The organism is Kitasatospora sp. NPDC043949 (assembly GCF_056435365.1).
On sequence record NZ_JBWKEQ010000016.1, the window covers coordinates 1 to 55,829 of the forward strand.

Here is a 55,829-nt window from a genome sequence, read left to right on the forward strand (position 1 = left end):
CTGTCCTGCCTGTGTTTTCCTCTCGCTCTCCCTCGGCCGGCCCAGCGCACGGGGGGGGGGGGGGCCCCCCCCCCCCCCCCGGACCGGGAACCATCCCGGGATCTGTCGAGTCTTGGTAAATGCTTTACCATTTCATTGCCAAGACTCGACCCCCAGGAGTGTCCGCCCGTGACCAGCCTCGCCCTCGGCCCGTCCTGGCTCGATCCGACCAACCTGATCTCCGCCTTCGGTCTGATCGGCATCCTGGCCATCGTCTTCGCCGAGTCCGGCCTGCTGATCGGCTTCTTCCTGCCGGGGGACTCGCTGCTGTTCACCACCGGCCTGCTGGTGGCCGGCGGCACCTACCTGCACCAGCCGCTCTGGCTGGTCTGCGCGCTGATCGTGGCCGCCGCGGTGGCGGGGGACCAGGTCGGCTACCTGTTCGGCCGCAAGGTCGGGCCGAGCCTGTTCCGCCGCGCCGACTCCCGGCTCTTCAAGCAGGAGAACGTGGAGAAGGCCGCCGCCTTCTTCGACCGGCACGGTCCCAAGGCGATCGTGCTGGCCCGCTTCGTGCCGATCGTGCGCACCTTCACCCCGATCGTCGCCGGGGTGAGCAGGATGAACTACCGCACCTTCGTGGTCTTCAACCTCGTCGGCGGCGTGCTGTGGGGCGCCGGTGTCACCGTGCTCGGCTACTTCCTGGGCCAGATCCCGTTCGTCCGGGAGAACATCGAGGCGATCCTGGTCGGCATCGTGCTGGTCTCGGTGGTCCCGGTGGCGGTCGAACTGCTGCGGGCCCGCCGTTCCGGCGCGGCGTCCGCCGACCGCCACCGCGCCGGGTAGGCGTCCGCGGCCCCCGCCGGGGTACGCCACGTACATGTGCGTCCGGCAGTTCGATCAGGCAAGGTGTAACCCGAGATCGAACGGTGGCCGACGGCCACCAGGGGCGGCAAGGAGCGGAAGTGCCTAAGCGGGGCCGACCGGGCGCAGGCAAGCGGGCGAGGGGAGGCCGGGCGGTCCGTCAGACCCGGCGGACGCCGCCGGTACGGCCGGTGAACCCCGCCGAGGCGCCGCCCACCGAGGGCCTGCTGGGCCATCCGGCCCCGACCGTCGAGCCCGCCACCGTCGTCCCCTTCGTCCCGCCGATCACGGAGACCAGGGGCCTGCTGTCCCCGGAGCCGGAGCCGGAGCCGGCCCCCGAGTCCGGGGCGCCCGCCGGGTCCGGGCCGCACCCCGCGCTCGGGCCGCACCCCGTGCCCGGGCAGGCGCCCGGCCCGGAGGACGCGCGCCCGGCCCGCCGCCGATCGGTCGCCGAGGACACCCTCACCCCCGAGGAGTGGCGGGCCGCCGGCTACACCCCGCCGATGGGCATCCCGGTCCCGGAGCTGACCGCCGGTGCCCCCGGCGAGGCGCCCTGGCCGGACCGGATGCGCACCCTGCTGCGCATGCCGATGTCCGAGCGCCCCGCCTTCGAACGGACCGCCCGCGAGCTGCACCCCTCCGCGGGTGCGACCCGCAACGTCCCCCGCATCCTCGACCTGACGCTGCGCATCGGCGAGCTGCTGCTCGCCAGCGGCGAGGCCGCCGAGGACGTCGAGGCGGCGATGCTCGGCATCGCGCACGCCTACCGGCTGGACCGCTGCGAGCCGCAGGTGACCTTCACCCTGATCGGCATCTCGCACCAGCCCTCGCTGGTCGAGCCGCCGATCACCGCCGACCGGGTGGTGCGCCGCCGCACCTCCGACTACACCCGGCTGAACGCGGTCTACGAGCTGGTCGCGGACATCACCGCGGAGAAGGTCACGGTCAACGACGCCTACCGCCGGCTCGCCCTGATCCGCCGCAACCGGCACCCGTACCCGGGCTGGATGCTCGCGCTGACCACGGGTCTGCTGGCCGGCGCGGCCACCTTCCTGGTCGGCGGGCGGATCGACGACAAGGCCTGGCTGGTGTTCGCCAGCGCCTTCGTCGCGGCCGTCCTCGGCGACCGGCTGGCCTCCACGCTGGCCCGGCGCCGGCTGCCGGAGTTCTACCAGTTCGTGGCAGCCGCGATGCCGGCCGCCGCCTCCGGGATCATCCTGTCCTTCAACGACTGGGGCCTGCGCGGCTCGGTGGTGATCACCGGTGGCCTGTTCGCGCTGCTGCCCGGCCGGGCGCTGGTCGCCGCCGTCCAGGACGGCCTGACCGGCTTCTACATCACCGCCGCGGCCCGCCTGCTGGAGGTGATCTACCTGGTCGCGGGCATCGTGATCGGCGTGATGCTGATCCTCTACCTGGGGGTCGGCTTCGAGGCGAAGCTGCGGCCGGACGAGAGCCTGGCGGGCGTCACCTACCCGCCGGTCCAGATGATCGCCGCGATGCTGCTGACCCTGGCCTTCGCCACGCTGCTGCAGACCGACCGCCGCTCGCTCGCGCTGGTCACCCTGAACAGCGGCATCGGCTGGGCCAGCTACGGCGTGCTGGCGTACAACGCGGGCATCTCCCCGATCGTGGCGACGGGGGTGGCGGCCGGCCTGGTCGGCCTGTTCGGCCAGCTGATGGCGCGCTACCGCAACGGCTCCGCGCTGCCGTACGTGACCGCCGCGATCGGCCCGCTGATGCCCGGTTCGGCGCTCTACCTGGGGATGCTGTCCTTCGCCCAGGGCCACGCCAGCGCGGGCCTGGTGTCCGTCTCCCGGGCGGCGGCGATCGCGATGGCGCTGGCGATCGGGGTGAACCTCGGCGGTGAGATCGCCCGGATGTTCATGAAGCTGCCGGTCGGCGGCGAGCGCCCGTCGCTGTACCCGGTCGTGCCGCGCCGGGCGGCCAAACGCACTCGCGGGTTCTGACCGCGCGTTGGACCGGTGTTGGGCTCCGGGCCATGTCACGGCAGGCCGCACGCAGGACCAGGAACGAAGGTAAGACGCATGACCACACTGCTGGACGGCTACCGCGAGCACATCGTCGCCGCGCACAAACAGCCGTTGTTCCTGCTGCTGGTCGGCTTCATCACCTCCTTCGTGTGCATCCGGTTCAGCGTCCGGATGATCCGCGCCGAGGTGCGGTGGTGGTTCGGCAACGTCACCCCCGGCGGCCTGCACATCCATCACATGGTGTTCGGCCTGGGATTCCTGCTGGTCGGCGGCGTCGGGGTGTTCGCCACGTACGGCGGGCACCCGTGGATCGACTGGTTCGGGCTGGTCTTCGGCATCGGCTGCGGTCTGGTGCTGGACGAGTTCGCGCTGATCCTGCACCTGGACGACGTGTACTGGAGCGAGCAGGGCCGCAAGTCGGTGGACGCGGTGATCTTCGGGATCCTGTTCACCGCCCTCCTGCTGGTCGGGTACGTGCCGCTCGGCGTGGTGCCCAGCCAGGAGACCAGGTGGGGCCTGATCACGGTGATCTCGGTGAACGCCCTGGCCTCGGTGATCACCCTGATCAAGGGCAAGATGTGGACCGGCCTGCTCGGCATCATGGTCCCCGGCCTGTCCTGGATCGGGGCGATCCGGCTGGCCCGCCCGAGCAGCCCGTGGGCCCGCTGGCGGTATGCCACGCGCCCGCGCCGCCGGGCGCGTGCGCTCCGGCGCGAGCGCCTGCTGCACCGGCGTGCGGACCGGGCCCGTACCTGGCTTTTCGACCTGATCGCCGGCGCTCCCGACAAGGTGCCCGCGAACCACCCCGCCGCCCACCGGGTGGCCGAGCGGATGTCCGCCCGGGCCACCGCCCACCTCGACGCGCACGCCGCCCGGGCGCTGGCCCGGCGTCAGGCGCGGCTGGCGGACCGCCGCTCGGCGGCCGCCGCCGGGGCCGGGGCGGCGAACTCCCCGGCGGCGGGTGGGCCGTACGGCGGGGGCGGCCCCGGCGCGGGCCCGTCCCTCGGGGCGCAGCAGCGCCGTCGTGCGATCCGGGCGGGGCGCAATCGGACGTACGCGGTTCGTCCGACCGGGGTGGAGCACCGGTCCGGGCGACACCCCCACCTGCGGCCGCACACCCGCCGGATCCACCGGTAGTTCGCATACCCTGTGCGCCCGGCTGAAGGTGACTTGTGGTCAGATCATCTGATGGTCACCCGCCCGGCGGAGTGCGTCCGAGGTGTGAAAAGCGCCGGAGTTGAGAACATGATCGGCGAGTGACCGTTCTGTCATGTGATGGGATGATTCGTCGGACCTGCTCCGCCCGGCCGCCCCGCCCGAGCGCCGCGGACCGTCCGCCGCCGTCCCCTCCGGACCCGTGAGAAGGGGATGTCTCGTGGCGCGCAGGCTCCTGCCGACCCTCCTGTTGTCCCTCACCGCCCTGCTCGGGCTGCTCCCCGCAGCCCAGGCCGCCCCGGCGGACCCCGAACCGGCCGCCGGCCCCGCCCGGACGGAGGACCCGTACCCGACCACCGGGGAGATCGACCGGGCCCGCGCCGAGGCCGACCGCACCGCCGCCTCCGTCACCGCCATCGAAGCCGGCCTCGCCGCCGCCCGGACCGAACTCGACCAGGCCGGCCGCAGCGCCGAACAGGCCGTCGAGGCCTACAACGGCGCCCAGCTCGCCCTCGTCCGGGCCCGCGCCGACGAGACCGCTGCCGCCCGGAGCGCCACCGCCGCCGAGGCCGACCGCACCGCGGCCGCCGAGGACGCCGCCCAGCTCGCCGCCGAAACGTACCGCCAGGGCGCGGGCGCCGCACTCTCCGCCCTCAACGCCCTGCTCGGCGCCCACGGCCCGCGCGAAGCCGGCGACCGCGCCGCCGTGATCGGCGTCGCCAGCGAGCGCACCCGGCAGATCCTCGACGCCGCCACCTCCACCGCCGCCGCCGCGACCCGAGCCTCCGCCGCCGCCCGCGCCGCCACCGAGAACGCCGAGAAGGCCGCCGCCGAGGTCGGCGCCGCCAGGGCCAGGGCCGAGGCCCGGCTCGCGGCCCAGCAGGAGGCGGTCACCGCCGCCGACCGCCGCCGCGAACAACTGCTCACCGACCTGGCCGCCGCCCGGCACACCACCGTCGACCTGGAGCGCCGGCGCAGCGAGGCCCTGGAGGCGATCGCCGCCCGCGAGGCCGAGGCCGCCGCCCGCGCCGCCGCCGAGAAGGCCGCCGCCGAAGCGGCCGCCGCGGCCGAGGCCGCCGCCAAGGCCACCCCGGCCGCACCTCCCGCCGCCGGCGGCGCGTGGTCCGCCGAGGGCGCCGCCGCCGCCATCGCCTTCGCCCGCTCCAAGATCGGCCTGCCCTACATCTGGGGCGGCGAGGGCCCGGCCGGCTACGACTGCTCCGGGCTCACCATGATGGCCTGGCGCGAGGGCGGCAAACAGCTCAACCACTTCGCCGCCGACCAGTACGCCCAGAGCACCCCGGTCAGCTACCGCCAGCTGCGCCCCGGCGACCTCGTGTTCTGGACGGACACCGGCCGCGCCGTCGACATCCACCACGTCGGCCTCTACATCGGCGACGACCAGATGATCGAGGCCCCCCGCGTCGGCAGGCCGGTCAAACAGGCCAGCCTCTGGATCATGGGCACCCCCGACTTCTACGCCCGCCCGTAGCGCCCGGCCCGCTTCCGCGCCCGCCCGCAGGGCCCGATGTGCGCGTCCGGCTCGCGTCGGGGCTGTCGGCGGCGGGCGCTAGCGTGGCCGCGTCGATCACTCGGGAGGAGACGCGATGAGGCTGCGGGACGTCGAGGCGGGGGACGTCGGGGCGTACGTCCGGATGCGGTGCGACGCGGTGATGATGGCCCAGCTGGGCGGGCCGCTGCCGGAGGAGCGGGTGCGGGAGCGGCTGCGCAAGGACGTCGTGGAGGTCGCCGAGGACCGTTCGTGGATCAAGGTGATCGTCCCGGACGGCGCCGGGCCGGAGGTGGTGGCCGGCTCCGTCACGCTCTGGTCGCACGAGGAGGACGGCGCCGCCGTGGCCGAGATCGGCTGGATGGTGCTGCCCGAGTTCCAGGGGCGCGGCCTCGCCAAGGCGGCCGTCCGGGAACTGCTGGACGCGGCCGCCCGGGACGGCCGGTGGGGCCCGGTGCACGCCTTCCCGGCGACGGCCAACGGCCCGTCCAACGGGATCTGCCGGGCGCTCGGCTTCCGGCTGCTCGGCGAGCTGGACGTCGACTTCGCCGACCGAGTCCTGCACTGCAACCACTGGGTGGTGGTGCCGGGGGAGCACCACGCATCGGGCACGGAATAAATGGGATGCCGCCCGAAAGCGGCGCCCGTACGGTGGCCCGATGGGCAACACAACCGATGACGGGGCCGTCGACATCGTGAACGGCCTCCAGATCCGCGCGATCGCCGAGAGCGAGGTGGCCGCGTGGGACCGGGCGCTCGCTCTGGGCTTCCTGCGTTCGCACGCGGAGAGCACGGCCGACTTCCGCCGCCTGCAGTGGGAGCCGGGCCGGATGCTGGCCGGCTTCGACGGCGACCGCTGCATCGCCACCTTCCGCAGCTTCGACGTCGAGCTGACCGTCCCGGGCGGGGCCACCGTCCGGGCCGACGCCGTCACCGCCGTGACGGTCAGCACCACCCACCGCCGCCGCGGCCTGCTCGGCACGTTGATGCGCCGCGACCTCGCGGCCGCCGCCGAGCGGGGTTCGGCGGTCGCCATCCTGATCGCCGCCGAGTACAACATCTACGGCCGCTACGGCTTCGGCCCGGCCACCCGCGGCCACGGCTGGAACATCGACCTGCACCGCACCCGCGGTCTGCGCGACGGCCTGCCCACCGTGCCCGGCGGGCGGATCGACTTCGTGACCATGGCGCAGGCCCGCGAGCTGGGCCCCGACCTGCACGAGCGCTGGCGGCGCACCCAGCCGGGCGCGATCGCCCGCGACGAGCTGTGGTGGAAGCGGAACACCGGCGAACTCAAGGTGCCGGGGAACGAGTTCAAGGAGCCGTTCGCGGCCGTCCACCGGGACGCCGACGGTACGGTCACCGGCCTGGTGGCCTACCGGGTCGACGACACCTGGGACGGCAGCTACCCGAACTGCACCCTGACCGTGGCCGACTTCCTCGCCCTCGACCGGGCGACCGCCGCCGAACTGTGGCGCTTCGTCCTCTCCGTCGACTGGGTGCACAAGGTCGTCGCGGAGAACATCGGCCCGGACGACCCGCTGCCGCTGCTGCTCCAGGACCCGCGCGCCGCCACCCCGTACGTGGACAACGCCGACTTCACCTGGCTGCGGGTGCTGGACGTGGCGGCCGCGTTCGACGCCCGGACGTACGGCGCGCCCGGCCGGGTGGTTCTGGAGGTCGAGGACCGGCTCGGCTACGCCTCCGGCCGCTGGGCGATCGAGGTCGCCGCGGACGGCACCGGCCGCTGCACCCGGACCACGGACGACGCCGACCTCGCCCTGGACGCCTCCGAGCTGGCGTCGCTCTACCTGGGCGGCGAGACGGCGCCCCGGCTGCTCGCGGCCGGCCTGCTCACCGAACTGCGCCCCGGCGCGGCGGCCGCCGCCGACCTGCTGCTGCGCACGCCGCTGCAGCCCTGGAACCCGGACGGCTTCTGAGTGACCGCCACGCCGAGGGCCGGATCGCACCGCTGCGGTCCGGCCCTCGACGCGTCCGAGCTGCCCTCGGGCGGGTTACTTGACGGCGGTTTTCCCGATGGTGGGCAGGATGAAGTCCTGAATGAGGCCCTTGGCATCGCGGACGATCGGGCGGAACACCCGATAACGCGAGAGGTTGATCACCCGGGCCGCCATGGGAGTGGACCGGCGGACGAATTCCCGCGTCCGCTCGGTGTCCTCGGTCCGGTCGAAGACCCAGTAGAGCACCACGACCATCAGGTGCAGCCAGAGCACGTCGGGCAGCAGCTCGCCCAGCTCGGCGTCCAGCTTGGGGGCCAGCTCCGATCCCTGCAACACGTCGCGGAACAGTTCCACGGCGGTCGCTCGCGCCGGGTGGGACTCGTTGGAGAACGGGCTCAGCGAGCTGGTGGGGTCGGCGGCCGTGCGGAAGAACTGCGCGGCGAACTCATGGTACGGCGCGGCCGTGTCGAGCCAGGAGGTCAGCGCGATTTCCAGGCGCTCGGCAAAGTTCCGCGTATGGGCCATGCGGTTCCTGGCATCCGCCGCATGGTCGTACGTCATTCGGTCATAGAACCCTTGAATCAGGAATTCCTTCGCCGAGAAATAGTAGTAAGCATTGCCGACCGAGACGCCCGCCTCGGTGGCGATCGCGCGCATGGTGGTCTTCTCGTAGCCGCGCTCCTGGAAGAGCCGCATCGCGGTCTCCAGGATCAGTGCCCGGGTCTGCTCGCTCTTGTCGGTCTTCGGCTGCGCCCGGCCGCCGGGCATGGGCCCGCTGTCGGCCGCACCGCTCGTGCCGTCCGTTCGGTTCGTCGCTGCCAGGTCGTCCACGGGCACGAGCCTAACCGGAGACGAAGCTCCGACCCGTGTCGGTGGACGCGGCACCGGGCGTCCCCTCCGTGCTCGGTGCCACATCCACCACCCCCGCCATTTCGAACGCGTTCAAAATGATGTGAGCACTGTAGAGGTTTCGCTTGAACATGTTCAACTCCAATCTGTGGGAGGCTCGTCACATGATCAGTCCCGTGCAGACCACCATCCGGCGCGGCGGAGCGCAGGACGCCGCGGCCGTCGCCGACCTGCACGCCCACAGCTGGAGCACCGCCTACCGCGGGATCGTCCCCGCGGACGTACTCGGCGACGGGCTGCCCGTCCAGCGGCGCGAGCTGTGGGAGCTGCGGCTGACCGTCGACTACGGCGATCCGGCCGCTGAGCCCGAACTGCTGATCGCCGAACAGGCCGGGGAGGCGGTCGGGTTCATCTACCTCGTCCCGCAGCCGGACGGCCGGGTACTGGTCGACAACCTGCACGTCCGTCCCGGGCGGACCGGCGGCGGCGTCGGCCGCGCGCTGTTCGCCGCGGCCCGCGCCCACGTCGCCGAACGGCACCCCGGGGCCGGGCTGTACCTGGAGGTGCTGCGCGACAACGTCCGCGCGATCGCCTTCTACGAGCGCGAGGGCGGCGTGCGGACGCGGGTGCAGGAGGGTGTGTTCCCGGGCGGGTACGTGCTGCCCGAGTGCGTGTACAGCTGGTCCGCCGAGAGCCTCGCGGCGCAGGCGATGTCAGCGCAGGCGGCGCCGGCTCAGCCGACGTCGTAGACCGTCACCGGCACCCCTCGCTCCACCAGCCGCGCGGACACCAGCGGTTCGACCCGCTCCCAGCGCCCGCCGGCCAGCCCGCAGCCGATCCGCGGCATGTGGACGGAGGCGCCGAGTTCCCGCGCGTGGTCGCCCAGCGCGGCCAGCGCGGTGTCGATCGCCTCGTACCGGACCGGCACCCCGGTGGAGCGCCCCGTCCGGATGCCGCGCTGGCCGACCAGGTTGGCCACCCAGACGTACGGCTCGACCCGCACCAGTTGCAGGGCGCCGAGCCCGAAGTCGTTCCCCGCCCGCTCCCGGTGCCAGCGCCGGAACGCGGCCTCGGGCTCGGGCCAGCGTCCGGACAGCGCGAGCACGAAGCCCTTGCCCCAGCCGCCGAGGTCGTTGCAGACGTGCGCGATCACCTTCACGCCCTTGCCTTGCGGCGCGGTGGCATTGCCCCGGACATAGGTGATTTCCGCCATGCCTCGAACGCTAGACCGAGGCTCTGACAGTCCGCTCGGCATTTTCCGCAGGGGCCCCGGCGGCGGGTGCCGCCCCGACCCCGCCGGCGCGCAGGTGCCGCCGCCCGGCCAGGGCGATCAGCAGGGCGAGCGCGGCGGCGCAGGCCGGCAGCGCGTAGCCGGTGCCGGGGGCGGCGTGCTCGGCGACCGCGCCGGCGAGCGCCGCGCCGCCCGAGATGCCGACCACGATGCCGGACACCGCGACCGCCATCCCCTCGTTGAACTGCCGCCCCGGCAGCAGCTCCTGGACCAGCGTCATGCCGGTCACCATGGTCGGCGCGGTGGCCGTGCCGGCCGCGAACAGCGCGACCCCGAGCAGGCCGGGCCCGGACCCGCCCAGCCCGGCGGCGAGCGGCAGCAGCAGCACCCCGGCCATCGCCGCGGCCCCGGACAGGAAGCGCACCCCGGTCGCCCGACGCGGCGTCAGCAGTCCGAACAGCAGCCCGGCCAGGCAGGATCCGCCCGCGACCAGGGCCAGCAGCGCGCCCGCCGCCGCCTTGTGCCCGAGCGCGTCGGCGTACGCGACGGTGGTGATCTCGGTCGAGCCGAAGACGACGCCGGTGGCGAGGAAGGCGAGCAGCAGCACCCGCAGCCCGGGCACCCGCAGCGGCGAGCCGTGGCGGTCGCCCTCCGAGCGGGCGGGCAACGGTGGTTCGGTGCGCCGCTGGGCCGCGAACAGGAGGGCGCCGGTGGTGCCGAGCGCCCCGGCGGCGAGCAGTCCGGCCTCCGGGGCGACCGCCGTGCAGAGCGTCATGGCGAGGACGGGCCCGGCCGTGAAGCAGAGTTCGTCCAGGGCCTGTTCGAGGGAGTTGGCCAGGTGCCGGGCGGCCGGGTCGGCCCGGTACAGGTGTGCCCAGCGGGCCCGGGCCATGCCGCCGAGGTTGGGCGCGGCCGCGCCGGCCGCCCAGCAGGCGTAGAGCGTCCAGTCGGGTGCGCCGAGCCGGAGGCAGAGCAACAGGGCGGCGAGCGGGGCGGCGTTGTAGAGCGCGGCCGGTACGGTCACCCGCGCCTGCCCGTACCGGTCCACCAGCCGACCGAGCAGCGGCATCCCGATCGCGCCGGTGATCAGCCCGGCCGCCGAGACGGTGCCGGCCAGCGCGTAGGAGCCGCGCCGTTCGGCGAGCAGCACGACCAGCGAGACGCCGTTCATCGACAACGCGAGCCGACCGAGCAGTCCGGCGAGGGTGAAGGCGGCCGCGCCGGGGGCCGCGAACAGCCGCCGGTAGGAGGTGAGGAGGGCGCGCGAGGGCATCGGGCTCCTGGGGAGGGTGAGGGGGGCGCCCATCAGCCTCCCGCCGGTGCCCGGCGGCGGTCCAACACCTGTTCCGTCGCATTCACAGCAGGTTGTTGTTAATCTGCCGCCCATGCCCCGTGACCTGCACCCCCGACTGCTCCGCGGCTTCGTCGCGACCGCCGAGAGCCTGCACTTCGGCCGGGCCGCCGGGCGGCTGCACGTCGCCCAGCAGGCGCTCAGCCGGGACGTCCGGACCTTGGAAGGGCTGCTCGGCGACGCGCTGTTCACCCGTACCACCCGCAGCGTCGAACTCACCCCGGCCGGGCAGCGGTTGCTGCCCCGGGCGCGCCGGCTCCTCGCCCTGCACGACGAGATCCTGGCGGGCGCCGCGGCCCGGCCGCTGCTGCTGGACCTCAACAGCGACGTCACCGGCCCGGACCTCACCGCCGACCGGGTGCTCGAACGCGCCCGCGCCGCCTGGCCGGAGGGCGAACTGCTGGCCCGCTTCCACGGCGGCCTCGCCGCGGCCGCCGCCGAACTGCTGGCCCACCGGCTGGACGTGTCCTTCGGCCGGTTCGCCGGACTGCCCGCCCCGCTGCGCGACCAACTCGCCCAGCGGCCGGTCCGGTTGGAGCGGATCTCGGTGATGATGGCGGACACCCACCCGCTGGCCGGCCGTCCGGTGCTGCGGGTCGCCGAGCTGACCGGGCATCCCGTCGACGTCTGCGCCGGCAACCCGGCCACCACCGAGTGGGCCGATCTCGGCGTCCGCCTGCTGCGCGAGCACGGCCTGACGCCGGCCGCGCCGTACGTGCCGCCGGTGGGCGTGGATGAGACGGCCCGCTACCTGGCCCGGCACGGCGATCCGATGCTGACCACCGTCGGCGGGCCGAGGATTCCGGGGGTGGTGAACGTGCCGCTGGTGGAGCCGGTGCCGCTGAGCCTGGTCAGCCTGGTGCACCGGCCCGGCGAGCGCCACCCGGGGCTGGCCGCACTGGGCGCCGCAGCTGCCGGGCTCGGTGCGGCCGAGGGCTGGCTGCGGCGGCCGGCGGGAAGCTGGCTGCCGGCGGCGGACGCGGCGCTGCTCGGGTGAGACCGGGCCGTCGGGACGGGCCGCCGGAAACCCTGGGACGCGACACCGCCCCTGCCGTCGGGGGTCGGCAGGGGCGGCGGGTGGGCGGACCGGGCCGCGCGGCGGGTCCGGTGGCCCGGGTGGCGGTCGTGGACGGCCGGGTCAGGCCGCCTTGACGGCGGAGATGTCGAAGCTGAGCTTGACCTTCTCGCTGATCAGCACGCCGCCGGTCTCCAGGGCCGCGTTGTAGGTCAGGCCGAACTCGGTGCGGTCGAGGACGGCGCTGCCCTCGAAGCCGACCCGCTCGGCGCCGTAGGCGTCGGTGGCGCTGCCGGTGTACTCCAGGTCCAGGACCACCGGACGGGTGGTGTCCTTGATGGTCAGCTCGCCGCTCATCCGGTACGTGTCGCCGCGCAGCCGCTCGGCCGAGGTGCTGCGGAAGCGGATCTCCGGGTAGGTGTCGGCGGCGAAGAAGTCGCCGGTGCGCAGGTGCTCGTCGCGCTGGGCCTGGTTGGTGTCGATGCTGGCGACCTTGATCACCAGGTCGGCGGAGGAGTTGCCCGGGGTGCTGCCGTCCAGGTGCAGCTTGCCGTCGTACTCGGTGAAGCGGCCCTTGACGTTCGTCACCATGGCGTGGCGCACCGAGAAGGCGACCTCGCTGTGCGTGGTGTCGATGGTCCAGTCGCCGGTCAGGTGGGCGAGGTCCGGGCCGGTCGGGGTCTCGGCGACGGCGGTGGGGGTGGCGGTCTTGGTGCGGTTGAACAGGCCCATGGCTCCTCCTCGGGTCCGAAGCCATTTGTTTAGGCTTCAACTTGTTGGGTTCAGCGTAGGCCGATTTCGTTCAAATTTCAACCACAGCCCTCGGCGTTTCGCGAAAGACTTGGCGGAGCGGCGCTGTCGGACCGCCCGGTTAGGCTGCGAAGGACGGTTCCGCCGACCGGAAGGCCTCCCGCATGTTCGTCCTGCACGCGCTCTGGCGGGCGGGCGGACGGCTGGCCCTGTGGGCCGAGGACGCCCGCGCCCATCCGGGCGCCGCCGAGCCCCGCCCCGGCCGGGCGGCCCCGCGCGCCCACCCCTACGCCTGCCCGGCCGGCGAACTCGCCGCCGTCCTCGGCGGCATCGGGCCCGGCCTCGACTGGCTCGCCGGCCAGGCCCCCGAGCGCTGGGCCACCCTGCTGCTGCCCACCACCGGCGCCCTGCCCGCGCCCTCGCCGGACCTGCCGGTCACCCCGGTCCGGGGCGCGGCGGTCCTGGCGCCCTGGCGCGTCCCCGCGCTGCTCTTCGACACCGGCGCGGCCGCCCAACTGCTCGGCGAGGTCTTCGACCCGCACTGGGCCGTCACCAGCACCGATCTGCCCGGCACCGGGCGCGTCGAGGTCGTCCAGGGTCCCTCGCTGCGCTGGCTGACCGGCGTGCACGACCTCGCCTGGCGAACGGTCGGCCGGGGCCGGGTGCTGCCGCTGCCCGTCCTGGCGGACGGCCGCCCGCAGGCCCGTTGGCGGCCCGACCCCACCCCGGCGGGCCGCCGGGAGGCCGCCGCACTGGCGGACGGCTGCCCGCCCGTCCTGCTGGGGGAGTGGCCGGCCGGCGGCGCCGGCACCGGCGAGGCCCTGCTGGACGCCGCGCTGGGCGCGCTGGTGGACGCCGAGGCCCGGGCCGCCCTGGCCGGCACGCCCCCGTTGGGCCCGGGCTGTGCCCGGACCGGCGACGCCCGAACCGGTGGCGCTCCGGCGCCCGCCCCGACGGCCGCCGCGCTGGGAGCCGACGCCCCGACGGCCGCTGCGATGGGGACCGCCGCGGTGGGGGCCGCCGCCGAACGCTGGCTGCACGCCCTGACCACCCCGGACGGCGGCCTCGCGAACGTCCAGTCCGAGGGCTTCGCCGAACTGCGCCGCCGGCTCGCCGCCTGGTACGCCGCCGCCGAGCCCACCGCGCCCGCGCTCCGGCTCTGCTTCCGCCTGCTGGAGCCGCTCGGTCCCGACCCGGACGACCCCGAGGGCCGGCCCTCCGACGACGCCTGGCAACTGGAGTTCCTGCTCCAGGCCGTCGACGAGCCCTCCCTGCTGGTCCGTGCCGCCGACCTGCACGAAGGCGGCGCCGCCCACGCCGCGCTGGCCCGCAAGGCGCCGGACCCGGCCGACGTCCTGGTCACCGAGCTCGCCCGCGCCGCCCACCGCTGGCCGGCCCTGGACGGCCTGCGGCACCGCTCCCGCCCGGCCGCCCTGCCGCTCGACCGGGCCGGCGCGCTGGACTTCCTGCGCACCGCCGCGCCCGCCCTCGCCGAGGGCGGCTTCGGCGTGCTGCTGCCCGCCTGGTGGCGCCGCCGGCCCAGGCTCGGGCTCGCCCTGCGGGCCACCACCCCGCCCGCGCCGGGCTCGCTCGCCGTCGCCTCCCAGGTGGACCGGGACGCCGTGGTCGCCTTCCGCTGGCAGGCCGCGCTCGGCCCGGAGGGGGCGCCGCTGACCGAGCAGGAACTGGCCGAACTCGCTGCCGCCAAGCAGGGGTTGGTCCGGGTCCGCGGCACCTGGCTGGAGGCCGACCCGGAGCAGATCGCCGCCGCGCTCGCCTTCCTCGCCGACCGGCGCGACGGCGTGCTGGCCACCGCCGACCTGCTGCGGCTGGCCCTCGATCCGGAGGCGACCGTCGCCGGGCTGTCCGTCACCGCCGTCCGCGCGGACGGCCCGCTCGGCGACCTGCTGGCCGGGCGCGCCGCCCCGGCCCCCGCCCCCGTGCTGCCGCCCGACTTCCGGGCCACCCTGCGCCCCTACCAGGAGCGCGGCCTGGCCTGGCTGCGGGCGATGGCCGGGCTCGGCCTCGGGGCCGTGCTGGCCGACGACATGGGCCTCGGCAAGACCGTCCAGACCCTCGCCCTGCTGGCCACCGAGCAGGCCGAGGGGGCGGTCGGCCCCACCCTGCTGGTCTGCCCGATGTCCCTGGTCGGCAACTGGCAGCGCGAGGCCGAGCGCTTCGCCCCCGCGCTGCGGCGCCACGTCCACCACGGCTCCGGCCGCCTCGGCGCCGACCGACTCGCCGAAGCCGTACGGGGTGCGGACCTCGTCATCACCACCTACGGGCTGGTCCAGCGCGACCTCGCCGCGCTGCGGGCGATCCGCTGGCGCCGGGTGGTCGCCGACGAGGCGCAGTACGTCAAGAACGCCGGCACCGCACAGTCCCGGGCCGTCCGCGCGCTGCCCGTCACCCGCCACCGGATCGCCCTGACCGGCACCCCGGTGGAGAACCGGCTCGCCGAACTGCACGCCGTCCTGGACTTCGCCAATCCCGGGCTGCTCGGCCCGGCCGAGCGCTTCAAGGAGCGCTACGCGATCCCGGTCGAACTGCACCGCAGCCCCGAGCGCACCGCCGAACTCCAGCGCCGTACCGCCCCGTTCGTGCTGCGCCGGCTCAAGTCCGACCCGGCGGTGGCCGCCGAGCTGCCGGCCAAGCAGGAGATGACCGTCTGGTGCAGCCTCACCGCCGAGCAGGCGGGCCTCTACCAGGCCGTGGTGGCCGACCTGCTGCAGCGGGTCGAGGGGATCCGGGGCGTGGAGCGGCGCGGCACCGTGCTGGCCGCGATCGGCAAGCTCAAGCAGGTGTGCAACCACCCGGCCCAACTGCTGCACGACGGCTCGGCGTTGGGCGATCGCTCGGGCAAGGTGGCCCGGCTGGCGGAACTGCTGGAGGAGGCGCTGGCCGAGGGCGACCGGACGCTGGTCTTCACCCAGTACGCCGAGTTCGGCACGATGCTCCGCCCGTACCTGGCCCGCCGGCTCGGGGAGGAAGTGCTCTACCTGCACGGCGGCGTCCCCCGGGCCCGCCGCGAGGAGATGGTCGAGCGCTTCCAGTCCCCGGACGGGCCAAGGGTGTTCCTGCTCTCGCTGCGGGCCGGAGGCACCGGCCTCAACCTGACCGCCGCCAACCAGGTGATCCACCTGGACCGCTGGTGGAACCCGGCGGTCGAGGAGCAGGCCACGGACCGCGCGTTCCGGATCGGCCAGCGCCGGGACGTCCAGGTCCGCCGACTGGTCTGCGTCGGCACCGTCGAGGAGCGGATCGACGAACTCCTCGCCGCCAAGCGCTCGTTGGCCGCAGCGGTGGTGGGGGAGGGGGAGCGCTGGCTCACCGACCTGCCGGTCGAGGCGCTGCGTGAACTGGTCGCGCTCACCCGTGAGGACGCCGTCGCCGAGGAGGACGCATGACACCCGACCGCCCCGCCCCCGTCCCGCCGGGTAACGCCCCCGCCGGTAACGCCCAACCCGGGGACGCCCAACCCGGGAACACCCCCGCCGTGAACGCCCCCGCCGTGAACGTCGCCGCCTACTGGGGCGGCGGCTTCACCCTGCGCCCGGCCCCGCCCGGGCCCGAGGAGGAGCCCGACGAGCCCTCGCTGCGCCGTCTCGGCCGCTCCGGCGTCACCGTGCGCGGCCGCGACCTCGCCACCCTGCTCGCCCCCGCGTACGAGGCGTTCCGCGGCTGACGAGGCCTCGGCTCGCCACGGCCCGTGCGGTAGCGTCGGAGCGGTGACCGACACTCTCACCGACCCCGCCCTCGACGACTTCGAGCGGCACCGCCGGATGATCTTCGGTATCGCCTACCGGATGCTCGGCAGCGTCGCCGACGCCGAGGACCTGGTCCAGGACACCTGGCTGCGCTGGAGCGGGGTCAGCGGCCCGGTCGCCAACCCGGGCGGCTACCTGGCCCGGACGGTCACCAACCTCGCGCTCAACCGGCTCGACTCGGCCGCCGTCCGCCGCGAGGCCTACGTCGGCCCCTGGCTGCCCGAGCCGCTGGTCGCCGAACCGGATGCGACCGCCGACGTCGAGCGCGTCGAGATGGTCTCGTTCGCCCTGCTGGTGGTGCTGGAGAGCCTGTCCCCGCTGGAGCGGGCCGTCTTCGTCCTCAACGAGGCCTTCGGCTTCTCCTACCGGGAGATCGCCGAGGCGCTGGAGCGCACCGAGGCCGCCTGCCGGCAGGTCGGCAGCCGGGCCAAGGCGCACGTCCGGGCCCGTCGGCCGCGCTACGACGCCCCGCCGGAGCTGCGCCGCCGCGCCACCGACGAGTTCCTCGCGGCCTGCGTCGGCGGCGACCTCAACCGGATGCTGGACCTGCTCGCCCCCGACGTCACCTCCTGGACCGACGGCGGCGGCGTGGTCCGCGCCGCGCTGCGCCCGGTCACCGGCGCCGGCAACGTCGCCCGCTTCCTGCTCGGGGTGCTCGGCCAGCTGGGCGAGGGCGTCGAGCTCCGGCCGGTCCTGGTCAACGGCCAGCCCGGGCTGCTGGTCACCCAGGACGGCGCGATCGACGCCGTCTCGGTGTTCGACTTCGTCGAGGGGCCCGACGGTCGGCCCCGGATCGCCGAGCTGCGCATCGTCCGCAACCCGTCGAAGCTCGCCCACCTCGCCGGCCGGGCTTGACCCTCGACCTGGTCGAGCCCGCAGAGTCACCGGCATGGAGAGCGAGCTGCACAGCATCGGCGAGCTGGCCCGCGCCAGCGGCCTGGGCGTCGGCACCCTGCGCTACTACGACGGCGCCGAGGTGCTCACCCCCGCCTGGGTCGACCCGCAGACGGGCTACCGCTGGTACCGGCCCGGGCAACTCGCCGACGCCCGCCTGCTGGCCCGGCTGCGCCGGGTCGGCCTGCCGCTGGCCGGCATCCGCGCCGTGCTCGGCGCGGCGCCCGGCTCAGGCGCGGCCGCGCGGGTGCTCGACGCGCACCTGCGCCGGCTGGAGGACGGCCTCGCCGACGCCCGCCGCGAGCTCTCCCTGATCCGCGTGATGATCGACCAGAGGGAGCAACCGATGAGCACCACCCCCGCCGAAGCCCACTTCACCGTCCCCGCCGAGGAACTGGCCGCCGCACTGGACGCGGTCCGCTTCGCCGTCGGCGGCGACCCCGGAACCCCGGCGCTCGCCGGGGTGCTGTTCGAACCGGACGGCCCGGTGCTGCGCCTGGTCGCCACCGACCGCTACCGGATGGCGCTCGCCGAGGTGCCCGCCACCACGGCGCCCGCCCGGCCGGACGGCGGCACGATCGTCCCCACCGCCCTGGTCGACGCCCTGCGCGCGCTGCTCGGCGCGGGCGCGGGCGCGGCCGAGGTCGCGGTGACCCTCGGCGGCGGCCTGGTCCGGGCCGAGACCGGCGGCCACCGGATCGAGGGCGCCGCCCTGGACTTCGACTACCCCGACCACCGGGTGCTGACCCGGCTCGAACCGGAGCACCGGATCGACCTGTCCGCCGCCGAACTGCGCGGCGCCGTCGAGACCGGCGCCACCCGCACCCTGCCCTCCGGCCCGAACGGCGCGGACTGCGCGGTCACCGTCCTCACCCTCACGGCGGACGGCCGCCTGGCGGTGGCCGGTGCCGAGCCCGGCCCCGAATCCGCGTCCGGAGACCTGAGGGTGGCGGTCAACCGCGACTTGCTGCTGGACGCCCTGCGGGTCGGCCGGCCCGAGCAACTGGTGCTCGAACTCGGCGGCCCGATCGCCCCCTTGGCGATCCGCACGCCGGGCCGGGAGGGCACCTTCTCGCTCCTGATGCCGGTCCGCGTCCCCGACCTCGGCTGAGCCCGCCCGCCGTTTGCTGTTGTTAACATCCTGCTTGCATCTGCAAGCAGGATGTTGCAGTCTGCTGGCATGGCCTCACTGAACGTCGGCTCGCTGGGCGAGTACATCCGCGAGCAGCGCCGGAACGCGCAGTACTCACTGCGCCAGCTGGCGGAGGCCGCAGGCGTGTCGAACCCGTACCTCAGCCAGATCGAGCGCGGGTTGCGCAAGCCGAGCGCGGAGATCCTGCAGCAGATCGCGAAGGCGCTGCGGATCTCGGCGGAGACGCTGTACGTCCAGGCCGGGATCCTGGAGGAGCGGCGTGGTGAGGGCCTGGAGCTGCGGGCCTCGATCCTGGCCGATCCGCTGGTCAACGAGCAGCAGAAGCAGGCGTTGCTCGCGGTCTACGACGCCTTCCTGAAGGAGAACGCCGTCCAGCGGGGCGCGGTGGCCGAGCGGTCGCCCGCGGCCGGCACCGGCACCGGCACCGGCGTTCCACCAGCCTCCGGCCCGACGACCGACGGCTCAGCCACCCAGAACATCCACCGGGAGGACCGGTAAGCATGCCGATCACCGACGAGATCAAGAAGACCCTGAGCGACCCGACCCCGCTGTACGCCATCGCCGGCGCCGGGGATCTCGCGTACGAGAAGCTGCGCGAGGTGCCGGGCCGGGTGGAGGCGCTCACCGCGGACCGCAAGGGCGCGCAGGAGAAGGCCACCGCCCGGTTCCAGGAGGCGCAGACGAAGCTGGCCGAGGCGCAGGCCAAGGTCACCGAGACCGTCACGACGCTCCCCGTCGACCTGCGGACCCTCCAGGAGCGGGCGCAGGGCTTCGCCCTCCAGCAGGTCGGCCGCGCGGTCGAGCTGGCGGTGAAAGCCAAGGAGACGTACGACGAGCTGGCCGAGCGCGGCAAGGTCGTGGTGGATCGGGCCCGCCCGGGCGCGCCCGCCGAGCCGGGGCAGCCGGCCGGGGAATCGGAGCTCGCCCGGGCGTCCGAGCCGGTCGAGGCCGAGCTGGTCGAGGACGACACCGACACTGACACCCCGGCCGCCGACGCCCGGCCCGCCCCGAAGAAGGCCGCCCGCGCCCGGAAGGCCACCGACCGCGCGGAGTGAGGGTAGGGCCGCCGGACGGGCACATCCGGTGACCGCAGGACGTTGACAGGAGAGCGGACGGTCGACCGTGCCAGGATGGGCGGTGGCCGGAGCGCCGGAGGCGAGAGACAGAGGAGAGCGTGATGGGCGGAGTGGCCCAGATTCTGGACTTGGCCTATCTGAACCCGATCTGGTGGCTGTCCGTCGCCATCCTGGGCTTCAAGCTGTTCGCCCTGGGCGACGCGGTCACCCGCCGTGAGGACGCCTACCGGGCGGCGGACAAGAAGACCAAGCCGTTCTGGCTGGCGATCCTGGCGATCGCCTTCGGCTGGGACCTGCTGTTCGGGGTGAACTTCTTCACCGGCATCGGGACGCTCGCCGGGCTGGTCGCGTCGATCGTCTACATGGTGGACGTGCGTCCGGCGATCCGGGAGCTGACCGGTGGTGGCGGCCGTGGCGGCCGCAGCAACACCGGTCCGTACGGCCCCTGGTAGGCCGCGCGATCGGGCGACGACCAGGCAACGGCGAGGCCCGGGCGGGGAGTTCACCCGCCCGGGCCTCGCCGTATCCAGCCGGCTCAGCCGAGGATCAGCTGCACCGGGTTGCGTTCCAGCAGCAGCACCGCGACGTCGTCCGTCAGCGCGCCGCCGTTCAACTCCTCGACCTCGGCGATGGCGCTGTCGACGAGCCGGCCCCGGGTGAGCCCGGCGGACTGGTGGTCGCCGATGAGGTCGGCCAGGCCGTCCTGGCCGAGGCGGCGGGAGCCGGCCCCGACCCGGCCCTCGATCAGCCCGTCGGTGTAGAGCAACAACCGCCAGCCGGGCTGGAGTTCGAGCTGGTGGGCGGGCCACGCGGCCTGCCCGTCGTGGCACGGCAGCAGGCCGAGCGCCGGACCGGCGAGGTCGGCGGGCAGGGTGACCGGCTGGTGGTCGCGGCCGAGCAGCAGCGGCGCCGGGTGCCCGGCGAGGTAGAGCCGGGCAGGCTCGCCGGCGCCGAGCGAGTCGAGGCCGCCGCTGGCGCCGCCCGGCTCGATGACGAGCATGCAGAGCGTCGCGAAGATCTCGTCGCTGCGCCGCTCGTGTTCCAGCACGTGCTGGAGGGTGGTCAGCAGGGCCTCGCCGGTGAGGCCCGCGAAGACGAGGGTGCGCCACGCTATCCGGAGGGCGACGCCGAGCGCGGCCTCGTCCGGGCCGTGGCCGCAGACGTCGCCGATCACGACGTGGACGGTGCCGTCGTCGGTGCGGACGGCGTCGTAGAAGTCGCCGCCGAGCAGGGCGCGGCGGCGGCCCGGGCGGTAGCGCCGGGTGAAGGAGAGGCCCGCGCCGTCGAGCAGCGGGGTGGGCAGCAGGTGGCGTTGGAGCCGGGCGTTCTCCTGGCCGCGCAGTTCGGCCTCGACGAGGCGGCGCTGCGACTCGTCGGCGCGCTTGCGCTCGACGGCGTAGCGCAGGGCGCGGCCCAGCAGCGGGCCGTCCGTCGCGTGCTTGATCAGGAAGTCCTGGGCGCCCGCGGCGACGGCGGCCGCGCCCAGTTCGGCGCCGGCCGCGTCGGTGAGCACCACGACCGCGGTGTGCGGGGCGCGGCGGAGCAGTTCGTGCAGGCCTTCGAGGCCGTCGGAGTCGTCGGACGGGTGCGGCAGGTCGGCGGGGGCGGCGAGGTCGAGCAGCACGCAGCTGAACTCGCTGCCGCGGGAGCGCCCGCGCCGGGTGCCGGACGGGGACACGGCGAGCAGTTCGGTGGCCTGTTCCAGCCCGCGGGCCCAGTGGATCTCGATCGAGGTGCCGCTGTCGGCGACCGCCGCCTTGATCAGCTGGGCGTCGGAGGCGTCGTCCTCGATCACCAGCAGTTTGAGCGGAGCGGTGCTGCTGGCGGCCACCGCGGCGGGGGCGTCGGCGGGGGCCGAGGTGTGTCCGGTCTGGTGCCGGGGGTGCGGTATCGGGGGAGCGGCCGTCACCGGGCCGGCCGGCGTCGGGCCGGTCAGGGCCGGGCGGTTGCGGGCATGGTCAACGGGGGCGCCGGCCTGGGCGCCCGACAGGCTCGTGGCACCAGGTGCCCGCCCGTCTCCCGTTGCGGGCATCGGTGGTTCCTCCCTTTCCCCGAGTGCGTAACGGTCAGCGCCCGTCCGCAGTGCCCGCCTGGCACCGTGCGCCGGGGAACTTCTCGCGACCATAACGTGATCTCCGGGGATTTCTCTGGCCGACCGGCGCCGTTGTGGTTTTTGCCACGCCGGTGGCGGTGCGGTGATCTGACTCGGACGACGGCTGGGATCCCCGCGTCGGCGGGGAAGGAAGGGGGACGGGCGAGGGTGACGCGGATCACCCTGGTCGAGGGTGACGTCGGGGGCCGCAGGTGGACGCCGTGGCACCGGGCGGCGACGGCGCACGGGCGGGTCGTCCGGCGGCGTCCATCGTGACGTGATGGGGCGTCAACACGCCAGTGGTATTCGATAACTCGTTCGAGTGAATGCGGCGAGTCGCTCACCCGCACCGGCCCCGGTCCGTGCCTGGCCGGCGGCTCCGGCCGCGCGACCCGCTACGGTGCGAGCGCGCTCCAGGGCACCGTGACCTCGCCCTGCCGCCACCGCCCGCGCGCGTCCACCAGCGGCCAGTCGCCCGCCAGTGCCGTGCAGGCCGCCACCCAGCGCTGCCGCGCCCCGAACGCCCCGTACGGCGCGGCCGCCGCCCAGGCCCGGTCGAAGTCGGCCAGGAAGGCGTGCACCGGTCGGCCCGGCACGTTGTGGTGGATCAGCGCCTTCGGCAGCCGTTCGGCCAGGTCGGAGGGCTGGCCGAGGCCGCTCAGCCGGGCCGCGAAGGTCACCGTCCGGGGCCCCTCCGGGCCGAGCGCGACCCAGACGTGCCGCCGTCCGATCTCGTCGCAGGTGCCCTCCACCAGCAGCCCGTCCGGGGCCAGCCGGGCGCAGAGCCGCTCCCAGACCCCGGCCACCGCCGACTCGTCGTACTGCCGCAGCACGTTGGCGGCCCGGATCAGCTGGGCCGGCGCGCCGCCGTCCAGCGGAACCTCGAAGCCGCCGCGCCGGAAGGTGAGCAGTGGCGGTTCGGCGTACGGCAGCGCGGCCGTGACCCGCTCCGGCTCGATCTCGATCCCGACCACCCGGACGTCCGGGCGCACCGTGCGCAGCCGCCCGGCCAGTTCGACGGCCGTCCACGGCGCGGCGCCGTAGCCGAGGTCGACCGCCACCGGCGGGCGGCCACCGGCGCGCAGCGTGCGGCCGAGGGTGTGGGCGATCCAGCGGTCCATCCGCCGCAGCCGATTGGTGTTGGTGGTGCCCCGGGTGACCGTCCCCACCGGCCGTCCGGTCCGCCCACGGGTGGGTGCGGTCGCGGAGTCGAAGGAGGCAGCCATGCCTGGAAGGGTAGTCGGGTCCGCGTCGGCACCGCTGTGACCTGGGACGTCACCCCGTCCGACATCTCGTCCGGCATCTCGTCCGCCGGACCGGGAATGCCGGACGCGGGCCGGGTGGTTGGCTGTCTGGTGGTGATGTGTGCCCGGGACGGGGCAGCGCACACCGGACAGCGGGCGGCCCGTGCGCGGGCCGCCGAGACGGGCCGCACAGAGGAGGCTTCAGCCAGGTGATCCAGCACCCCGTCCGTTCGGTACGCCGTGCCCAGCCCGCCGCGCCCGCGCGGGGCCGGCTCCAGTCGCTCGTCCCGGGCCGCCGCCGCCCGCGCCGGATAGCGATGCTGAGTGTCCACACCTCGCCGCTGCACCAGCCCGGCACGGGGGACGCCGGCGGGATGAACGTCTACATCGTCGAGCTGGCCAAGCGCCTGGCCGCGCTCAACATCGAGGTCGAGGTGTTCACCCGGGCGATCTGCTCGGACGACGCCCCCACCGTCGAGCTGGCCCCCGGCGTGCTGGTCCGGCACGTCACCGCCGGCCCGTACGAGGGCCTGCTGAAGGAGGACCTGCCCGCCCAGCTGTGCGCCTTCACCCACGGGGTGCTGCGGACGGAGGCGGGCCACCGCCCCGGCCACTACGACCTGGTGCACTCGCACTACTGGCTCTCCGGGCAGGTCGGCTGGCTGGCCGCGCAGCGCTGGGGGGTGCCGCTGGTGCACACCATGCACACCATGGCGAAGGTGAAGAACGCCGCGCTGGCCGAGGGTGACACGCCCGAGCCCGCGGCCCGGGTGATCGGCGAGACCCAGGTGGTCGAGGCGGCCGACCGGCTGATCGCCAACACCACCGAGGAGGCCGCCGAGCTGGCGCTGCACTACGCTGCCCGGCCGGACCAGCTGGCCGTCGTCCACCCCGGCGTCAACCTGGACGTCTTCCGCCCCGGCGGGGCGTCGGCGCGGGCCGCCGCCCGGGCCCGGCTGGGCCTGCCGCAGGACGCCGCGGTGCTGCTCTTCGCGGGCCGGATCCAGCCGCTGAAGGCCCCGGACGTGCTGCTGCGGGCGGTCGCCGAGCTGCTGGCGCGCCGCCCGGGGCTGCGCGAGCACCTGCTGGTGCCGGTGGTCGGCGGTCCGTCCGGCACCGGACTGGCCCGGCCGGAGAGCCTGCACAAGCTCGCCGCCCAGCTGGGCATCGGCGACGTGGTGCGGTTCCATCCGCCGGTCGGCCAGGCCGAGCTCGCGCAGTGGTACCACGCGGCGACGGCGCTGGTGATGCCCTCGTACAGCGAGTCCTTCGGGCTGGTCGCTCTGGAGGCGCAGGCCTGCGGCACCCCGGTGGTGGCGGCCTCGGTCGGCGGCCTGCCGGTCGCGGTGCGGGACGGCGAGACGGGCACGCTGGTGCACGGCCACGACCCGGCGGCCTGGGCGCACGCGCTGGAGCCGTACGTCACCGACCGGGGCCTGGTCGCCCGGCGCGGCGCGGCGGCGGCCCGGCACGCGGCCGGCTTCGGCTGGGACACCGCCGCGGCCGGCACCGCCGAGGTGTACGCCGGAAGCCTGGCCCGCCCGGCCGGCCGCTTGGCCGCCGCCCGGCGGCGGCTGGCCTGACCGCGGCCTGACCGCGGCCGGACCACGAGCCGACTGCGGCCCGACTGCGGCGGCCGGGGGTACGCACCGCTGGTGCGCGCCCCCGGTACCGCCGAGTAACGTCACCCCCATGGCAATCCGCACCAAGGACGAGGCCCTGACCCTCCTGCGCACCGCCCTGGACGACGCCGGAGCGGCCTGGGAGCCCGCCGCCACCGACCCGTACACGCTGGTGGTGACGCTCCCGGGCACCCGCAAGCTGAGCACCGCCTGCGCGCTGCGGGTCGGCGACCACACCCTGTCGGTGAACGCCTTCGTGATCCGCCGACCGGACGAGAACCACGAGGCCGTCTACCGCTGGCTGCTGGAGCGCAACACCCGGCTGTACGGCGTCGCGTACGCGATCGACCCGCTCGGCGACGTCTACCTGGCCGGCCGCCTGCCCCTGGAGGCGCTCACCCCGGACGCCGTGGACCGGCTGCTCGGGACGGTGCTGGAGAACGCCGACGAGCCGTTCAACACCCTGCTGGAGCTGGGCTTCGCCTCGGCGATCCGGCGCGAGTGGGAGTGGCGGACCAAGCGCGGGGAGTCCACCCGCAACCTGGCCGCCTTCGCCCACCTGGCCGCCCCGGCGGCCGACTGACCCGGCAGCGGGGCCGACGCCCTCAGATGCCCGCCGGAGCCTTCTTCTCCGCGGCGGGCTCCGTCACCTCGGTCACCGGCACCTCCGTCACCTCGGTCACCTCGGTCACCGCGACCTCGGTCACCGCGACCTCCGGCACCGCCCCGGCGCGGCCCGCCGTCGCGTCCGTGCGCCGCCCGAGCACCACGTGCCCGGCCGCCGCGACCGTGCCGCAGACCCCGCACACGATCCAGAGCACTGCGGAGCCGGCGTGCTGCAGCAGCAGACCGCCGATCGCCGGGCCGAGGAACGAGGCGAGCGACCAGGAGAGCGAGTAGACGCCCTGGTAGCGGCCGCGCGCGTGGGTCGGCGCCAGTTCGGCGACCAGTCCCATGATGGTCGGCGCGTTCAGGACCTCGCCGACCGTCCAGACCGCCACCGAGAGGGCGAACAGCCACGCGGACGACCCGGCCAGCGCCGCCAGCCCGAAGCCCCAGCCCGTGATCAGGCAGCTGGCTATCAGCATGGCGGTCCGGGAGCGGGCCTCCATCCACCGGGTGAGCGGGATCTGGAGCACCACGATCAGCAGTCCGTTCAGGCCGATGACCAGCCCGTACTCGGTGGAGCTGATGCCCGCGGCACCCATGTCGACGGCCAGGGTGGTGCTGCCCTGCTGGAGGATCAGGGCGAGCAGCAGGTTGAGCCCGACGACGGCCATGAACCGCCCGTCCCGGAACACCGCGCCGAGGCCGACCGTCGGCTCGTCCGTCCCCTTCCCGTGCTGCGGCGAGTCCTGCGGCTTGGTCTCGGGGATCCGGATGAAGATCACCACCGCGCACACCAGCGTGGAGAGCGCGTCGAGCAGGAAGAGCGTGAGGTAGCCGTGGGTGGCGATCAGGCCGGCCACGGCGGCGGAGAGGCCGAAGCCGATGTTGATCGCCCAGTAGTTCAGCGAGTACGCGCGGACCCGGTCCTCGGCCGGGACGAGGTCGGCGATGATCGCCGAGGTCGCGGGCCGGGTGGCGTTGTTGCAGAGGCCGACCAGGAAGGCCACCGTGGCGATCGCCACCTGGCCGTCCGTGAAGCCGAGTACGGCGGTGAACAGTGCGGTGCCGAGCTGGGCGGCGACCAGGGTCGGGCGCCGGCCGATCCGGTCGGTCAGCACGCCGGCGCCGATCGCGGCGACCGCCGAGCCGAGGCCGTAGAGGGAGGCCACCAGGCCCGCGTAGGAGGCCGAGTACCCCCGGTTGGTGGTCAGGTAGAGCGCGAGGAAGGTGAGCACGAAAGCGCCCAGCTTGTTCACCAGCGTGCTCACCCAGAGCCACCAGAACTCCCGTGGCAGCCCGCCCACCGTCTCCTGTATCAGCTTTCGGATCCGGGGGTTGGTGAACAGGGCGACGGGCATGTGGGGGGCTCCCGGGGCAGGCGTCCGCCGAGCGGCACGGGCAGGTCCGGTCAGCCGACGTATGTAAGTGTCAGATAGGCGGTGCACACATTACACATCTGCCGTAGGTCCGGACCAGCGCTTTTCCTGCCTCCATTAAGCTGGGGGCCATGGCTGACACGACGTACCGACTCATCCTGCTCCGCCACGGCGAGAGCCAGTGGAACCAGAAGAACCTGTTCACCGGTTGGGTCGACGTCGACCTCAACGAGAAGGGCGAGAAGGAGGCCGCGCGCGGTGGCGAGCTCCTGGCCGCCGAGGGCCTGTTCCCGGACGTGCTGCACACCTCGCTGCTCCGCCGTGCGATCCGCACCTCGCAGATCGCCCTGGACAGGGCCGACCGCCACTGGATCCCGGTCAGCCGCAGCTGGCGCCTGAACGAGCGACACTACGGTGCGCTCCAGGGCAAGGACAAGGCCCAGACCCTGGCCGAGTTCGGCGAGGAGCAGTTCCAGCTGTGGCGCCGCTCGTACGACACCCCGCCGCCGGTGCTGGCCGATGACGCCGAGTACTCGCAGGCCGGTGACGCCCGCTACGCGGACATCCCGAGCGAGCTGCGTCCGCGCACCGAGTGCCTGAAGGACGTCGTCGACCGGATGCTCCCGTACTGGTACGACGCCATCGTCCCGGACCTCGCCGCCGGCAAGACCGTCCTGGTCACCGCCCACGGCAACAGCCTGCGCGCGCTGGTCAAGCACCTCGACGGCATCTCCGACGAGGCCATCGCGGGCCTGAACATCCCGACCGGCATCCCGCTCGTGTACGAGCTCGACGCCGACTTCAAGCCCGTCACCAAGGGCGGCCGCTACCTCGACGCCGACGCCGCCGCCGCGGCCATCGAGGCGGTCAAGAACCAGGGCAAGAAGTAACCCGCCTGGCGAAACGGCCCCGCCTCCCGGTTCGCCGGGGGCGGGGCCTTCGTCGTTCAACCGGCCTGTGCGGAAGTCGAGTTGAGTCCGGATTCGGCGGCCGGATCCGGACTCGTCCCAATAGTGGTTCAGACCATTGACGGGTGGCGGAGTCCGCTCCTACGGTGAGGGCGCCGGACTGCCGCAGGCATGCCAAGGATCTCCCCGTCCCGGCCGCCGCACCCCCACGCGCGCGCGTCTGCGTCCCGGCGCACTCTCCATCCACCCCCACGGAGGAGCATCATGCGCACACGTCACATCGTCGGGGCGGTGGTCGCCGCCCTCGCGGTGCCGCTCACCCTCGCCGTCCCGGCGCAGTCCCACGGGTACATCTCGACGCCGCCCAGCAGGGCCGCGCTCTGCGGAGCGGGCGGGGTGTCGTGGGACTGCGGCGACATCCAGTGGGAGCCGCAGAGCGTCGAGGGCCCCAAGGGCTTCCCGAACGCCGGGCCCGCCGACGGCACCATCTGCGCCGGCGGCAACTCCCGCTTCGCCGAGCTGGACGACCCGCACGGCGGTGCCTGGCCGACCACCGCGGTGACGGCGGGGCAGCAGCTCACCTTCACCTGGACGTTCACCGCCCGGCACGCGACCACCGACTTCCGCTACTACCTGACCAAGCCGGGCTACGACGCGAGCCAGCCGGTCACCCGGGACAGCCTGGACCTGACGCCCTTCCTGATCGCCCCGTACGGCGGGAAGCAGGTGCCCAGCACGCTCAGCCACACCGCGACCGTCCCGAGCGGGCGCACCGGCCACCAGGTCGTGGTCGCGGTCTGGACGATCGCCGACACCGGGAACGCCTTCTACTCCTGCACCGACGTCCAGTTCTGACGCCCGGGGCGGCACGGTGACGCCGTGCCGCGGACCCGCGGCACCAGGACGCGCAACGAGGTGCACGGCCGACGGAAGGCCGTGCACCTCGGGAACTCCTCGGCGGCGGACCGCTCAGTGGCCGCCGCAGCAGCCGCCGTCCGCGCCGCCGCACTGGCAGGGCGCGCCGGACTGGCAGCCGCAGCCGCAGCCGGGGCCGCAGCCGCAGCCGGCCGCGAGGACGGGCAGGAGCTTCGGGGTGGGCGGCTCGACGGTTTCGTGGGCGCGTGCCGGTCGGGTGGGGTTGGCCTTCATCGAGCTGTTCCCTCCTAGTGACGGGCACAGTCCTGTGCCCCCAACGTCGAGTGAAGCCGCCGATCGGAGGGAGCGTCAACAGGCGCGCAGTGGTGGGATGTACGGGGCGTCGTGCGCCCCCACCACCCCTGTCGCAGGTTTACTCACCCCGCGAGGGGAGCGGCCGCCCCTTGAAGCCCCGAGCCCGAGCCCGAGCCCGAGCCCGATCCCGATCCCGATATGCCGAGCCCCGAGACGCCGAGCCCCGAGGCGGCCGCACCGCACCCGCACGAGGTCACTCCGCCGCCGCGGCCTCCGAGGCGGCCACGAACTCGGCCACGTGCTCGCCCGTCACCAGGTACACCACGCGCTTGGCGACCGACACCGCGTGGTCCGCGAAGCGCTCGTAGTAGCGGCCGACCAGGGTGATGTCGACGGCGGTCTCGATGCCGTGGTGCCAGCGGTCGTCGATCAGGTGCGACAGCAGCTCGCGGTGCAGGGAGTCGATGGCGTCGTCGTCCTGCTCCAGCTCCAGTGCCTTGTCGACGTCCTTGGTGGCGATCACCAGGCCGGTCTTGGCCACCAGGCGCTGGGCGAGCTGGCCCATCTCCAGGACGGTGGAGTGCAGGTCGCCGGGCACGGCGGAGTCGGGGTAGCGCATCCGCGCGACCTTGGCGACGTGCCGGGCGAGGTCGCCGCAGCGCTCCAGGTCGGAGCTCATCCGCAGCGAGGTGACGACGATGCGCAGGTCGGTGGCGACCGGCTGCTGGCGGGCGAGCAGGTCGATCGCGCGGTTCTCCAGCTCGTGGTGGAGGTCGTTGATCTTCTCGTCGGCGGCGATCACGCTCTCCGCCAGCGCCAGGTCCGCGTCCAGGAGTGCGGTGGTGGCCCGGCCCAGGGCCGAGCCGACCAGTCGGGCCATCTCGACCAGGCTGTCGCCGATCGCATCGAGTTCCTCGTGGTACGCGTCGCGCATGCTCTCTCCTCAGTAGCTGTGTCGGTGGCGGTGCCGACCGGCCGGCCCGTCCGACGATCGTCTTGTCGTCCGGGTGACCGCTGCTGGTGGCGCGAATCGTACGCGCACACCTGAGGCGACGGCCGGTGGTTCGGCCCGCCGCCCACTCCCACACGGGCTGCATGGCCAACTCTGGGCCGTCCGGGCGACGATGCACGGCCGGTGTGGTGAATCAGCGGCCACGTGAAGGTGAATTCTCGGCAACGCGTGGCCGATGCCTTGATCGGGCCCTTGGGGAGTGGCCTGGCCGTGCGCTTACGCTGGCCACATGGACGTGAACGTGGCCGCCGCCGCTGCCTGCGCCATAGCCGGGCTCGGCGTCGGCCTCACGGCCTCCATCGCCTTCCGTTGGAGCGAGCGCGAGCAGGCCAGGGGCAGGTACGGCGGCACCAGCAGCAGACACCACGGTCGGCACCAGGGCCTGGGCGCCGGCACCCCGGAGCCCCCGCTGCCGCCGGGGGTGGACACCGTCCTCTCCGTCCTCCGCTCCTGCGCGATCGTGCTGGGCGAGGGCGACGAGGTGGTCAAGGCCAGCTCCGCGGCGTACGCGATGGGACTGGTGCGCGGCGGCGCGGTCGCCGTGGACCAGATGCTCTCGCTGGCGCGCGCCACCCGCCGGGACGGCGAGATCCGCCAGGTCGAGTTGGAGGTGCCCCGCCCTGGCGTGGCCCGTGCGGGCGAGCCGCTCGCGGTCTCCGTCCGGGTCGCCCCGCTGGGCTCCCGGCTGGTGCTGGTGCTGGTCGAGGACCAGACCGAGCGCCGCCGGGTGGAGGCGGTCCGCCGGGACTTCGTGGCCAACGTCAGCCACGAGCTGAAGACCCCGGTGGGTGCCCTGTCGCTGCTCTCCGAGGCGGTCGCCGACGCGTCCGACGACCCGGAGGCGGTGCAGCGCTTCGCCGGCCGGATGCAGATCGAGGCAACCAGGCTGGCCAGCCTGGTCCAGGAGATCATCGACCTCTCCCGGGTGCAGGACGACCGGCTGATGGTGGACCCGGAGCCCGTCGCGGTGGACGAGCTGATCGCCGAGGCGATCGACCGCTGCCGCCAGCAGGCCGCCGCCAAGCAGATCCTGATCACGGCCGGCGGCATCGCCGGGCTCTACCTGCACGGCAACCGCGGCCAGCTCGCCGCGGCGCTCGGCAACCTGGTCGAGAACGCCGTCAACTACAGTCCTCCCCGTACCCGGGTGGCGATCGCCACCCGCCGGATCTCCAGCGCCGCGGCGCTCGGGGAGGCGGACGGCGAGCTGATCGAGATCTCGGTCACCGACCAGGGCATCGGCATCTCGGAGAAGGACCGCGAGCGCGTCTTCGAGCGCTTCTACCGGGTCGATCCGGCCCGCTCCCGGGCGACCGGCGGAACCGGCCTCGGCCTGTCCATCGTCAAGCACGTCGCCGCCTCGCACGGCGGCACGGTCTCGGTGTGGAGCGTCGAGGGCCAGGGTTCGACCTTCACCATCCGCCTGCCCGCCGGGCAGGCGCCCGAGGCCGAGGACGGCGACGACCTCGACGACACCGGCGACCTCGGCACCCGCGGTGCCACCGGCGGCCGTGGCGCCGCCGCCGCGCCCACCAGAACCCTCACCACGGACCGGACGGCCACCACAGGCCGCACGGACCGTCCGCTCCCCACGGGGGAGCGGGAACACCCCCTGTCAGACGCAACCCCCCAGCTTGCCCCGGAGGCCTGATCGTGACCCGAGTACTGGTGGTCGAGGACGAGGAGTCGTTCAGCGACGCCCTGTCGTACATGCTCCGCAAGGAGGGCTTCGAGGTGGCCGTCGCCGCCACCGGCCCCGACGCCCTGGAGCAGTTCGAGCGCAACGGCGCCGACCTCGTCCTGCTCGACCTGATGCTGCCGGGCCTGCCGGGCACCGAGGTCTGCCGTCAGCTGCGGGTGCGCTCCAACGTGCCGGTGATCATGGTCACCGCCAAGGACAGCGAGATCGACAAGGTGGTCGGTCTGGAAATAGGTGCGGACGACTACGTCACCAAGCCCTACTCCACCCGTGAGCTGGTCGCCCGGATCCGGGCGGTGCTGCGCCGCCGCGGCGAGGACGGCGGTGCCGGCGAGAACGGCGGCGGCCCGGGCGCCCTGGAGGCGGGCCCGGTCCGGATGGACGTCGACCGGCACGTGGTGACCGTGGACGGCGCCAAGGTCGACCTCCCGCTGAAGGAGTTCGACCTGCTGGAGATGCTGCTGCGCAACGCGGGCCGGGTGCTCACCCGCATGCAGCTGATCGACCGGGTGTGGGGCGCGGACTACGTCGGCGACACCAAGACCCTGGACGTCCACGTGAAGCGCCTGCGGGCCAAGATCGAGCCGGACCCGGGCGCCCCGCGCTACCTGGTCACGGTCCGCGGCCTGGGCTACAAGTTCGAGCCGTAAACCGCGGGCGCGGACAGACGCGGAAGGCCCCCGCCGGCAGTTGCCGGAGGGGGCCTTCGCGTTGGTGTCCGGCGGGCCCGGGAGGGCCCGCCGGACACCGGGTGGTGCGTCAGTGGGCGCCGGCGGACTGGGTGGCACCCGGGGTGGCGGCACCGGACGGCGTGGCCGCACCGGTGGTGGCCGGGGCGGCCGGGGTGGTGGTGCCGGCGGCCGGGGTGGTCGCGGCGGTGGTGGCGCCCTTGGTGGGCGCGGCGGCCGGGGCCGACGTCGGGCCGAAGCCCTTGTAGAGGCCCTTGTTCGGGCTCACGCCGGCCTGGGCGTCGACCTTCTGGCCGTCCTTGAAGGTGAACGAGGTGGGGACGAAGCCGCCGACCTGGACGCCGACCGAGGCGACCTTGGCGGACGGGTTGCCCTCGCCACCGATCGCCACGGCGCCGCCGGCCGGGACGACGATGGTGGACAGCGGGGCGCCCGCGGCGTCGGAGAACGCGGCGGTGGCACCGTTGCCGACGGTGACGGACTGCAGCTCCGCCGGGGTGCTGCCCGTGTTGGCGATGTTGACGGTCACGTTGGCGGGACCGTTGTGCTCGCCCGAGGACTCGTCCCCGGTGACGACCACGATGTTGTTCAGCCGAAGGTTCGTTCCGAGGGTTGCCGCCGCGTTGTCGGGCTTGACCTGCAGCGTGTCCGGCGTGTTGCCGGCGGCGCAGGACGACAGCGAGGCGATGGCGATGGCGGCGATGGCGGCGATGCTGCCGCGTCGAAGGCTGCGGCTCACGGCGGCGGCTTCTCCTAAGTCAACGTGTCGATAGGTCAGGCCTCAGATTATCGACCTCACTTATGCGCTCCTCACGGGGTGGTCCCCGTGTCGCACTCCCGGGGTTCGCGGGGCGGCCGTCCGGCCGCACTTGTGGCGTGTCCGGGTCACCCTCGGGACAAGCTTCGACCAAGATCGAATAACGATGTGGATACGGCCCGATAAACGGTGAAAACCCAAGATCCAATCATGGTTTCCCGGGTGTTGCGCAAGGTTTCGCCGAACGCTGGAACCGCCTCCGACCTGCGGGAAGCCTCCCTCGAACACCGGTCGCAGCACGTCATGGGGGTCCTTGTCAAGCCCCGAGACCGGCCCTGACCTGCGAAAACGCCCTTCGGGTGCGCTGAAAAGCGTGTTATTCTGGAAAGCCACGGAAGGGGTCCTGTCACATGACGTTCAAGGTTGGCGACACGGTGGTCTACCCCCATCACGGGGCCGCGCTGATCGAGGCCATCGAAATTCGCCAGATCAAAGGTGTGGACAAGACCTACCTGGTGCTCAAGGTGCAGCAGGGAGACCTGACGCTCCGCGTGCCCGCTGAGAACGCGGAGTTCGTCGGCGTGCGCGATGTAGTCGGCCAGGAGGGTCTGGACCGGGTCTTCGAGGTGCTGCGCGCACCGTACACCGAAGAGCCGACCAACTGGTCCCGTCGCTACAAGGCGAACCTGGAGAAGCTCGCCTCTGGCGACGTTATCAAGGTCGCCGAGGTTGTGCGCGACCTCTGGCGCCGTGAGCGCGAGCGCGGCCTCTCGGCCGGCGAGAAGCGGATGCTCGCGAAGGCGCGCCAGATCCTCGTCAGCGAGCTCGCGCTGGCGGAGAACACCAACGAGGACAAGGCGGAGACGCTGCTCGACGAGGTGCTGGCCTCGTAGCGCAGTCGGGCTGCCGCCCACCGCTCACAGCGCCCGGTGTCGGCGCGCCGCTCCCAGGACCAAGCGTCCCGGGGTGGTGCAGTGGCACTTCGGGCGCTGAGGCGTGTCCGGACGACGCCCCCGCCCCGAGCCGGTCCAGGCCCGGCAAGACCGTTTTCCGTCCTGCAAGACCGATTCTGCGGGATTGTGCGGCGGACGGTTGGACCGTAATTCTTCGGAAGGGGCCCGTAGCGCCCGCCGGGCACGCCAAGGCCATACCCACTTCTCCGAAGGAGTGAAACCTGAACGCCTCAGCAGCAGTCGCAGCAGCAGTGGTGCCCGCCGCCGGACGCGGTGAGCGGCTGGGGCCCGGTGCCCCGAAGGCCCTGCGGGAACTGGGCGGCGTGCCGCTCCTGGTGCACGCCGTGCGGGCGCTGGCCCGCAGTCGGGCGGTCGGCCTGGTCGTGGTCGCCGCGCCCGCCGACGGGGTGGCCGAGGTGGTCGCCCTGCTGGACAGCCACGGGCTGGACGGCAAGGACATCCGGGTGGTCGCCGGTGGCGCCACCCGCCAGGAATCGGTCCGGCTCGGCCTGGCCGCGATCCCGGCCGAGGTGGAGATCGTCCTGGTGCACGACGCGGCCCGCCCGCTCGTCCCGGTCGAGGTGGTGGACGCGGTGGCGGCCGCCGTCCGGGCCGGGGCCGGGGCGGTGGTGCCCGCGGTGCCGCTGGCCGACACGGTGAAGCGGGTCGAGCCGAGCCCGGGCCGCCCCGAGCCGGTGCTCGACACGCCCGACCGGGCCACCCTGCGCGCGGTCCAGACCCCGCAGGGCTTCGACCGGGCCACCCTGGTCGGGGTGCACGCCAAGGCGCTGGCCGAGGAGGCCGCGGGCGCCGACGGCGCGCCGCCGGTCACCGACGACGCGGGCCTGGTGGAGCGCTACGGCGGCCAGGTCGTCGTGGTGCCCGGCCACGAGGAGGCGTTCAAGGTCACCCGTCCACTGGACCTCGTGCTCGCCGAGGCCGTACTCGCCCGCCGGAGGGCCGCCGATGCCTACTGACCCGCTGACGCCCGCCGCCCAGGCCCCGCCCCCCGTGCTGCCGCGCGTGGGCATCGGCACCGACGTGCACGCCTTCGAGGCCGGCCGCCCGCTCTGGGTGGCCGGACTGGAGTGGCCGGACGCCGGGGTCGGGCTCTCCGGGCACTCGGACGCCGACGTCGCCGCGCACGCGGCCTGCGACGCGCTGTTCTCGGCCGCGGGGATCGGCGACCTGGGCGCGCACTTCGGCACCGACCGGCCGGAGTGGGCCGGCGCCTCCGGGGTGAAGCTGCTCGGTGAGGCGGCCCGGCTGGTGCGCGCGGAGGGCTTCGAGATCGGCAACATCGCGGTCCAGGTGGTCGGCGTCCGGCCGAAGATCGGCAAGCGGCGGGCCGAGGCGCAGGCCGCGCTGTCGGCCGCGGCCGGTGCGCCGGTGTCGGTGTCCGGCACCACAACGGACGGCCTGGGCCTGACCGGTCGGGCCGAGGGGCTGGCCGCGATCGCCACGGCCCTGGTGTACGAACGGCGTTGAGCCGGGCGCGGTCAGCAGGGCCGGAATAGGCGGGTCCTGACGAGTGTTCACCCGGCGTGGCGGTGGATCGGTCGGTAGTGTGCGGTTTCGGGCCCGGGCGGGGCTTCCCCTCGGGCCGTACCGCCGACGATGAGAAGAGGTTCTCGATGGGCGTCGAACTCTCTGGCCCCGCCAAGGAATTGCTCGACCGCAAGAGTTTCGCCGTGGTGTCCACGATCCAGCCCGACGGCAGCCCCCAGTCCTCGGTCGTCTGGGTCACGCGGGACGGCGACGACATCCTGTTCTCCACCGTCCAGGGCCGCCGCAAGCACCTCAATCTGGTGCGGGACCCGCGCATCTCGCTCGTGGTCAACCCGCCGGAGAACCCGTACGAGTACGTCGAGGTGCGCGGCTCGGCGACGATGACCACCGAGGGCGGCCGGGAGCTGATCAACGAACTGTCCCGCAAGTACCGCGGCGAGGAGTACGGGTTCGACGGCCCGGACGACGTCCGGGTGGTCGTCCGGCTCAGCCCGCGCAAGGTGGTCGGCAACATCTGACCGGCCCGCGCGGCCCGTGGTTCCCCGGGAGTGCGGCATATCATTCCCGGGGAATGTCGCGGGGCACCCCCTCCTGCCCACTACGCTTGACGCTGTGAGCATTCGCCTGTACGACACCAGCACCCGCCAGGTACGCGACTTCGTCCCGCTTGTACCGGGTTGTGTCTCGATCTACCTGTGCGGCGCTACCGTCCAGTCGGCGCCTCATATCGGGCACATCCGGTCCGGTCTCAACTTCGACATCATGCAGCGGTGGTTCGCCTACCGCGGCTACCAGGTCACCTTCGCCCGGAACGTCACCGACATCGACGACAAGGTGATCGCCAAGGAGCGCGAGTTCGGCATCCCGTGGTGGCAGATCGCCTACGAGAACGAGCGGGCGTTCAACGACGGTTACACCGCGCTCGGCTGCCTGCCGCCGACCGTCGAGCCGCGGGCCACCGGGCACATCCCCGAGATGGTCGAGATGATGCGGGGGCTCATCGAGAAGGGCCACGCCTACGCGGCCGACGGCAACGTCTACTTCGACGTGAAGTCGTACCCGGACTACCTCGCGCTCTCCAACCAGAAGCTGGCCGACCTGCGCCAGCCCGAGGGCGAGGGCGAGACCGGCAAGCGGGACCAGCGCGACTTCGCGATGTGGAAGGCCGCCAAGCCGGGCGAGCCGAGCTGGGAGACCCCGTGGGGCCGCGGCCGGCCGGGCTGGCACCTGGAGTGCTCGGCGATGGTCCACAAGTACCTCGGCCCGGCCTTCGACATCCACGGCGGCGGGCTGGACCTGATCTTCCCGCACCACGAGAACGAGATCGCCCAGTCCAAGGCCTACGGCGACGCCTTCGCCAGCTTCTGGGTGCACAACGCCTGGGTCACCATGGCCGGCGAGAAGATGAGCAAGTCGCTGGGCAACTCGGTGCTGGTCTCCGAGATGGTCCAGCGCTGGCGTCCGATCGTGCTCCGCTACTACCTGGGCACCCCGCACTACCGCTCGATGATCGAGTACAGCGAGGACGCCCTGCGTGAGGCCGAGGCCGGGTTCGGCCGGATCGAGGGCTTCATCCAGCGCACCGTCGAGCGCTGCGGGGCGGTCGACGCCGCCCCCGAGGTGCCGCCGGCCTTCGCCGAGGCGATGGACGACGACCTGGGCGTTCCGCAGGCGCTCGCCGTCGTGCACACCGCCGTCCGCCAGGGCAACAGCGCCCTGAACGCGGACGACAAGGAGAACGCGGTGGCGCGTCTGGCCGAGGTCCGTGCGATGCTCGGAGTGCTGGGTCTCGACCCGCTCGCCCCGCAGTGGGCCGGGTCGGAGCGCGGCGAGCCTGGGACAATGAAGAGCATGCACGGTGTGGTCGACTCGCTGGTCCGCCTGGTCCTGGACCAGCGGCAGGCGGCGCGTCAGCGCAAGGACTTCGCCACCGCGGACGCCATCCGCGACCAGCTCGGCCTGGCCGGGCTGGTGATCGAGGACACCCCGTCCGGCCCGCGCTGGACGATCAACAGCCAGTAACCCCATCTGACGATCGGGGTGAGGGTGGGCCGTACCGGACCGGTGCGGCCCTCCCGCATGACGTAGCGCATGCAGTCGGCCGCCGCCGGACAGAACGGGGCGGCCGGGCATGCCGGACAGACAGGAAGTACAGCCATGGCCGGCAACAGCCAGCGCAGGAACCGCCGCAACCCCGGGTCGAAGAAGGGCGCGTCTGTCGGTACCGGCGGCCACAGCCGGAAGGGGCTCCAGGGCAAGGGCCCGACCCCGCCCGGAGCGGAGCGCAAGGGCCACCCGAAGCAGCGCGCCGCCAACGCCGCGGTCAAGCGCGAGCGGGACGCCAAGGCCCGCGCCGGCATGCGCCGCGCCGGCGGCGCCGGTCGCGGCGGCCGGGGCGGCGCGGGCAGCGCCGAGCTCGTCTTCGGCCGCAACTCGGTCGTCGAGGCCCTTCAGGGCGGCGTCCCGGCCACCGCGCTGTACGTCCAGCAGTTCGTCGACACCGACGACCGCGTCCGCGAGGCCTTCCAGGCCGCCAACGACCGTGGCATCCCGCTGATGGAGGCCCCGCGCCCGCAGCTGGACCAGATGACCGGCGGGCTCAACCACCAGGGCCTCGTGCTCCAGGTGCCGCCGTACGAGTACGCGCACCCCGACGACCTGCTGGTCGAGGCCTCCGACTCGGGCCAGGACGCGCTGATCATCGCGCTGGACGGCGTCACCGACTCGCGCAACCTCGGCGCCGTGGTCCGCTCCGCCGCCGCCTTCGGCGCGCACGGCGTGGTCATCCCCGAGCGCCGCGCGGCCGGTATGACCGCCGGCGCCTGGAAGACCTCCTCCGGCGCCGCCGCCCGTCTGCCCGTCGCCCGGGCCACCAACCTCACCCGCACCCTGGAGGCCTACCAGAAGGCCGGCCTCATGGTGGTCGGCCTGGCCGCCGACGGCGAGGCCGAGCTGGGCGACCTGGAGCTGCTGACCGGCCCGGTGGTGATCGTCGCGGGCAGCGAGGGCAAGGGTCTGTCCCGGCTGGTCTCGGAGACCTGCGACATGCGGGTGCGGATCCCGATGTCCGGGCTGACCGAGTCGCTGAACGCCGGTGTCGCGGCGGGCATCGTGCTCTACGAGGCCGCGCGACTGCGCGCCAAGCGCTGAGCACAGCCGGTGTGCGGGGCGCAGGGGAACTTCTGAATTCTCCGCAATCCGAGTGAAAAGCGATCGGGCCCGACCAGGCCCGATCGCTTTTCTCATGATCATTTCAAGTATGCGCCGGACATCCACTCGGGAGAGTGTCCTAAGCGGTGGTCACCCGGTTAGACGGGCGTGGACACCAGAACACCTCGGCGCCCCCTGTTCGGCGGCGGCAGCACCGGGATAGACGCGGGCCCCGGCCTTGACACGGTCAAGGTGCCGTCCGACCCCGCGCGCCTCAGCATCACCCAGGCGAGCTTCCGGCTCCGGCTCGGCGCCCCGGTGGCGCCGCTGATCGAGGCCCCGGCCGGACTGCTGTCCACCGGCGCCGCGTTCGGCGACCCGTACGCCAACCAGGGCCTGATCCGCCGTCCGCTGGTCACCCCGCAGGTCGTGGTGCCCGCCTCCGCCGTCCCGGCGCTCGCGGGGGCCGCCGGGGGCGGTGCGCCGCGCCGCAAGGGCCGGGTCACCGCCGTCACCTGGACCGGGCAGGCGCCCCCCGGGGACCTCGCGGCCACCCAGCTGCTGGACGCCGTCCGGCTCACCGGCTCCGGACCCGACGGCGGCGGCCCGGGCGTGTCGGACACCCGGGTGATCCCGTCCTACTCGGGCGCCCGGACCGTCCCGCGCCAGCCCCGGGAGGGTGCCGGCACCGCCACCGACGCGGGCATCGGCCCGGTCGGCGCACCGCAGGGCTGGACCCCGAGCGGCGAGCTCCCCGAGGTCTCCGCGACGGCCGCCGAGGGCAAGCAGCCCTGGTACCCCGGCCGCCGGGTCGACCTCGGCCTGGTCCTGCTGCCGCTGCGCGCCGTCCTCGGCTCGCTGTCCGTCTACGCCGGGTTCAGCAAGCTCTGCGACCCGGTCTACTTCGACGGCGGCGAGCGCGGCTCGATGATGCGCTGGCTCGCCTCGCTGCACCCCTGGAAGGTCGCTGAACCGCTGCTGGCCTTCGCCATGGCGCACCCGGTCGGTGCCGGCCTGGTGGTGTCGTTCACCCAGGTCGTGGTCGGCGTGCTGACCGTCCTCGGCCTCTGGCAGCGGCTCGCGGCCGGGGCGGCGATGCTCCTCTCCGCCGCGCTGCTGTTCACCGTCAGCTGGCGGGCCGTGCCGGTCTACGACACCCCCGACCTGATCTTCCTGGCGGCCTGGAGCCCGCTGCTGATCGCCGGAGCGCCGTTCGCCTCCCTGGACGGGCGGCTCAACCTGGAGGCCTGGCGGCGCTACGGCGCCGACGCGCCCGCCGCGCTGCGCCGCCGGGTGCTGCGCCGCGGCACGGTGGTCACCACGGTCGTGGTCGGGGCGACCCTGCTGCTCGGCTCGATGTTCGGCGCGGCGGTGCGGACCGGGGCCCGGACGCACCAGGCACCGGCCCGTCCGGCCACCGACTACGGCACGCCGGTCTGGCCCAGCGGCGCCCCGACCGGCACCCCGGGCGGCCAGGGCTCGTCCACCTCGCCCTCGCCCGCCCCGCGCCCGGCCACCCCCACGCCGAGCCCGACCACCCCGCCCTCCTCCGCCCCGGCAACCCGCCCGGGCAGCCCGACGCCGAGCGGCAAGGGGCACTCCACCAAGGCGGAGACCGGGGCCGGCACGACCCCGACCCCCGCCGCGCCGGCCGCCGCCGCGCCGTCGGCCGGTTCCTCGCCCGCCCAGCGCAGCACCCCGGCCCCCGCCGGCTCGGGGGCGGCGTCCAAGCCCAGCCCGAGCTCGGGGGCGAGCCCCGGGCTGCTCGGCGGGGTGCTGGGCAGCGGCCCGCTCGCCGACCTGTCCGGCGGCGCCCGCTCCTCCCACCCGGGGGCGCCCACGTCCACCTGACGGCCCGTGGACGCGATCGGCCGGGTGCTCCTTGGCGGAGCACCCGGCCGATCGTCGTGCGCAGGGGGCTGAGGTGCTGGGGCGCGGGTGCTGGGGCGCGAGGCTGGGGGAGCGGCGGTTACTGCGGTGTGCGGCCGGCCCCGGAGGCGAGCTCCTTGGCCGCCTCGGTGAGGTCCTTCGCGGTGTCGATGGCGCGCCAGTACACGCCCTGCGGCAGCTGGTAGCCCGCCAGCCGCTTGCTGCGCGCCAGCTGCGGGAACGTGGTGCGCTCGTGGTCGCCCACGTCCGGCAGCAGCTCGGCGAACTCCGGGCTGAACACGTACAGCCCGGCGTTGATCAGGAACGGCGAGGGCGGCGCCTCGATGAAGTCCAGCACGTTGCCGAACTGGTCGGTCTCCACCGCCCCCCACGGGATCCGCGGTCGGGCCAGCGCGAGCGTCGCGACGGCGTCCCGCTCGTGGTGGAAGGCGGCCATGTCGCGCAGGCTGAACCGGGTCCAGATGTCGCCGTTGGTGGCGTACCAGGGCTCGTCCGGGCGGGGCAGCGCCTTGGCCGCGTACTTGAGGCCGCCGCCGCGTCCGAGCGGCTCCTCCTCGACCACCGTGCGCACGCGCAGCGGCAGATCCGCCTTGTCGAGCCACTCCTCCAGCACGGCGGCGAGGTGCCCGCAGGAGACCACCACGTCGGTGACGCCCTCGGAGGCCAGCCAGGTCAGCTGGTGGCCGAGGATCGGCGTGCCCGTCCCGGGGATCTCGACCAGCGGCTTCGGGCGGTCGTCCGTGTAGGGCCGCAGCCGGGAGCCCTGGCCGCCGGCCAGGATCACGGCCTGGGTGACGGGCGTCGTGGTCGGCCGGGACGGGTGGGTCGGCGGGGACGCGAGGTCGGCGGTGGGGCCGGAGTCAGCGGTCATGCCTGAAGAATAGGGCGCCCACCGGGGGTGGGAACCCGAGGCCGCGGGCGCCGTCGGCCCGCGGCTGCCGGTGGGCCCGACGGCCTCGTCGGCCCGCGGCCGAGGGGGTCAGCCGGCGATGCCCGCCGCGAACGACCCGTCGCAGACCGGGCGGGCGAAGGACCGGGCCCGCTGGACGTCGCCCTGGTACTTGCGCACCGCCGCCTTGCCCAGCTCTCCGGCGAGCGAGGTGCAGTACGGCGTCAGCGACGGCTGTTCGCGCATCGAGCGCTCCAGCAGGTCCAGCGCGGCGGACGGGTTCTTGGCCCGCAGCTCGTCCAGCAGCACCACCCGCAGAGACTCCTGCGGGGCGAGCCCGTCCGGGGACGTGCCCGCGGTGGCGGTGGCGGAACGCCCGATCCCGGTGCCGTCACCACTGGACGCCGCCACGACCTGCTGGTCGAGGTTGGTCGGCGGGGCCCATGGCACCCGGGTCACGGCGAGGGTGCCGGTGGTCACCAGGACGACCGGCAGGGTCAGGGCGACGGTCTGGCCGATACGGCGTACAAGCTGCTTCACCCTCAGGAGAGTAGCGGTGGGTACGGGCCGGATCGCCCTCCGTGACACCATCGAGTGACACCGTGTCCGGGTTCGTCCCCCCACCGTGTTGACGTGGGGGTGTACGGACGGAGCCCGCCGGACCAGGAATGGTCCGACGGGCTCCGTCGTGCCAGCTTGCCCTGCCGGTCGACCGACCGGCAGGGCGCGCCGTGCTCAGCTGCTCAGACGGGCGCCCGAGCTGGTCGAGAACACGTGGGTCTCGTTGGCGATCGGCACGACGTGGATCGTCTCGCCACGGGCCGGGATCTGCCGGCCGTGCACGCGGACGACCAGCTCCTTGTCCTCGCCGCCGATCTTGGTGGTGCCGTACACGAAGCCGTCGGAGCCGAGCTCCTCGACGACGTTCACCGTCACCGCGACACCCTCGATGCCGCCCGCCGGGACGATCTCGAAGTGCTCCGGGCGGATGCCGACCGTCACCGACTTGTCGGTGCCGGCGCCGGCCAGGTCGTCGCGCGAGACGTTGACCACCGAGCCGCCGAACTTCACGCCGCCGTCCACCAGCGGGACCTCGACCAGGTTCATCGCGGGCGAGCCGATGAAGCCGGCCACGAACAGGTTGGAGGGCCGGTCGTACATGTTGCGCGGGGTGTCGACCTGCTGGAGCACGCCGCCCTTGAGCACCGCGACCCGGTCGCCCATGGTGAGCGCCTCGGTCTGGTCGTGGGTGACGTACACCGTCGTGATGCCCAGGCGGCGCTGGAGGCCGGCGATCTGGGTACGGGTCGAGACGCGCAGCTTCGCGTCCAGGTTCGACAGCGGCTCGTCCATCAGGAAGACCTGCGGCTGGCGCACGATCGCGCGGCCCATCGCGACACGCTGCCGCTGACCACCCGACAGCGCCTTCGGCTTGCGGTCCAGGTACTCCGTCAGGTCGAGGATCTTCGCGGCCTCCTCGACCTTGGTGCGGATCTCCGCCTTGTTCACGCCAGCGATCTTGAGCGCGAAGCCCATGTTCTCGGCGACGGTCATGTGCGGGTACAGCGCGTAGTTCTGGAACACCATGGCGATGTCCCGGTCCTTCGGCGGCAGGTGCGTGACGTCCCGGTCACCGATCCGGATGGAGCCGCTGTTGACGTCCTCCAGACCGGCCAGCATGCGCAGGCTGGTCGACTTGCCGCAGCCCGAGGGGCCGACCAGCACGAGGAACTCGCCGTCCGCGATCTCCAGGTCCAGCGCGTCCACCGAGGGCTTGTCCGCCCCGGGGTAGACGCGGGTCGCCTGGTCGTACGTGACAGAAGCCATGGTTGTTCTCTCCTTCACCGGCAGGAACGTGCCGGACGATCCGAGTAAAGGGGCGTTCGTTCGCCTCCGTCAGCCCGCCCAGTGGTCTGAACCACCTCACGAACCGACTCCGGGCGACGCTACCTGCGCCTCCGCCGCTTGTCAGCCCCCAGCCCGCCCGATTTCGGCATCGGTTCCATCACGCCCACCCAGCCCGCCAACCCCCGGATATCCCCCCACCCCACCTGCCGGGCCCGGTAGACTGCCCCCGGTGCCGCCGTGATCCCTCGCGGACGGTCACCGTGCCTCCTTAGCTCAGCTGGCCAGAGCACCGCTCTTGTAAAGCGGGGGTCGTCGGTTCGAACCCGACAGGGGGCTCGCGTAGGAAGCAATGCGACCGGTGCCCGAAGGGCCGGCTCGCCGGAGTGATCCGGCGGAGCCGGCCCTTCGTCGTTGCCGGGGCGTGCCGCAGGCCGTGGGGTGGTGCGTGGCGGTCGATCAGGTGGGTTCGGGTGTGGATTCGCCCGGTTCGCCGGATTCGGCGGGTTCGTTCGAGTCATCGGATTCCTCCGATTCCTCCGGTTCGTTCGGCGGGCCGGAAAGGGCGGTCTCGCCGCTTTTCCGCCAGGTTGCCGTCACCTTCAGGCTGGCCTTTCCGTCGACTCCCGTCACCGCGCTCACGAGGACTCCCGTCTTGACGGAGAGCTCGATTCCGAATTCGAGCGTGAATTCGTCGGGGGCGGCCGCCCGCAGGCCGGATCGCACGTTGCCGACCACGGTCTGGAGGGTGCTCGCGAGGTCGTCCAGCTGGTAGCTGGGGCGGCGCAGGGCGACGTCCCTGGGCCCGCGCTGCTCCTCGATGCGGGCCCAGAATGTCCCCTCGGGCGTCACTACTTGGACAAGCTCCGACATTTCTCCTCCAAGGGGTGCCGTTGCCGGGGTCGAATTGCCGGAAAACCGGTGACCGGCCCGGGCCGTGGGCCTATCCTTCTTCTTCGCGAGGGGAACTGTATCGGGCGCCGAGGGGTGGCAGGCCATGGATATGGGACAGCGGGCGGCGGGTACTGAACGCATCTACCTCTCCGATGTGGAGCCGCACGCGGCGGCGCCGATCGACCGGGCCTCGGACCTGCGGTCGCGGGTCCTGCTGCATGTCCTCTTCGCCGACACCCTGCTGATCGGCGACTCGCAGGGCCTCAACAACAGGTACTTCCGAGCGCTCGTCGACGCCGAGGAGGCGCGGAAGGTCCGCTGGTCCCCGGGTACGGCGGCGCTCTCGGACTTCGGCGCCCTCCTGGAGGCGGGCCGGCTGCGGGTCGCGCTGCGGGCGGGCGGGACCCTGCACCGGATCAGCGACGGCCACCGGGCCGAGGGCGTGGAGAACGCGCCCGACGTCCCCTACGTGGAGCGGCTGACCGGGGTGTCGTCCGCGCACACGGTGCCGTACGACGGGTCGGCCGTCGCCGCCGCGTTCAAGTCCGGTGTCCTGACGCGGATCGAGGCCGCCGAGCGGGACTTCGCCGGGAGCGCGCGGGAGGCCCTCGAAGCCGCTCGCGCCTGGGTCTCCGAGCAGGATCCGCTGCTCTACAAGCAACTCCGGGACTGGCTGGCCGGCTACCGGAGCGCGCGCCCGGGGGGCAGCGCCGAACTCGTCCTCGTGCTCCAGTCGGTGGACGACTGGGCCGGCGAGTCCTACCGGCGGGCGCTGCCGCAGGCCCTGGGCGTCGGCATGGCCGGCCCGCGCGACGGCGAGGGCACCATCCCGGTCTTCCGGAGCCGGCGACTCGTCGAGTACGCGGGGTTCCCGGCGGTGATGCTCGACAACCTGCTGCTGTCCCAACTTCCGGTGGAGGTGGTGTTCGAGGCGATCGAGCAGCCCTCCCGGGTGGCCCTGGTCGCGGAGTTGGGGCGGCTGCGCCGGGGGATCCAGCCGGACACGGCGGTGCTGCGTTCGGCGGTCGACGAGTTCAGCTCGTGGACGCTGGAGGCGTTCGAGCGCACCTTCCGCCGTGTCGGGGGTCTGGCGTGGGAGCACTTGCGGGGTGAGGTCCGGCTGATGCGCTTCGGGCTGGACGAGGACCCGGTCGCCGGTCGGCTGGGGGCCGGCCTGGAGGTGGTCTCCCCGGCGACCGACGGCGTTCGCGACCTGTCGCTCCACGTGGTGAACGGCCCGGGTGCGGCGGGCCCGGACCCGCAGCGCCGGGCGCAGCCGCGGCCGTTGCGCGAGCTCGATCCCTTCGAGCGGGTGGTCACCCTCTGACCGCCCCGGTCTGCGGGTCGGGGTGGGCCTGGAGGAGGGCGAAGGCGGCCAGGGTGACGCCGCAGGTGATCCGGCCCTGCCGCAGCCAGCGCGCCATCAGGTCGGGGGAGACCCAGACCGGGTCGGTCACCGATTCCATGGCCTCCGGACGGGCGGTGGCGGTGCCCCCGGGGAGCACGGTGGCGCGGCAGACGTGGATGCCGTTCTCGATCAGGCCGGTGTCCGCGTGGATCAGGCCGAGGCTCTCCACGGTGGAGGCGATGAGGCCGGTCTCCTCCCTGAGCTCGCGCGCGGCGGCCTCCTCCGGGGGTTCGCCGGGCTCGCAGCCGCCGCGCGGGAACTCCAGCGAGGCGGCGCCGACCGGGTAGCGGTAGGAGGGCACCAGCGCGATGCCGTCGGGGCCGGTCGCCACCACGACGACGCCGGTCTGCGACCACTGCCACCGGAGGTAGTTGCCGGCCGTGCCGCCCGGGGCGACGACCTCGTCGTTGTAGAGCCGGCCGAAGCGGTTCCCGAAGACCTCGACGGCCTGGCGGCGTCGGATCGGGGCGGGCGCGGCGAGGTCCTGAGAGTCCGTGGGCATCATGCTCCTACCTGCCGTCGTAGGGCCGCAGGTGGCGACGGCCTCACCTGCCATGATTGCCCATGGTCGCCAGCTGCTCCACCCAGTGTGCGCGCTCGTCGGTGAACTCGGTTATCTCCGAGGAGAGTTGGACAAGCATCCGGAGCGAGGACCGTTGTGCGGCGAGCCGTTGCCGGTCGCCGGGCGGAAGGGCGGCGCGCAGCTGTGCGGCTTCCCGCAGCGCGCGGTACGCCTCGTCGTCCCGTCCGGCCCGGACGAGGCCGATCGCCTGCCGGTGCAACGCCTCCGGGAGCCTGGCCAGGTAGCGGCCGGGCTGCTGGTCGGCGAGCTCGCGCAGCAGCGCGAGCGCCCGGTAGCCGGCCGCCACCGCTTCGACGGGTCGGCCGGCCAGTTGCCCGCACCGGGCGAGGAGTTGGAGGCAGGTCAGCAGGGTGTCGTCCTGCCGGGCCCCCGGTTCGGCCTCCTCGCACAGCTCGACGCCGTGCGCGGCCGCGTCGAGGGCGGCGCTCACCTGGCCGTCCTCCATCCGCACCAGGGCCAGGGTGCTCAGCGCCGTCGCGGTGTCCAGGAGGTACGTCTGGCGCAGGGTGTCGTCCCCGTCCGCCCCGGCGAGGAGTTCCTCGTAGTGGGCGACGGCCGACCTGGCGTGTTCGAGCGCCGGTTCGGTCCGGTGGGCGCGGTGCAGCAGGAGGCTCACGTTGTGGAGCGCCCTCGCGTACTCGGGGAGGTGGCGTCCGGTCTGCCGGACGAGGTCCCGGCTGAGGCGGACGGCCTGCTGGGCGGCGGTCAGCGCCGAGTCGCCGGGGCGGACGCCGTCCGCGCCGAGTCCGCCGGGGGCCAGTCCGTCCGAGGCCGGTCCGCCCGGGGCCGGTCCGCCCGGGGCCGGTCCGCCGGGGGCCAGTCCGCCCGGGGCCAGTCCGTCCGCGGCGGGTCCGTCCGGGGCGGTCTCGTCGAGCCGGAGGCTGTAGCTGATGAGGCGGCGCAGCCTGCGCAGCTGGTCCTCCTCGCCGAATTCGGGGTCCGGCTGGTCCAGCAGGCGCTTCAGGACCAGCGCCGCCACCGGCGACATGCTGGAGGGGTAGCCGGGCAGCCGGCTCTCGACGGCGGCGAGGACGTCCGGTCCGCACGCCCGTACGGCGGGCAGCATGAGGGCCGCCAGCGGTTCGGCGTGCGGCAGTACGGCGCCGTTGGCGGCCAGGGCCGGCAGGAGCGCGTCGGGCCGCTCGGCGATGCTCCGGGCCAGTGCGGCGTCCAGGGCCGGGTGGGCGGGGTGGTCCACGACCCGCCCCACCCCGGTGCAGCCGCGGGCGCGGGCGAGGATCTCCACGGTCTCGGTGGCCGCCGCGATCCGCTGCTGCGGCGAGGCGGGGTGCGGCGGGTCCAGCAGGGCGAGCAGGTACTCCTCGGAGCGTCCCGAGCTCTCCGGCGTACTCAGCACCCGTCGGACCAGGATCTCGCCGATCCGGCTCGGGCCGACGGGGGCGACCAGGCCGTCCTCGGCCGGGTAGAGCATGCGCAGGAGGGCGTTGACGACGTTCATGTTGAGGGGCGGATGGTGGGGGAACGCCTCGGCCCGGACCCGTTCCAGCAGGGCGATCAGCCGGTCCGAGCGTCGCCCGGGGGCGAGCACCGGGACGAGGAGGAGCCCTTCCGCCAGGAGCCGGCCGGCCTCGCCGGCCAGGGCCGGCTCCGCGGGCAGCCACGCCGTGAGCTGCGCGTGCCAGACCCGGACCTCGTGGTCGCAGAGCCGTTCGAGCGGATCGCCGTGCCCGGACCAGCTGCTTCCCCGGGCGAGGGTGAGGACGGCGTCCAGCGCGAGTGCCAGCACGCCGAGCAGCGAGTCCTCCCGCCCGGCGCGCGACGGAAGGCTCCTCGGTACGGGCAGGCGGTCGTGGCCGAGTCGTCGGGCGAAGACCTCGAAGGCCGAGACGACCAGCGCGGCGGGTGAGGCGTCCCCGGTGGCGGTGGCGGTGGCGGTGGCGGTGGCGGTGGCGGTGGCGGCGGCGGCGGAGGGGACGGAGGGGACGGAGGGGATCGTCCTGGGGAGTTCCACGACGCTGGCGTCGGCCAGTGCCCAGTCGTCGACGCCGCTCTGCAGCGCCCGCCAGAAGGGCTCGGCCGTGCGGGCGAGCAGCAGCAGGCGCAGCCGGGGCTGCTCGGGTCCGAACCGCGAGACGTGGTCCACCAGGGTGCGGATGTCCTCCAGCCGGGCCTGGGCGTAGTCGAAGACGGCGAGGACCGCCAGACCGTCGTCGAGGGCGGTGGTCAGCTCGTCCAGCCACCCCGCCCCCGCGAGGCTGCTGCGCTGTACGAAGCCCGCGAGCCAGCCGTCCTCGGCCATCAGCCGGCACAGTTCGGCGGCGAGCCTGGTCTTGCCGGAGCCGCCAGGCGCGTGGAGCAGGCGCAGCAGCAGCGGGGTCCCGTCGGCGCACCAGGCCCGCAGTTCGGTGAGTTCCGGGCGGTCCACGAAGGGCATCGCGCCCTGCGTCAGCAGCTGGGCGGGGGTCGGCCGGGGCGTCTGGCGGGGCCGGTGGTGTCCGTACGCCCCGAAGAGCCGGACCTGGCGCCCGGCCCGGTCCATCGCCAGGTCGTACCAGGCCGTGCCGGGCCGGTGGCCGAGTCCGTTGCGCCGGGCCAGTTCGGGGAAGCAGGTCCGCACCGCGTCGACGGGGACCATCCAGCCGCCCAGGACGGCCGTCTCGTCGCGGGAGGTCTTGAGCACTCCGCACACCCGCCCGGTGGCGGGGTCGAGCACGAGGCTGCCGCTGAACCCCTGGACGACCTGGTCGCTCTTGAGCCGGACGAAGTGGCCCGCTTCGCCGGAGCGGCCGACGACGGAGAGGTACAGGGTGTCCCGGTGGGTGCCGGCGTCCAGGGTCGCGTCGCTGAATCCGTGGACGATCACGTCCGAGCCGCCGGGGGGCACCTGATCGGCGAGCCAGACGCCTGCGGTGTCCAGCGGTTCGGGGAGCCGGAGCACCGCGAGGTCCGGGTACGCGTAGATGCCGCCGTCCGGGTCCTGCCGCGGTTCCCGGGCGACCACCTCGGCCCGGAGCGTGCGCCCGTGCACCGTCACCGCCGGGTGCGGGTCGGAGCGGACGACGTGGGCGCAGGTCAGCACGGTGTCGGGGGCGACCAGGAAGCCGGTGCCGGAGCTCTCCGCGGTCTCGATCAGCACCGCTTGTTCCGTGGCGAGTCGGCTGACGGCCTCCCGGCGCCGCCGGGTCTCGTTGTCGGGGATCACTCGGGGTCCCTTCGATCGGGGGTGCCAGGGTGTCGTGCCCGGCCGTCGGAATCCAGTGAGGGAGGTGCACCGGGACGTAGTTGACGCAGGGTCCAGCCGTGGGCGCCGGGGGTCAAGGGGGTGGTGTGGGCGGTGAGGAGTTCGGCGGCGCGGCGGTAGGAGAGGCGGGCGCGGCCGGTGTGGGGGCAGCGGTCGGGGGCGGGGGTGCCGGCGGGGGCGCGGCGGTCGGTGAGGAAGAGCGGGCCGGCGGTGCGGCCGGCGACGAGGAGGGGGAGCAGCCGGGCGGTGCCGCTCCGCCAGTGGACGGGGGTGCGGCCGGGCCGGTGGAGGGTGCGGTGCCGGGACAGGTCGAGGTCGTCGGTGTCGAGGGCGAGGACGGTGTCGATGGCGGCGCCTGACTCGTGGAGCAGGTGCCAGAGCGACTGTTCGCGCAGGGGCGCGCGGAGGGTGAAGAGGGCGCGCAGGTCGTCGGGTGTCAGGGGAGTGACGGTCGGTTCGGGCCGCGGGTCGGGGTGCAGGTCGGTGGTGGGGTCGTCGTCGAGCCAGCGCTGGGCCCGCCACCAGGCCACGGCGGCGCGCAGGGTGGAGAGTTCGCGGTTGAGTGTGCGCGGGTCGGTGTCGGCGCGGCGGCGGTCGGCGGCGGTGCGCAGGCGGCGGGCGGCGTCCGGGTGGTCGAGCAGGGCGAGCGGGAGGACGGGCGGCCGGGCGCGCCGCCGTTCGGGGCCGGTGGGGGCGGGGCGGTCGGCGAGGGCCCAGGCCCAGGTGTTCAGGGCGATCCGGTAGATCCGCCGGGAGCCTTCGGCGAGCCCGGAGGCGGCCAGGTAGCGCTCGACGGCGACGGCGTACTCGACCGGGGGGAGCTCTGCCATGGCGGGGCCTCTTCCGCAGTAAATCAACTCGGGTCGGACCCCTGAAGGCTATCTGCGAAGCGCAGTAAATCGCAGATGAACGGCCGTTTTTGAGGCCGCTTACTGCGGCAGTCGGCAGAGCGTGAAATATTGAGGCCAAAAGACTCAACTTTTCCCCGAAAACCCTTGAACGCCGTTCCCGTCCGGAGGCAGACTGCCGCCCATGGCAGTGGATGCGGAACGGATCCCGGCCCGCCGCCGGCGGCTGGGAGACCGGCTCGCCGTGCTGGGCGAGCGCGATTTCGCGTGGTTCTTCGTCGGCTACTCGACCTCCCTCCTCGGCTCCTCGATGGCGCCGGTGGCGGTGGCCTTCGCGGTGCTCGACGGCGGCGGCAGCGGAACCGACCTGGGGTGGGTGATGGCGGCCCGGATCCTGCCGGTGGTGCTGGTGCTGCTGGCCGGCGGGGTGATCGCGGACCGGTTCGGCAGCCGCCGGGTGATGCTGGGCTCGGACGTCCTGCGCGGGCTCGTCCAGGCGGTGTTCGCCGCGCTGCTGACGGCCGGGCGGGCGCCGGTCTGGGCGATGGTCGCGCTGGTGGCGGTGTGGGGGGTCGGGGAGGGGCTGTTCCTGCCGGCGCTCGGGGCGATCGTGCCCGGCCTGGTGCGCCGGAAGGAGCTCCTGGCCGACGCGAACACCCTGCTGGGGCTGGCCCGTTCGGTGGCCACGGTGGCCGGGCCCGCGACGGCCGGCCTGGTGACGGCGACGCAGGGCCCGGCGGTGGTCCTGCTGGCCGACGCGGTGACGTACGGCGTCGGCGCGTTCGCCCTGGCCAGGCTCCGGCTGCCCGACCGGGCGGCGAACGCGGCCGGAGGCGAGCAGTCGATGCTCGCCGAACTGCGGGCCGGCTGGTCGGAGTTCGCCTCCCGGCCGTGGTTCTGGATCACCACCGTCCAGATGGGCCTGTTCAACCTGCTGGTCTGGGCGCCGTTCCTGGTGCTCGGCCCGCTCACCGCGCAGCGGGACCTCGGCGGCGCCCGGGCCTGGGGTCTGGTGATGGGGGTGTACGGCGTCGGCGCGGTGCTGGGCGGGCTGGTGATGCTCGGGCGCCGGCCCGAGCGGCCGCTCGCGGTGGCCACCGTGGCCACGCTGGCCTGGGCGCTGCCCTCCGCCGCGCTCGCGGCCGGTGCGCCGCTGCCGTGGGTGGTGGCCGGCGCACTGGTGGCGGGGGTCGGCTCGGCGGTCAGCGGGACGCTGCTCAGCACGACGATGCAGAGCTGGGTGCCGCCGGAGGTGCTCGGCCGGGTCAACTCCTTCGGGGCGCTCGGCGCGTTCGTGCTGGGGCCGCTCGGGCTGGCGGCGGCCGGACCGGCGGCGGACCGGATCGGCGTGGACAAGGTGCTGCTGCTCGGTGCGGTCTGGCAACTTGCGGCCGGTACGGTGGTGTTGGCGGTTCCGGCGGTTCGGAACCGCCGGTGGGAGGGGAGCCGGTACGGCGAGGACGGGCGTCACGGCGACCAGGAGGGCGCGCCCTGACCCGCGCTGGTCCGACCTTCCCGGGATCCGCCGACCACCCCCGAACGGCTCCGGGGCGCACCCCCGGCCCCGGTGCGGCCCACCGCGCCCGGCCGGCTCCGGAGCGCGACCAGGTCCGGCCGTCGCACCCCCGCCGCCCGCGGCGGGCGCCGCGGCCGGACCGGTCGTACCGTGGAGGGAGTGGGGGTGGACGGAGGAGGTTTGACCATGCCCGGTTCGCTCACCATCAGCCACCACGAGTCCGCGGCCACCCTGGACCGCACGGACGCCGATCGGCTCGCCACCGTACTGGCGGAGCTGGCGTACCTGCTGGAGATCCCGGGGCCGAACCGGATCAACGACGCGCAGCTCACCCTGCTGTGCGAGGGCCGGGCGCCGGACCGCGCCGAGCTGTCGCACTGGTCCCGGGCGCTCGCGGCCGAGCTGAAGGGGCGGCGCTGACGGCCCCGGTGCCCGCCGCAGCCGACGGTTCCGGTGCCCGCCGACGCCGGAGGCGCGCCGCCCCGCCCGCCGTACGATGGCGTGCGGGGCGGGCGGACGTCGTGCGCCCCGCGGGCGCCGGGGTGGCCGGCGGCCGGTCCGGCGGAGGGTGGGGGCCCGAGCGTGCCGCAGTCCTGGTCGATGTCCTGGCTGACCGTGGAGACGCCGCTGCCCAGCGGCCCGATGCACATCGCCGTGACGCCGCTGGGCGTGGCGGCGGCCGGGTACGGCGGGCGGGAAGGCGAACTGCCGCCGTGCACCGACGCGTCGAAGACCGCCGCCGTCCGGGACCGGATCGGCGCCTATCTGGCGGGCCGCAGCCGTGAGTTGGGCCTGCCGATCGACTGGAGCCTGAGCTCCGGCCCGCACCGCACCGTGCTGCGCACGCTCTGGCGGGAGGTGCCGTACGGCCGGACCATCACCTACGGCGAACTGGCGGCCCTCAGCGGGGTGTTCGAGGACGTGGCCGAGCCCGGTCTGGCGGCGCGGACGGTCGGCCAGATGATGGCCGCCAATCCCGTCGCCCTGCTGGTGCCCTGCCACCGGGTGGTGGCGGCGGACGGGATCGGCGGCTTCGGCGGCGGCCGGGTGGGGATCGACGTGAAGCGCTGGCTGCTCACCCTGGAGGGCGTGCTGGAGCCGACGCTCGACTGGAACGGCCCGCTGTAGCACCGGGGTTGCCGCCGGTTCGGCCGCGCCGAGCCGCGTGTCGCGGGTGAGCCCCGCACGAGCCGCCCGCCGTCGCGTCCGGGCTACCGCTGTCGGACGAGGGAGACCGGGGCGGGCGCCCGGCGCTGTAGCACCGGCTGGATGCCGGAGACCAGCGTGTACTCGACGCCGTGCACGTCCGGATCCACCCCGGTGGGCTCCGGCCGTTCGCCGAGCGCCAGCCGGACGGCGTCCCAGGGCAGATTGAGGCCGCACAGCCGCAGCTGGTGGAGCCCGGCGGCGGGCCGGGTGTTGACGTCGATCACCACCGGTCGCCCGACCAGTTCGCGGAACTGGATGTTGGACAGGTAGGCCATCCGGCCCGCCCCGACCAGGCGCCGGACCGGCTCCAGGTACCGCGGATCGGTGGTGAAGCCGCGGCGGCGGCCCGCCTTGGTGCGGCCGACCACGGTGAGCGGGTGGCCGGCCCGGTCGGCGAGGCAGTCCACCGAGACCTCCGGCCCGTCCAGGTAGGGCATCACCAGCAGGTCGACGGGCTCGTCCCGCTCGTCCTCCTCGTCCCCCGCGCCCGGTCGGGCGGACAGGGCGGCGGCCACCTGCTCGACCTGGACCCGGTGGTCCCAGCCGTGAAGCCGCCGCGGCCCGTACGGGTCCCGGGTGAGCACCCGGAAGCCCGCGCCGCCCGCGCCGGTGGTGGGTTTGAGGCAGGCGGTGTGCCCGGCGGCCTCGATCCGGTCGACGGCGTCGAGCAGTTCGTCGGCGGTGCGCACCCGCCACCAGGGCGGGGTGGGCAGTCCGGCGGCGGCGATCGCCCGGTAGCCGTCGGCCTTGCTGGTGTAGGTGGCGATGGCGGTGGCCGGCGGGCAGAGCAGGGTGGTGCCGATCGCCTCGAACTCCGGCCGGGCGAGGGCGATGGCGAGCTGGTGCAGCTGCGGGAGGAAGACGGTTATGGAGTGCCGGGCGCAGTAGTCGAGCGCGTAGCCGACGTAGGCGTCGGCGGGCAGGTCGGCGGGTTCCAGGGTGCCGTGGTCGGCGGCGGCGAGCACCGGGGAGTCGGGGTCGGCGTGGGTCGCGTGCACCGCCACCGGGCGAGGGGCGGTGCGGAGTTGTTCGATGAAGAAGACGTTCTCGGCGTAGGTGCGGTTGAGCCAGACACGGACGGGGGCTGTCAAGACTGCCTCCCAGGGCATGGGGTGACGAAGGGTCAGGGCTCGTGGTCGGCCGTGCTCGTCAACTGGCCTGGCGGCCCTGTGAGGTGGCACCTTAGCGGCCGGCTCCCCGGGCCCGGACGGGAGGGGCGCCGTGTGTGCGGGCGTCAAGGGGTGGCGACGGAGGGGGTGTCGATGGGGGAAGATGGGAGGCGGTATTCCCGATAAGTTCGAATAATCTGTCGAACAGATATCGATCGAGTGATCCAGTCGTACTATTTGTTCGGTTATCCCGAACCACTCGAATGAGTGATTGCGGCATGCACCCGAATGGGCCCACCATGAAGCTGCAACATGAATGCGCAAGGCGACACTTCATCGGGCATGCGAAGGGCTCCCCCTATGTCGACCGAAACCAATGCCGGTGTTCCCGCGCCCAGCGCGCAACCTGAGATCCGGCAGCAGCAGAGTCTGAGCACGGCGGGTGCGCGGAACCTCGCCACGACCACCAAGTCCGCGCCGCAGATGCAGGGCATCAGCCCGCGCTGGCTGCTCAGGACGCTGCCCTGGGTGCAGGTGTCCGGCGGTGCCTACCGGGTCAACCGCCGCCTGCGCTATTCGGTCGGCCGCGGTCGGGTGAGCTTCGTCAAGACCGGCTCCGAGGTGCGGATCGTCCCGCCGACGCTGGCCGAGGTGCCGGTGCTGCGCGGCTTCCAGGACGAGGCCGTCCTGACGGAGCTGGCCGGGCGCTTCGTCCAGCGGGAGTTCGCCGCCGGCGACGTACTGGTCTCCGCCGGTGCGACGATCAACGAGGTCTTCCTCATCGCGCACGGCAAGCTCGAACGGCTCGGCACCGGCAAGTACGGCGAGGAGACGGTGGTCGGCACCCTCGCCGACGGCGACCACCTCGGCGACGAGGCCCTCCAGCAGGAGGAGGGCACCTGGCCGTACACCGTCCGGGCCGCCACCTCCGGCACCGTGATGGCGCTCTCCTGGCCCGCCTTCCAGGAGCTCCACGACCGCTCCGAAGCCCTGCAACTGCAGGTCATCGAGTACCTGAACGGCTTCCAGCAGGCGCAGAACAAGCACGGCGAGGCCGCGATCGACCTCTCCGCCGGCCACCGGGGCGAGTACGAGCTGCCCGGCGCCTTCGTGGACTACGAGCTCAAGCCCCGCGAGTACGAGCTGAGCGTCGCGCAGACCATCCTCAAGGTGCACTCCCGCGTCGCGGACCTCTACAACCAGCCGATGAACCAGACCGAGCACCAGCTCCGGCTGACCATCGAGGCGCTGCGCGAGCGCCAGGAGCACGAGCTCGTCAACAACCCCGAGTTCGGCCTGCTGGAGAACGCCGCGTACGACCAGCGGATCCAGACCCACTCCGGCCCGCCCACCCCGGACGACATGGACGAGCTGCTCAGCCGCCGACGCGGCACCAAGATGTTCCTCGCCCACCCCAAGGCCATCGCCGCCTTCGGCCGCGAGTGCAACAAGCGCGGCCTCGTCCCCGGCACGGTCGAGGTCGAGGGCAAGCACGTCACGGCCTGGCGCGGGGTGCCGGTCTTCCCGTGCAACAAGATCCCGATCGTCGGCGGGCACACCAGCTCGATCATGGCGCTGCGCGTCGGCGAGGACAACCAGGGCGTCGTCGGCCTGCATCAGACCGGAATTCCGGACGAGTACCAGCCGAGCCTTTCGGTGCGGTTCATGGGAATCGACGACAAGGCCATCATTTCCTACCTGGTCAGCGCCTATTACTCCGCCGCGATTCTCGTCCCGGACGCGGTCGGCGTCCTGGAGAACGTGGACGTCGCGCAGCGCTAGGCGCTGTCCGGGGCGCGGCTCCGTCATTCCGGCCGGGCGCGCGATATCCGGGCACGCGCCCAGGCCCCGGGGCCGGGCACCGACCGACCGGAGCCGGTCGGAATTCCACGCCGCCCGGTCGGGGCACCCACACCCCGGCCGGGCGGTGCGCCGCGGCACGTCCGGAAAGCGGGCCGGCCGCCGACTGGCCCGGCCGCCGACCGGGTCGGCCGACCCACGACCGGCACCTCACACCAGGCCGCCTCACCGCAGGCCGACAGGGGGAGAAACCCATGACGAGCTCCACACTGGAGCGGGACCACAAAGAGGGGAACGAGGCGG

The 55,829-nt window shown here is 73.9% G+C and carries 52 protein-coding genes and 1 tRNA gene (1 of these 53 running past the window's edge); 35 read left to right on the top strand and 18 right to left on the bottom strand.

What is annotated here, in order from left to right:
- Positions 1–168: 168 nt before the first annotated feature.
- From AC07AL_RS15450 to AC07AL_RS15475, 6 genes are all read left to right on the top strand, one after another.
- The gene (locus AC07AL_RS15450; RefSeq protein WP_350878332.1) at positions 169–822 is read left to right on the top strand and encodes a DedA family protein; all 654 of its coding nucleotides are present in this window, start codon (positions 169–171) and stop codon (positions 820–822) included.
- Positions 823–1,031: 209 nt separating this feature from the next.
- Positions 1,032–2,807, top strand: a complete 1,776-nt coding sequence (locus AC07AL_RS15455; RefSeq protein WP_363582400.1) for a threonine/serine exporter family protein — start codon at positions 1,032–1,034, stop codon at positions 2,805–2,807.
- Between the two features lie 78 nt (positions 2,808–2,885).
- Positions 2,886–3,968 carry a hypothetical protein gene (locus AC07AL_RS15460; RefSeq protein WP_400842981.1) on the top strand — a complete coding sequence of 361 codons (1,083 nt, stop codon included), beginning with the start codon at positions 2,886–2,888 and terminating at the stop codon, positions 3,966–3,968.
- 238 nt (positions 3,969–4,206) lie between these two features.
- Positions 4,207–5,478, top strand: coding sequence for a C40 family peptidase (locus AC07AL_RS15465; protein WP_478317638.1), 1,272 nt, complete (start codon positions 4,207–4,209; stop codon positions 5,476–5,478).
- A 115-nt stretch (positions 5,479–5,593) separates the two neighbouring features.
- Positions 5,594–6,115, top strand: coding sequence for a GNAT family N-acetyltransferase (locus AC07AL_RS15470; RefSeq protein ID WP_400809928.1), 522 nt, complete (start codon positions 5,594–5,596; stop codon positions 6,113–6,115).
- Between the two features lie 40 nt (positions 6,116–6,155).
- A complete protein-coding gene (locus tag AC07AL_RS15475) occupies positions 6,156–7,436 on the top strand; it encodes a GNAT family N-acetyltransferase (RefSeq protein WP_363631787.1) in 1,281 nt (426 codons plus the stop codon).
- A gap of 75 nt (positions 7,437–7,511) precedes the next feature.
- On the opposite strand, the gene AC07AL_RS15480 is transcribed toward AC07AL_RS15475, so the two are convergent.
- Complete coding sequence (locus AC07AL_RS15480) at positions 7,512–8,288, bottom strand: TetR/AcrR family transcriptional regulator (RefSeq protein WP_363582390.1); 777 nt, start codon at positions 8,286–8,288, stop codon at positions 7,512–7,514.
- A 194-nt stretch (positions 8,289–8,482) separates the two neighbouring features.
- On the opposite strand from AC07AL_RS15480, the gene AC07AL_RS15485 reads away from it, so the two are divergent.
- Positions 8,483–9,055 carry an N-acetyltransferase family protein gene (locus tag AC07AL_RS15485; RefSeq protein WP_478317639.1) on the top strand — a complete coding sequence of 191 codons (573 nt, stop codon included), beginning with the start codon at positions 8,483–8,485 and terminating at the stop codon, positions 9,053–9,055.
- Here AC07AL_RS15485 and AC07AL_RS15490 read toward each other — a convergent pair.
- Together AC07AL_RS15490 and AC07AL_RS15495 are read right to left on the bottom strand one after the other, a co-directional pair.
- The gene (locus AC07AL_RS15490; protein ID WP_478317640.1) at positions 9,040–9,519 is read right to left on the bottom strand and encodes a macro domain-containing protein; all 480 of its coding nucleotides are present in this window, start codon (positions 9,517–9,519) and stop codon (positions 9,040–9,042) included. The two genes, AC07AL_RS15485 and AC07AL_RS15490, sit on opposite strands and share 16 nt — an antisense overlap.
- Before the next feature lie 10 nt (positions 9,520–9,529).
- Positions 9,530–10,810 (bottom strand): MFS transporter, encoded by a 1,281-nt coding sequence (locus AC07AL_RS15495; protein WP_478317641.1) that lies wholly within the window; start codon positions 10,808–10,810, stop codon positions 9,530–9,532.
- Positions 10,811–10,922: 112 nt separating this feature from the next.
- On the opposite strand from AC07AL_RS15495, the gene AC07AL_RS15500 reads away from it, so the two are divergent.
- Entirely contained in the window at positions 10,923–11,885 is a 963-nt protein-coding gene (locus tag AC07AL_RS15500; protein WP_478317642.1) for a LysR family transcriptional regulator, read from the top strand.
- Between the two features lie 141 nt (positions 11,886–12,026).
- Here the strand turns inward: AC07AL_RS15500 and AC07AL_RS15505 are convergent, their stop codons facing one another.
- On the bottom strand, positions 12,027–12,635 hold the full coding sequence (locus tag AC07AL_RS15505) for a YceI family protein (RefSeq protein ID WP_363582380.1): 609 nt from the start codon (positions 12,633–12,635) through the stop codon (positions 12,027–12,029).
- A gap of 182 nt (positions 12,636–12,817) precedes the next feature.
- On the opposite strand from AC07AL_RS15505, the gene AC07AL_RS15510 reads away from it, so the two are divergent.
- The 7 genes from AC07AL_RS15510 (at position 12,818) to AC07AL_RS15540 (ending at position 19,995) form a co-directional block, all read left to right on the top strand.
- The gene (locus tag AC07AL_RS15510) at positions 12,818–16,060 is read left to right on the top strand and encodes a DEAD/DEAH box helicase (RefSeq protein WP_478317643.1); all 3,243 of its coding nucleotides are present in this window, start codon (positions 12,818–12,820) and stop codon (positions 16,058–16,060) included.
- Positions 16,057–16,338 (top strand): hypothetical protein, encoded by a 282-nt coding sequence (locus AC07AL_RS15515; RefSeq protein ID WP_400809938.1) that lies wholly within the window; start codon positions 16,057–16,059, stop codon positions 16,336–16,338. The genes AC07AL_RS15510 and AC07AL_RS15515 overlap by 4 nt, the downstream gene beginning before the upstream one ends.
- A gap of 43 nt (positions 16,339–16,381) precedes the next feature.
- Positions 16,382–17,275 carry an RNA polymerase sigma-70 factor gene (locus tag AC07AL_RS15520; RefSeq protein WP_400809940.1) on the top strand — a complete coding sequence of 298 codons (894 nt, stop codon included), beginning with the start codon at positions 16,382–16,384 and terminating at the stop codon, positions 17,273–17,275.
- A 34-nt stretch (positions 17,276–17,309) separates the two neighbouring features.
- Positions 17,310–18,425, top strand: coding sequence for a DNA polymerase III subunit beta family protein (locus AC07AL_RS15525; protein WP_478317644.1), 1,116 nt, complete (start codon positions 17,310–17,312; stop codon positions 18,423–18,425).
- A 69-nt stretch (positions 18,426–18,494) separates the two neighbouring features.
- Positions 18,495–18,965: a helix-turn-helix domain-containing protein gene (locus AC07AL_RS15530; RefSeq protein WP_400986234.1), complete on the top strand. Its 471-nt coding sequence runs from the start codon at positions 18,495–18,497 to the stop codon at positions 18,963–18,965.
- 2 nt (positions 18,966–18,967) lie between these two features.
- The gene (locus AC07AL_RS15535) at positions 18,968–19,522 is read left to right on the top strand and encodes a hypothetical protein (protein WP_363582368.1); all 555 of its coding nucleotides are present in this window, start codon (positions 18,968–18,970) and stop codon (positions 19,520–19,522) included.
- Positions 19,523–19,644: 122 nt separating this feature from the next.
- A complete protein-coding gene (locus tag AC07AL_RS15540) occupies positions 19,645–19,995 on the top strand; it encodes a DUF2516 family protein (RefSeq protein WP_063348783.1) in 351 nt (116 codons plus the stop codon).
- 83 nt (positions 19,996–20,078) lie between these two features.
- On the opposite strand, the gene AC07AL_RS15545 is transcribed toward AC07AL_RS15540, so the two are convergent.
- Both AC07AL_RS15545 and AC07AL_RS15550 read right to left on the bottom strand, forming a co-directional pair.
- Positions 20,079–21,575, bottom strand: coding sequence for a PP2C family protein-serine/threonine phosphatase (locus AC07AL_RS15545; protein ID WP_363582366.1), 1,497 nt, complete (start codon positions 21,573–21,575; stop codon positions 20,079–20,081).
- Between the two features lie 455 nt (positions 21,576–22,030).
- Positions 22,031–22,861, bottom strand: a complete 831-nt coding sequence (locus AC07AL_RS15550) for a class I SAM-dependent methyltransferase (protein ID WP_363631774.1) — start codon at positions 22,859–22,861, stop codon at positions 22,031–22,033.
- A gap of 230 nt (positions 22,862–23,091) precedes the next feature.
- On the opposite strand from AC07AL_RS15550, the gene mshA reads away from it, so the two are divergent.
- Both mshA and AC07AL_RS15560 read left to right on the top strand, forming a co-directional pair.
- On the top strand, positions 23,092–24,462 hold the full coding sequence (gene mshA, locus AC07AL_RS15555) for a D-inositol-3-phosphate glycosyltransferase (protein WP_400809995.1): 1,371 nt from the start codon (positions 23,092–23,094) through the stop codon (positions 24,460–24,462).
- 109 nt (positions 24,463–24,571) lie between these two features.
- The gene (locus AC07AL_RS15560) at positions 24,572–25,084 is read left to right on the top strand and encodes a type III secretion system chaperone family protein (RefSeq protein ID WP_363582360.1); all 513 of its coding nucleotides are present in this window, start codon (positions 24,572–24,574) and stop codon (positions 25,082–25,084) included.
- 22 nt (positions 25,085–25,106) lie between these two features.
- Here AC07AL_RS15560 and AC07AL_RS15565 read toward each other — a convergent pair whose 3' ends face one another.
- Positions 25,107–26,468 carry an MDR family MFS transporter gene (locus AC07AL_RS15565; RefSeq protein ID WP_478317645.1) on the bottom strand — a complete coding sequence of 454 codons (1,362 nt, stop codon included), beginning with the start codon at positions 26,466–26,468 and terminating at the stop codon, positions 25,107–25,109.
- Between the two features lie 149 nt (positions 26,469–26,617).
- On the opposite strand from AC07AL_RS15565, the gene AC07AL_RS15570 reads away from it, so the two are divergent.
- Positions 26,618–27,376: a phosphoglyceromutase gene (locus AC07AL_RS15570; protein ID WP_363582356.1), complete on the top strand. Its 759-nt coding sequence runs from the start codon at positions 26,618–26,620 to the stop codon at positions 27,374–27,376.
- A gap of 282 nt (positions 27,377–27,658) precedes the next feature.
- Complete coding sequence (locus AC07AL_RS15575) at positions 27,659–28,249, top strand: lytic polysaccharide monooxygenase (RefSeq protein WP_063348790.1); 591 nt, start codon at positions 27,659–27,661, stop codon at positions 28,247–28,249.
- A gap of 114 nt (positions 28,250–28,363) precedes the next feature.
- Here the strand turns inward: AC07AL_RS15575 and AC07AL_RS15580 are convergent, their stop codons facing one another.
- Both AC07AL_RS15580 and phoU read right to left on the bottom strand, forming a co-directional pair.
- The gene (locus AC07AL_RS15580; RefSeq protein WP_063348791.1) at positions 28,364–28,543 is read right to left on the bottom strand and encodes a hypothetical protein; all 180 of its coding nucleotides are present in this window, start codon (positions 28,541–28,543) and stop codon (positions 28,364–28,366) included.
- 274 nt (positions 28,544–28,817) lie between these two features.
- The gene (gene phoU, locus AC07AL_RS15585) at positions 28,818–29,498 is read right to left on the bottom strand and encodes a phosphate signaling complex protein PhoU (protein ID WP_350878362.1); all 681 of its coding nucleotides are present in this window, start codon (positions 29,496–29,498) and stop codon (positions 28,818–28,820) included.
- Between the two features lie 307 nt (positions 29,499–29,805).
- On the opposite strand from phoU, the gene AC07AL_RS15590 reads away from it, so the two are divergent.
- Both AC07AL_RS15590 and phoP read left to right on the top strand, forming a co-directional pair.
- Positions 29,806–31,227, top strand: a complete 1,422-nt coding sequence (locus tag AC07AL_RS15590) for a sensor histidine kinase (protein ID WP_363582353.1) — start codon at positions 29,806–29,808, stop codon at positions 31,225–31,227.
- Between the two features lie 2 nt (positions 31,228–31,229).
- Positions 31,230–31,925, top strand: coding sequence for a two-component system response regulator PhoP (gene phoP, locus AC07AL_RS15595; protein WP_030061050.1), 696 nt, complete (start codon positions 31,230–31,232; stop codon positions 31,923–31,925).
- A gap of 109 nt (positions 31,926–32,034) precedes the next feature.
- Here the strand turns inward: phoP and AC07AL_RS15600 are convergent, their stop codons facing one another.
- Entirely contained in the window at positions 32,035–32,703 is a 669-nt protein-coding gene (locus AC07AL_RS15600; protein ID WP_363582351.1) for a DUF461 domain-containing protein, read from the bottom strand.
- Positions 32,704–33,131: 428 nt separating this feature from the next.
- On the opposite strand from AC07AL_RS15600, the gene AC07AL_RS15605 reads away from it, so the two are divergent.
- The 7 genes from AC07AL_RS15605 (at position 33,132) to AC07AL_RS15635 (ending at position 40,184) form a co-directional block, all read left to right on the top strand.
- On the top strand, positions 33,132–33,614 hold the full coding sequence (locus tag AC07AL_RS15605; protein WP_030244332.1) for a CarD family transcriptional regulator: 483 nt from the start codon (positions 33,132–33,134) through the stop codon (positions 33,612–33,614).
- Between the two features lie 281 nt (positions 33,615–33,895).
- Positions 33,896–34,651, top strand: a complete 756-nt coding sequence (gene ispD, locus AC07AL_RS15610) for a 2-C-methyl-D-erythritol 4-phosphate cytidylyltransferase (protein ID WP_363582488.1) — start codon at positions 33,896–33,898, stop codon at positions 34,649–34,651.
- Entirely contained in the window at positions 34,641–35,162 is a 522-nt protein-coding gene (ispF, locus tag AC07AL_RS15615; RefSeq protein WP_478317647.1) for a 2-C-methyl-D-erythritol 2,4-cyclodiphosphate synthase, read from the top strand. Before ispD ends, ispF begins: the two co-directional genes overlap by 11 nt.
- Positions 35,163–35,308: 146 nt before the next feature.
- Positions 35,309–35,701 (top strand): PPOX class F420-dependent oxidoreductase, encoded by a 393-nt coding sequence (locus AC07AL_RS15620; RefSeq protein ID WP_063348796.1) that lies wholly within the window; start codon positions 35,309–35,311, stop codon positions 35,699–35,701.
- 94 nt (positions 35,702–35,795) lie between these two features.
- A complete protein-coding gene (cysS, locus tag AC07AL_RS15625; protein WP_363582347.1) occupies positions 35,796–37,205 on the top strand; it encodes a cysteine--tRNA ligase in 1,410 nt (469 codons plus the stop codon).
- A 135-nt stretch (positions 37,206–37,340) separates the two neighbouring features.
- Complete coding sequence (gene rlmB / locus AC07AL_RS15630) at positions 37,341–38,333, top strand: 23S rRNA (guanosine(2251)-2'-O)-methyltransferase RlmB (RefSeq protein WP_363582345.1); 993 nt, start codon at positions 37,341–37,343, stop codon at positions 38,331–38,333.
- 168 nt (positions 38,334–38,501) lie between these two features.
- Complete coding sequence (locus tag AC07AL_RS15635; RefSeq protein WP_478317649.1) at positions 38,502–40,184, top strand: DoxX family membrane protein; 1,683 nt, start codon at positions 38,502–38,504, stop codon at positions 40,182–40,184.
- A gap of 118 nt (positions 40,185–40,302) precedes the next feature.
- On the opposite strand, the gene AC07AL_RS15640 is transcribed toward AC07AL_RS15635, so the two are convergent.
- From AC07AL_RS15640 to AC07AL_RS15650, 3 genes are all read right to left on the bottom strand, one after another.
- Positions 40,303–41,094 (bottom strand): nucleotidyltransferase family protein, encoded by a 792-nt coding sequence (locus tag AC07AL_RS15640; RefSeq protein WP_363631764.1) that lies wholly within the window; start codon positions 41,092–41,094, stop codon positions 40,303–40,305.
- 108 nt (positions 41,095–41,202) lie between these two features.
- A complete protein-coding gene (locus tag AC07AL_RS15645) occupies positions 41,203–41,652 on the bottom strand; it encodes a hypothetical protein (protein ID WP_363582339.1) in 450 nt (149 codons plus the stop codon).
- 195 nt (positions 41,653–41,847) lie between these two features.
- Positions 41,848–42,939, bottom strand: a complete 1,092-nt coding sequence (locus AC07AL_RS15650; protein ID WP_363582337.1) for an ABC transporter ATP-binding protein — start codon at positions 42,937–42,939, stop codon at positions 41,848–41,850.
- Between the two features lie 283 nt (positions 42,940–43,222).
- Here AC07AL_RS15650 and AC07AL_RS15655 point away from each other — a divergent pair.
- Positions 43,223–43,296, top strand: a tRNA-Thr gene (locus AC07AL_RS15655).
- 120 nt (positions 43,297–43,416) lie between these two features.
- On the opposite strand, the gene AC07AL_RS15660 is transcribed toward AC07AL_RS15655, so the two are convergent.
- A complete protein-coding gene (locus AC07AL_RS15660; RefSeq protein ID WP_478317650.1) occupies positions 43,417–43,830 on the bottom strand; it encodes a CU044_2847 family protein in 414 nt (137 codons plus the stop codon).
- A 124-nt stretch (positions 43,831–43,954) separates the two neighbouring features.
- Here AC07AL_RS15660 and AC07AL_RS15665 point away from each other — a divergent pair, with 124 nt between their 5' ends.
- A complete protein-coding gene (locus AC07AL_RS15665) occupies positions 43,955–45,178 on the top strand; it encodes a hypothetical protein (protein ID WP_478317651.1) in 1,224 nt (407 codons plus the stop codon).
- Here AC07AL_RS15665 and AC07AL_RS15670 read toward each other — a convergent pair.
- The 3 genes from AC07AL_RS15670 to AC07AL_RS15680 are packed head-to-tail and all read right to left on the bottom strand — an operon-like array spanning position 45,168 to position 49,874.
- The gene (locus tag AC07AL_RS15670; RefSeq protein WP_363631749.1) at positions 45,168–45,761 is read right to left on the bottom strand and encodes an NUDIX hydrolase; all 594 of its coding nucleotides are present in this window, start codon (positions 45,759–45,761) and stop codon (positions 45,168–45,170) included. The two genes, AC07AL_RS15665 and AC07AL_RS15670, sit on opposite strands and share 11 nt — an antisense overlap.
- Positions 45,762–45,804: 43 nt before the next feature.
- Positions 45,805–49,005: a trypsin-like peptidase domain-containing protein gene (locus tag AC07AL_RS15675; RefSeq protein ID WP_478317652.1), complete on the bottom strand. Its 3,201-nt coding sequence runs from the start codon at positions 49,003–49,005 to the stop codon at positions 45,805–45,807.
- Positions 49,002–49,874, bottom strand: coding sequence for a hypothetical protein (locus AC07AL_RS15680; protein WP_363631745.1), 873 nt, complete (start codon positions 49,872–49,874; stop codon positions 49,002–49,004). Before AC07AL_RS15680 ends, AC07AL_RS15675 begins: the two co-directional genes overlap by 4 nt.
- A 202-nt stretch (positions 49,875–50,076) precedes the next feature.
- Here AC07AL_RS15680 and AC07AL_RS15685 point away from each other — a divergent pair, with 202 nt between their 5' ends.
- The 3 genes from AC07AL_RS15685 (at position 50,077) to AC07AL_RS15695 (ending at position 52,536) form a co-directional block, all read left to right on the top strand.
- Complete coding sequence (locus tag AC07AL_RS15685) at positions 50,077–51,387, top strand: MFS transporter (protein ID WP_400809964.1); 1,311 nt, start codon at positions 50,077–50,079, stop codon at positions 51,385–51,387.
- Positions 51,388–51,594: 207 nt separating this feature from the next.
- The gene (locus tag AC07AL_RS15690; protein WP_363582182.1) at positions 51,595–51,828 is read left to right on the top strand and encodes a hypothetical protein; all 234 of its coding nucleotides are present in this window, start codon (positions 51,595–51,597) and stop codon (positions 51,826–51,828) included.
- Between the two features lie 162 nt (positions 51,829–51,990).
- Entirely contained in the window at positions 51,991–52,536 is a 546-nt protein-coding gene (locus AC07AL_RS15695; RefSeq protein ID WP_363631744.1) for a methylated-DNA--[protein]-cysteine S-methyltransferase, read from the top strand.
- An 83-nt stretch (positions 52,537–52,619) separates the two neighbouring features.
- Here the strand turns inward: AC07AL_RS15695 and AC07AL_RS15700 are convergent, their stop codons facing one another.
- On the bottom strand, positions 52,620–53,708 hold the full coding sequence (locus AC07AL_RS15700) for an ATP-grasp domain-containing protein (protein WP_363631743.1): 1,089 nt from the start codon (positions 53,706–53,708) through the stop codon (positions 52,620–52,622).
- Between the two features lie 378 nt (positions 53,709–54,086).
- Between AC07AL_RS15700 and AC07AL_RS15705 the strand changes: the two genes are divergently transcribed.
- Together AC07AL_RS15705 and AC07AL_RS15710 are read left to right on the top strand one after the other, a co-directional pair.
- Entirely contained in the window at positions 54,087–55,508 is a 1,422-nt protein-coding gene (locus AC07AL_RS15705; protein WP_363631741.1) for a family 2B encapsulin nanocompartment shell protein, read from the top strand.
- A gap of 272 nt (positions 55,509–55,780) precedes the next feature.
- Positions 55,781–55,829 carry the start of a family 2 encapsulin nanocompartment cargo protein polyprenyl transferase gene (locus AC07AL_RS15710; RefSeq protein WP_363631739.1) on the top strand. Its footprint extends 1,001 nt past the window's final position, so 49 of the gene's 1,050 nt are visible here — the first part of the coding sequence; it begins with the start codon at positions 55,781–55,783; its stop codon lies beyond the right edge, outside the window.

Excerpts from the sequence above, each read along its gene's own strand:
- AC07AL_RS15460 (WP_400842981.1), top strand. The coding sequence starts at position 2,886 with ATGACCACACTGCTGGACGGCTACCGCGAGCACATCGTCGCCGCGCAC.
- AC07AL_RS15470 (WP_400809928.1), top strand. The coding sequence starts at position 5,594 with ATGAGGCTGCGGGACGTCGAGGCGGGGGACGTCGGGGCGTACGTCCGG.
- AC07AL_RS15475 (WP_363631787.1), top strand. The coding sequence starts at position 6,156 with ATGGGCAACACAACCGATGACGGGGCCGTCGACATCGTGAACGGCCTC.
- AC07AL_RS15490 (WP_478317640.1), bottom strand. The coding sequence starts at position 9,519 with ATGGCGGAAATCACCTATGTCCGGGGCAATGCCACCGCGCCGCAAGGC.
- AC07AL_RS15495 (WP_478317641.1), bottom strand. The coding sequence starts at position 10,810 with ATGCCCTCGCGCGCCCTCCTCACCTCCTACCGGCGGCTGTTCGCGGCC.
- AC07AL_RS15500 (WP_478317642.1), top strand. The coding sequence starts at position 10,923 with ATGCCCCGTGACCTGCACCCCCGACTGCTCCGCGGCTTCGTCGCGACC.
- AC07AL_RS15505 (WP_363582380.1), bottom strand. The coding sequence starts at position 12,635 with ATGGGCCTGTTCAACCGCACCAAGACCGCCACCCCCACCGCCGTCGCC.
- AC07AL_RS15510 (WP_478317643.1), top strand. The coding sequence starts at position 12,818 with ATGTTCGTCCTGCACGCGCTCTGGCGGGCGGGCGGACGGCTGGCCCTG.
- AC07AL_RS15515 (WP_400809938.1), top strand. The coding sequence starts at position 16,057 with ATGACACCCGACCGCCCCGCCCCCGTCCCGCCGGGTAACGCCCCCGCC.
- AC07AL_RS15525 (WP_478317644.1), top strand. The coding sequence starts at position 17,310 with ATGGAGAGCGAGCTGCACAGCATCGGCGAGCTGGCCCGCGCCAGCGGC.
- AC07AL_RS15530 (WP_400986234.1), top strand. The coding sequence starts at position 18,495 with ATGGCCTCACTGAACGTCGGCTCGCTGGGCGAGTACATCCGCGAGCAG.
- AC07AL_RS15535 (WP_363582368.1), top strand. The coding sequence starts at position 18,968 with ATGCCGATCACCGACGAGATCAAGAAGACCCTGAGCGACCCGACCCCG.
- AC07AL_RS15540 (WP_063348783.1), top strand. The coding sequence starts at position 19,645 with ATGGGCGGAGTGGCCCAGATTCTGGACTTGGCCTATCTGAACCCGATC.
- AC07AL_RS15545 (WP_363582366.1), bottom strand. The coding sequence starts at position 21,575 with ATGCCCGCAACGGGAGACGGGCGGGCACCTGGTGCCACGAGCCTGTCG.
- AC07AL_RS15550 (WP_363631774.1), bottom strand. The coding sequence starts at position 22,861 with ATGGCTGCCTCCTTCGACTCCGCGACCGCACCCACCCGTGGGCGGACC.
- AC07AL_RS15560 (WP_363582360.1), top strand. The coding sequence starts at position 24,572 with ATGGCAATCCGCACCAAGGACGAGGCCCTGACCCTCCTGCGCACCGCC.
- AC07AL_RS15565 (WP_478317645.1), bottom strand. The coding sequence starts at position 26,468 with ATGCCCGTCGCCCTGTTCACCAACCCCCGGATCCGAAAGCTGATACAG.
- AC07AL_RS15570 (WP_363582356.1), top strand. The coding sequence starts at position 26,618 with ATGGCTGACACGACGTACCGACTCATCCTGCTCCGCCACGGCGAGAGC.
- AC07AL_RS15575 (WP_063348790.1), top strand. The coding sequence starts at position 27,659 with ATGCGCACACGTCACATCGTCGGGGCGGTGGTCGCCGCCCTCGCGGTG.
- AC07AL_RS15580 (WP_063348791.1), bottom strand. The coding sequence starts at position 28,543 with ATGAAGGCCAACCCCACCCGACCGGCACGCGCCCACGAAACCGTCGAG.
- phoU (WP_350878362.1), bottom strand. The coding sequence starts at position 29,498 with ATGCGCGACGCGTACCACGAGGAACTCGATGCGATCGGCGACAGCCTG.
- AC07AL_RS15590 (WP_363582353.1), top strand. The coding sequence starts at position 29,806 with ATGGACGTGAACGTGGCCGCCGCCGCTGCCTGCGCCATAGCCGGGCTC.
- AC07AL_RS15605 (WP_030244332.1), top strand. The coding sequence starts at position 33,132 with ATGACGTTCAAGGTTGGCGACACGGTGGTCTACCCCCATCACGGGGCC.
- ispF (WP_478317647.1), top strand. The coding sequence starts at position 34,641 with ATGCCTACTGACCCGCTGACGCCCGCCGCCCAGGCCCCGCCCCCCGTG.
- AC07AL_RS15620 (WP_063348796.1), top strand. The coding sequence starts at position 35,309 with ATGGGCGTCGAACTCTCTGGCCCCGCCAAGGAATTGCTCGACCGCAAG.
- rlmB (WP_363582345.1), top strand. The coding sequence starts at position 37,341 with ATGGCCGGCAACAGCCAGCGCAGGAACCGCCGCAACCCCGGGTCGAAG.
- AC07AL_RS15640 (WP_363631764.1), bottom strand. The coding sequence starts at position 41,094 with ATGACCGCTGACTCCGGCCCCACCGCCGACCTCGCGTCCCCGCCGACC.
- AC07AL_RS15650 (WP_363582337.1), bottom strand. The coding sequence starts at position 42,939 with ATGGCTTCTGTCACGTACGACCAGGCGACCCGCGTCTACCCCGGGGCG.
- AC07AL_RS15660 (WP_478317650.1), bottom strand. The coding sequence starts at position 43,830 with ATGTCGGAGCTTGTCCAAGTAGTGACGCCCGAGGGGACATTCTGGGCC.
- AC07AL_RS15665 (WP_478317651.1), top strand. The coding sequence starts at position 43,955 with ATGGATATGGGACAGCGGGCGGCGGGTACTGAACGCATCTACCTCTCC.
- AC07AL_RS15670 (WP_363631749.1), bottom strand. The coding sequence starts at position 45,761 with ATGCCCACGGACTCTCAGGACCTCGCCGCGCCCGCCCCGATCCGACGC.
- AC07AL_RS15680 (WP_363631745.1), bottom strand. The coding sequence starts at position 49,874 with ATGGCAGAGCTCCCCCCGGTCGAGTACGCCGTCGCCGTCGAGCGCTAC.
- AC07AL_RS15685 (WP_400809964.1), top strand. The coding sequence starts at position 50,077 with ATGGCAGTGGATGCGGAACGGATCCCGGCCCGCCGCCGGCGGCTGGGA.
- AC07AL_RS15690 (WP_363582182.1), top strand. The coding sequence starts at position 51,595 with ATGCCCGGTTCGCTCACCATCAGCCACCACGAGTCCGCGGCCACCCTG.
- AC07AL_RS15705 (WP_363631741.1), top strand. The coding sequence starts at position 54,087 with ATGTCGACCGAAACCAATGCCGGTGTTCCCGCGCCCAGCGCGCAACCT.